This is a genomic window from Actinosynnema sp. ALI-1.44, assembly GCF_001984155.1.
Classification (GTDB): Bacteria; Actinomycetota; Actinomycetes; order Mycobacteriales; family Pseudonocardiaceae; genus Kibdelosporangium.
On record NZ_MTQO01000042.1, the window covers coordinates 115,344 to 173,014 of the forward strand.

Sequence of the window (57,671 nt, forward strand, 5' to 3'; positions counted from 1 at the left end):
TGCCTTGCAGGAATCTGGCTGCCTGCAACCATTCGATGCTCGGTGCGAGCGCGGCGAGCAAGCTGCTCAAGGAGTACAGCACCAGGCAGCACGCGACCACCGGCACTCGGCCGAACCGGTCGGCCAACCTGCCCGTGAGCAACGCGCCGAGCAGCATTCCCACCGAGCCGACCGTGATGGTGAACGTGATCGCCGCGGTGTCCAAATTGTACTGGCTGCGCAACGCCGGTAGCGCGTAGGCGATCAGGAGCTGGTCGAAGCCGTCGAAGAACGTGACCGCGCCGATCACCAGCCGTGCCCGCACTGTCAGCCTGGATGCCGGGAGCCGGTCGATCCGCGCCGCGACGAGTGCGCCGCGGGTGTCGACGCCGGTCACTGGTGGACACCTCCCGAAGCACCGAGGATGCCGAACTGCTCGGCTGTTTTGTTGTACAGCCCGGCGACGCGTTCAGCGACCTCACGGCGGCGGACGGGATCAGCCAGCCACGCGTAGTCCCGCAGGACGTTCTCGTCCACCGTGGGCCCGGTCGCGGACTGGGCCAGGGTTTGTTCGTGCGACGTGGCCAGCACGACCTCGTTCGTCGGGCGGCGTAGTTGGTTGTAGAGGTCCAGACTGGTCCCCGGGTCGTCAAGACCACGACGGATGACGGCGGCCAGCACATCCGCGTCGAGCATGGCCATGTTCATCCCCTGCCCCAACGTGGGCGGGACGACGTGCGCGGCATCGCCGACCAGGCAGAGGTTGCCCTTGACATAGCGTTCCGCGTGGCTGAGGTGGACGCGGTAGGTGTGCAGGCCGCCCTCGATCTCCCCGGGGACGCTTTCCAGAACCGGCGCGCGCTCCACCATCCGCTGCCACAAGTCATACGGGGCAAGGGAACGCCAGTAGGACTCCTCGGCGATCGGGATCTGCAGCGGTACCCGGACCTCGGTGCCGCCGTCCAGCGGGATGAGCATCGTGAGCCCGTCCCCACCCACGTAACGCATGGTGCGGTGTTCCAGCTCCGGCGCGTCCGGGCGAGGACACGTCGGCATCATGTACTCGAAGTCGTAGGTGTGCAGCTGTTCGAACTCGATGCCCGCAGCCCTGCGCATCCGCGATGAGGGACCGTCCGCGGCGACGACGACCTTGCCGACGGCCTGGAACAGCTCGCCACCGATCGTGCCGGTGACCCCGCGCATCACCTCTCCGCTGTCGTCGAACAGGGGCGACGACACCTGCGCGCCACGGTGCACCGTCACCAGGTCGCCATGACCGGCGAAAGCGGCATACAGGGCGCGGTGCAGGTTCGTGTGACGCAACACCGTCTGATGCGGGTGAGCCATGGCGAGGCCCTCGAAACCCCACTCGCCCAGGAAGCCGCGGACACGGTGGTGGAAACCCGACGCCACCAGGTCGTAGCCGCCCATCGCGGTGATGTGACGGAGCACTCCCCATCTTTCGAGCAGGCTCAACGACAACGGTTGGAGGATGTCACCGCGGTTGAGTTCCGGGAAGTCGGCTGTACGTTCGAGCACGATCGACGACACTCCGAGCGTGGCGAGTGCGTGTGCTGTGCTCGCACCACCAACCGCACCGCCGACGATCACCACGTCGGCTTCCCATCGCAATTGCGGGGTGCTGCTGTGCATGACCAAAAACTACCGCCTGGCCTGGTCGACCGAGATCTGCCGTCCGTGTTGCCCGGTGGCTACTTCCCGCCACCTGGGCCGCCTGTGTCCACTGTCGACGAATCGATTCGAGTACGAACCGGCACAGTTCGTGGCGCGAAAAGCCCGGAGGAGCCGACTCCGGTTCATCACCCCGATATCCGCGGTTAGGTTGGCCACGATCGTGGCGTCGACCAGCCCGAGGATGGATTCGTGCGAGCTTTTCTTCGTTCCACACTGCCTGCTGCGATGCTTCTCGCGTTGACGCTGGCAACGCCTGCGAGTGCCAACCCGAGCTCGCTCGATTACGCTGCGCTTGGTGATTCGTACGCTGCGGGAACGGAGGCGGTGACTACCTTGTGGACAGTGATTGCCTGCGCAGCCCACCCCGACCGCGACGGCCAGACTCGTGGCTGCTACCCAGAGCTCAAGCCGGCTCTCTGACTCCGATGAGTGCGACACTGCGCGTCACAGCGTTGATGGTCCGGGGTTTGCTGGGTCTCCCCGATGCCGTGCTTCGCGGCATCGGGGGGCCTGCCGTCACCATCGACGGCGCCACGTTGAGCCCGACTGCCCAACTGGTGGCGAGGCTGGAGCGGCTGGTACCGAGGTCCGCACCGCACACCGTCGACCTCACCGTGGCCCGCGAGCATTTCGACATCGCGTCCGCCGCATTGCTGGCAGGCGTGGCGAGGGACGTGCGGGCATACGACACCATCGTCGATGGTGAGGTCGGGCCGTTGACCGCACGGGTGTACGCACCGGCTCGCGACAACGGCGGGCTGTTGGTGTTCCTCCACGGTGGCGGGTTCGTGCTCGGCAGCCTGACGAGCCATGACGGCGTCTGCCGTTTTCTGAGCAAACACGCCGGAATGCGCGTCGTGGCAGTCGAGTACCGGCTTGCTCCGGAGCACCCGTACCCGGCGGCAGTCAATGACGCGATGGCCGCGTTCCGGCAGATCGCGTCGGACGCCGTGCGCTTCGGTGGTTCCGGCCGCATCGTCGGGATAGGCGGTGACAGTGCGGGCGCGACGATCGCAGCCGCCGTATCGCAGCGGTGCGCCGACGAGGGCACGACGAAGCCCTCGTTCACAGTGCTGCTGTGCCCAGCCCTGGACGGGGTCGGAGGGCACTCCACAAGGCAGACATTCGGCCGGGGGTACTTCGTCGACAACGACACGATCAAGTGGTACCAGTCCTGCTACGTCCCCGATCTGGAGAAGCTGACCGACCCATACGTATCCCCGTTGTACGCCAAGGACGTCAGCGGCCTGCCGCCGACCTGTGTCGTGACGGGAGGCTTCGACCCGTTCTGGGGCGAAGGGGTCGAGTACGTCGCGAAGCTCCGCGCCGCCGGAGTACGAGTCACCCACCTGCACCACCCTGGTTTGGTGCACGGATTCCCGGGGTTCGTGGCCTGTGATCGGCACGCGCGAACGGCCATGCACGAGGTCGTGGCCCAGTTGCGCCGCTTCGACTGCGGCGTCTCCGTGCCGTGAGGGCGATCGGCCGGACCGTGCTGACCGCAGCTTTGCACGGTCAACGACTCGCGTGCTGTCGTTGCCTGCGCACCAGATCAGCGACAGCAGCGGTCTGGCTCAGGAACGGCGAGTGCATGGTCTCCCACGTCTCGGTTGTCGTACAACGAGCGGCGAAGCGCTCGACCAGCGGAGCGGCGATCGTGCGGTCCTCACGTCCCGCGATGTAGACGGACGGCGTGTCGTGCCAGCTCACGCGAGTCGGTGTGGCACGGAAGATCGAGAGCGGTTCGGGGCGCAACAACTGCACGGCGCGCGCGGCCAGGCGTTCGTCGACGTCGCCGTAGAGCTTCTTGCGGGCGTCGTCGGGATCGAGCCGGAGCCAGCCGTTGCTGTCGGGGACACCCAGCAGTCCTTCGGCTGGCGCACCGGTCGCTCGTTCGACCTCGTCGAGCAGTTGCGCGGGCGATTCGCCGACGTCGAGAATCCAGCTGGTCAGGAAGACCAAACCGGCCGCACCACGGACCGTTCCGGCGGTGACGCCCCCGAACGAGTGCCCGAGCACCAGCGGCGGCTGGCCGGAGGCGGCGACGATGTCCTCGACCAGGGTGGTGCTTTCGTGCAGCGACAACTGGTAGAGATCAGGCACCTCCACGCTCAGGCCCTGTGAGCGCAGCAGCCAGGCAAGGTCTTCGTAGTGAGCCGGTTGGTGCCAGGCTCCGTGCAGGATGATCACGTCGGTCATGGCAGTTCCGCCTCCCCGAAATTTGGCGCTTGGTCACCTTGGGCTGACACCGTTCAGTTTTGATCTTACCTGGTTAATATTAACCCCATTAACATCAAGGTATGATTCCCCCGTGGACGATGGACTCGCGGACCTGCTGCATCGTGTGGTGTTCCTGCTCGGAGAGGCCGCGCGCCAGCGCGACGAACCCGGTGGCCTGAGTTACAGCCAGATGCGGTTACTCGGCACGCTGGAGGAGATCCAGCCCGCGACCCAACACCAGCTGGCCCAGGCCTTGTCGGTGTCGGACCCGGCCATCAGCCGGGCGCTTCGGCCACTGGAGGCGGCCGGATACGTCGAAGTCCGCGTCGACCCCGACCACGCGCGTCGACGCCTGGTCAGCCTCACCGAGACCGGCAGCAAGACGTTCCACGAGACGGGGAAACCCCTCTACGACGAGCTGCGCACCGCCCTGATCGAAGCGGGCTTCCCGTACGAACGGTACATGCGCGACACCGCCCGGCTGGCCGAGATCCTCGAGCCCTCCTGACACCGCCACACCCTCAGAACGCCTGTGACCACACCCGCGAGTCGCGGTGTGCTTGATCGATCTTTGGCCCGGCCCACCCTGACAGAACGACCGTTCAGCCAGGGTCCGCTCAGGCGTGATCGAGTATTCGCTCGACGGTCCGCATCAGTCGGTCCGCCACGTGGTCGACGCTCCCGTTCTGCATGCTGACCTGCGCACCTTCGAGCACGAACGTGATCTCGGCCGCGGTCTGCCCGGGATCGGCCAGCCCGGCAGCGGCGCACATGCCGATCAGCCTGGCGGTCTGCCGGGCCTTGTGCTGCTCGATGACCTGCCGCGCGGGGTGCGCCTTGTCGGGCAGCTCGGCGAGGGAGTTGACGAAGGGGCAGCCCCGGTGCGAGATCCGGGGCAGTCCGTGGGCGATGAAGCGTGCCAGGCCGAGGATCTGGTCTCGCGGGTGGTCGGGGTGTTCGGCCTCGACCCGGTCGAAGGCAGCCTGGTACTCGGCGGCGACGATCCGCAGCCACTCCGCGACCAGCGCGTCCTTGGTCTCGAAGTGGCGGTAGATCGCCATCTTGGTGGTCTCGGCCCGCTCGGCGATCGCCTGGACGCCCACCCGCTGGATTCCCTCGGCCTGGAAGAGCTCTTCGGCCGCGTCGAGGATCCGCTCGCGAGGCGGCAGCTTCGCGACCCTGCTCGGCCTGCTGACGCTCGACGTCATGACCAGTTCGCGCCCTTCCACACCGCTGACGATACCAGCACATGCCGTGTGATACCGTTCGGTATCGTAAGAAACCAGTCAGTATCGCCTCGAGCGGGAGTGGCAGTGAGACTCAGCGAGTACGTGGAGTTCGACGCGGTCGGCCTCGCCGACCTGGCGGCCCAGGGCCAAGCGACCCCCGCCGAACTGGAAGCAGCCGCACGCGAGGCCGCTCAGGCGGTCAACCCACGGATCAACGCCGTCGTGGAAACGTGGCCGACCGACGACGAGCCCGACCCGGGCAGCACACCGCTGGCCGGTGTCCCCTTCCTGCTCAAGGACATCGGCGCCACGATGGCCGGGCGCCGGATGGAACTGGGCAGCCGTCTCGCGGCGGGCAACGTCGCCGCCGCCGACTCGTTCCTGATGCGGCGCTTCCGTCGCGCCGGACTCGTGACGTTCGGACGTACGGCCATACCGGAAATGGCCTACAGCATCACGACCGAACCCGTGCTCTACGGCGCGACCCGCAACCCATGGGACCCGGAGCGCAGCGCGGGCGGTTCCAGCGGGGGCGCGGCCGCAGCCGTCGCCGCCGGGATAGTCCCGGTCGCGCACGCCACCGACGCGGCGGGCTCGATCCGCGTCCCGGCCGCGTACAACGGTCTCTTCGGGCTGAAACCCAGTCGCGGCCGGGTTTCCATGGGCCCGGACTTCGACGAGGTGTTCAGCGGCTTGGCGGTGCAGGGTTGCGTCAGCCGCACCGTGCGCGACAGCGCGGCGTTGCTCGACCAGATCCAGGGCCCGGAACCGGGCGATCCCTGTTTCGCCGAGCGGCCGTCCCGTCCTTACACGGACGAGGTCATCCGTGACCCGGGCTCGCTCCGAATCGGCGTCCTCACCCACGCGTGGGGTGGTCATCGCACGTCTCCCGCCGTGGCCAGCGCTGTGGCCCGCACCGCGCGTCTGCTCGAATCCCTCGGCCACCAGGTGGAAGAGACCACAGTGGACCTCGGCGTGGACTGGCGGGAATTCGTCCTGGCCACCGCCCGGCTGATGGCCACCAACCTCACGGCCTCGGTCGACGGCCTGGCCTCCGCCTTGGCCCGTCGCGTCGACACCGCGACCCTGGAACCGGCAACCCACGCCAGTTACCGCTATGGACAGCGAGTCAGCGGTACCCAGTTCGTCGTCGCCCTCGCCGTTCGCAACCAGGTCGCCCGGAGTCTGGCGCGGTACTTCGGCACCCACGACGTCCTCCTGACCCCGACATTGCCCGAACTTCCCATGCCCCTTGGTACGTACGGCGATGACGCGGAGACTCTCGACGGCCACGGGTGGATCGCCCGCCTCAACGACTTCTCGCCGTTCACCATGGCGTTCAACGTGGCGGGGACGCCCGCCATGTCCGTACCGCTGATGGCCGACGGCGAGACCGGACTCCCGGTCGGCATGCAGTTCGCGGCCGGGTACGGGCGCGAAGACGTCCTCTTCCGCCTCGCAGGCCAACTCGAACAGGCGAACCCGTGGTCCGGCCGTACCCCACGGGTGTGGGCGGGCAATCACTGACTCGGCGACCCTCGCACGGGGACTTCGACATTCCCGGCCCCGTATGCTGACATTGGGATCGGCAGAACGAAGGGCCCGTGAAGGATGAGAATCGACATCGACGGCATCGCTGACGCGCGCCTGGCCAGCGCCACTCCCGAGGACTGTCCTGAGTTGCTCGTCCTGCAACGGTGCTGCTGGATGCGCGAAGCGATCGTGAACGACTCGCTGGCCATTCCCGCGTTGCACGAGTCGCTTGAGGACGTTCAGGAGTGGACGAAAACCTGGTCGGTCTGGGTGGTCCGGAAAGGGCCGCGGTTGATCGCGGCGATGCGGGCGACGCTCGACGGCGCGGCGTGGGACATCGGCCGGATCATGGTGGTGCCCGATCTGGAAGGCCGCGGACTCGGCAGGTGGCTGCTCGCCTACGCCGAGAACCAGGCGCCTGCCGGGGCGCATCGGTTCAAGCTCTTCACCGGCGTCAAAAGCGCACGCAACATAAGGATGTACGAACGGGCGGGCTACCGGATCACGGGAACCGGGAACGGCGCCGCCTTCCTCGTCAAAGACATCCCTGGCTGACCCCCTGCGGCACGCGGGGGTGTGCCCGCAGGATTCCGCGCTGTTCCCGGCAGTCAGCCGACCAGCAGCTTGAGCAGTTCGGACCGCGTCGGGCCCTGCGAAACCGGCATCTGGCGCCCCTTTGCCGCGATGGCGACACGATCGATCATCCCCGGGCGGGCAAGCATCTCCTCGAACCGGGTCCTCATCGCCAGGTTCTCCAGGAAGACGCGAAAGAGATCAGCGTCGTGGTAACCGGCGACGAACAGGTCGTACATCGGTTGTTCCCCGTTGGCGGGCGCCTCGACGGGCCGACCGTTGATCGCGGCGTCGACCTGGTCCGCGCGGTCCTGGCTGAGCTGCACGGTTTCGCGGTACCAGGGCACCACCCGCTCCTGCACCATCAGGTCGTGCTCCTGGGCCAGTTTGAGCGGATCGTGCAGGTAGTCCCGAACGACCTCGGCGGTGCCGACGGCCTGCACGAGCCCCAAGCTCATCCCACGCCCATAGGTGGGGTTCGTCGTCGCCAACGCGTCGCCGACGGCGAGCAGTCCCGTCGCGATCGGCTTACCGTCCACCATGAACCGGCGGAGCTTCTCCCCGTTGCCGCCCATGATGCGCATCCCGTCCTCGGCCTCACCCTCGAGCATGTGCGCGTGCCCGGGGCAGGCTCGGATCAGGTTCGTCCACTTGTCGACGTGGCGCAGCTCTTTGAGGTCCTGGTCGGACGAGTGAACGACGACGGTCACCGACCAGTGCCCGTGGTCCGCCGGGATCACGATGATCGAATAGCTGTCGAAGTGCTGGAGCAGCAGCCCACCGCTGGCCACGTCCGGGATCTCGCCGTCAGGCGAGTGGAAGAACCGGGTGTAGTACGCGGTCCTGCCGTCCCAGGTTTCCTCGTGTGGTGGCCTGGCGCCGAGTTCCGCGAGCCGGTCCGGCAGGCGCGTCCGGCGACCCGACACGTCGACAACGAGGTCCGCACGGATTTCCTCGCCGTCGGACGTGCGCACACCGGCGACATGCGGCACACCATCCATACTGGACGGACCAGCGACCAGTCCGGACACCTCGACGCCCCGGCGGACGTCGACCCACCGACGGGCACAGCTCGCCACCGCGTACTCCAGGACAGGTCGGCGGGCGATGAGTGTTTCGAACCTGTCGTCGCCCGGGCGCGACGTGCGGTCCTCGACACTCCGTGGCATCGCCAGGCGGACATCGAACTTCGTGGGGTGCGCGTCCCGGATCAGGTCCAACGCCTCGGGGATCCGGTCCCGAAGGATCCGGTAGGCCGCGGGTTGCAGGAAGTGCGCCTGCTGGAACTGGCCGACACCGCGCCGCGGCCAGCTCGACCACGTCTCCTCCGGGAGACCCGGCAGCTCCCCCGCGTCCTGCTCCAGGACGGTGACGTCCACGCCTTCCTGGGCAAGCATCGTCGCCGCCGACAACCCGACGATCCCGCCACCCACAACAACAGCCCTGCTCATCCGAAGCCCACCTCAAGTCCTGGTACGTCAACGATTATCACTTCGTCGGTACGATCGGCAACGAATCACCTCCGGTAACAAGGAGCGACCACCCATGACCGTCCAGCTCAACGTCAGCGAGGATTTCCCCGCCCTGCTCGGAAGGATCGACGCACTCGGCGACTTCGTCGAAGCGAACGCACACGAAGCCGAGAACCTCGGCAGACTCACCGATGATACCGCGCGGGCGTTGCTCGACGCCGGTCTCGTACGCGCGGGTCTGCCCAAAAACCTTGGGGGTGACGAGTTCTCGCCACGCCAGCTGACGCAGACGATCGAACGCCTCAGCTACTACGACGCGTCGGCAGGCTGGACGATGCTGGCGCTGCAATTGGTGACCGGAACCACCGCGGCGTACCTCGGCGACGTCGCAGCGGCCGACCTGTTCGCCGACGTGGCGAGCGGCAACCACGCACTGCTTTCCGGTCACGGCACCCGGCCCGGCCGGGCGGTCCCGGTCGACGGCGGTTACCTGGTCAGCGGCAGTTGGCAGTTCGCCTCCGGCATGGCGCTGGCCACCCACATCCACAGTCTGATCCTGGTCGAGGGCACCGGCGAACCACGGGTCCTGGCCATGCCGAAGTCGCAGGTGAACCTGGTCGACAACTGGGATGTCCTCGGCCTGCGCGCGACGAGCAGCATCGACTACAACTGTGCCGACGTGTTCGTCCCGGAAACGCACACCTACGCCGCGGCGACGATGACCCCAGCCAACGGCGGAGCGATATACCGCGTCGGTTTGGTGAACATGTCCGCCATCGTGCACACCGGGTGGGCGCTCGGCGTGGGTCGGCGACTTCTCGACGAACTGAAGCGCTATGCGTCCGGCAAATTCGGCACGCACAACGCCGCCGTCGACACCGCGCAGTTCCACGCCGAGTACGCGACAGCCGAAGCCAAACTGCGTGCGGCACGCGCCTGGGCGTCGCAGGTCTGGGAGGACAACGAAAACACCCTGGCTGCCGGCGAAATGCTGAGCACCGACCAGGAGACGCTGATCCGGTTGGCCCTCAACCACGTCACCTGGACCGCGCACGACATCGGCCGGACGGTGCACAAGTGGGCCGCGACGACGGCGATCCGGCGTGGCCCGATCGACCGGTTCCTGCGCGACCTGGACACGGGCACGCAGCACATCACGTCGGGGCCGGTCGTCCTGCAGAACTGCGGGAAATGGCTCAGCGGTGCGCAGCCCGGAGCTCACTGGGAGTTCCTCGACCTGGTGCGGTGACCACTGTGGACCACGTCGGCGCCGTGCCAGCGCGGCTGCCCGGATTCCCGCCGTGGCCGCCCCGGCTGAGGCCGGGCGGGGCCGATCTCGTCGACCCCGCCGGTGTCCTCAGACTGCCTTGGTGTAACTGACGTTCGGGAACGGCGTGAACCCCAGCGACTCGTACAGCTCGCGTGCCGGTGCGTGGAAGTCGTCTCCGCCGGTACCGATGGAGATCACGTCTGCCCCCGCAGCACGCATGTGTGCCATGGAGTGTTCCGCGAGTGCACGGCCGACGCCGAGCCTCCTGTACGACGGCGCGACGGCGAGGATGTCGATTTCCCCATGACGCTCGGCCTTCTGGATGACCCAACCGACGAAACCGGCCATCTGCCCGTCAGTTCGTGCGACGGCGGCGAACTTGCCTTTATCCGGGGCATGAAGGCCCGCCAGGTGCCGTCGGTAGTCGTCCTTCCAGTTGCCATGGCGGTTGACGAAAACGGCCTCACCGACGAGCGGCCGGAAGAAATCCTCGTAGAACGGGCCGAACACGGCGGTTGTCAGGTCGAGGAGGACAGGGAGATCTTCAGGGTCGAGTGGACGGATGTCCATGGTGGAATGCCTTTCTGCTGAGAGAGCATGAAGCTGGAACCGTTGCCCGGATCGAGAACGGTGCTGGCGCCTCGAAGGGCGTCCCTCAGATGCGGGTCCGGCTCGCCGCGTAGCACTCCACAGCGCGGACGGTATCAGATGTGCGCCGCCCGATTTGGGCCTGGAGTCGCGTCAGTGACGCCTCGGGGCTCATGGCGTGCCCGGCGGCGTTGCCGAGGAGACGCCTGGTCGAGCCGGTGTGCAGCGGGTCATGGCTTTCCTGCAGACCGATCACCGATTCGGTGAATACGCTGTCCGGCTCATCGGGGTCGTCGAACGACAACAAGCTCACCGAACTGGTGAGTTCGGGGTCCGTGAAGGCCTGGGGCACAAGCTGCAGGGTGACGTTGGGCAGTTCAGCACACTCGACCAGCTTGGCCAGCTGGGCGCGGTCGAGACCCTGCTGGAGCACGGATTCGTGGATCAGAGCGTGGAACCGCAGCACCGGTGGTGTGATGAGGCGTTGCTGTTGGCGCATCAGGAACGCCACTCGTTTGGCGACCAGGGACGGGCAGCGTTTCGCGATCGACCAGCGTGCGTGGGCCTCGGTGTGCAGCAGGGTGGGGACCTGGGTGAGTTGGTACTCGATTTTGCGGCTGGCGTAGTCCGCCAGCCGGACGTAGCGCACGTCGTCGGGGTGGAATTCCTGCCACCAAGGTCGTTGTTTGGCCTGTTCCCACAGTTCGAGGTGCGGTGTGTGGTCGCAGCTGGGGATCCCGTAGGCGTCCAGCAGGGTGATCAATTCGTGGTACGTGGGTAGCTGGCGGCGTTCGAGTCGGCCGAGTTTCCTGGGGTCGATGCAGGCCCGTTCGCCCGCTTGCTCCTGGGTCAAGCTGCCCTGTTCGCGCAGCTTCTTCAACACTCGCGCGAGTTTGCGACCGTGGTAGTTCAATTCCGGCTGGCTGGTCATACGGATCCCTCCAGCGCGAGCGCGGAGGCTGGATGTTCGGTGATGGGCATGATGTCGCGTTTCGAGTCCGCAGTGGATGGTGTGGGTCGGGTTTCGTCGGCGAGGTCGAGCATCGGCCGCTGCTGATCAGCCGTGGGGAACATCCACGCGACCGCAAGCAGACAGCACTCGGGACAGAGGCGGTGCGACGTGAGCGGCCGCTGCTGCCACACCTGCTCGACCGGCAGCCCGCACAAGGCGGTCCACGGATACTGCTGTGACACCACATGTACCCGTGCGGCGTAGTACGCGCTACGGTCAGGATTGGTCCCCCACCATACGATCCCGGTCGTGTCCACGTGATCACCCGGCTGCCTCGATGCCGACCGGCACAACGAGGTGGTCTGGTTTGCAACGCCGAACGCCGGTACAGCGACCCGACGCTGGCGCACGCGGCACCCCTTTCGCGCCTATCACATTATTTTCGATGTCGTTTCGGTTCGGCCGACGCTTTGCGTCTCGCAGCGCATACAGTACTGCGAGTTCGGTAGGGGTTGTTTCCCTTGTGTTGGGCACGCCAGGCATAAACGCGCGTTTGCAGAACACGCACGCGTCACCGCGGAGTTGTTCAGCAGTCAGGGACACCGGGGACCCCCACACCGCGTTGGTCCGTGTGAAGCCGCCCCGGGGTTGAGAAACGGCTTCACCACGATGTCGTGTAGGCAGGACATCATCGGGGGCGCCGACGGCAGAACCCGTCAACGTGGTGCCCTGCCTATCCCCATGGGCACGTACCGCGCGGGAGTACGACCGGTACGCGTGCGGCTCGTCGGGACGTCGGGGCGTCAACCGGGAACCGACAACTACGGGCCATAGCGGGGAAGCCATGCCTGTGGGTCCCCGCCATGGCCGTATCCCGCCGTGGCGAACTCCCTGCCGTGTCTCCAGAGGGAGCAACCGGCAGGGCCACGGCGGGCGTCTTCGTGGGCGCGATCATCGGTCTCTACCGCCCCGGGCGCACGCCCACGCCAGAACCACAACCAGAGCCATGATGATCAGCACGACTGTGCTGCCGCTCACCGGGATTGGCGCCTCATCAACGCTGGCGAGATTCACGTACGCGGTACGTGCTGAAACGATCACACCGAGAAGCTATGAGCGGTCCATGGCCAAACTTTGCCAAAAGAACAAAAATCAGCCGCGTCACCCGATCGAGATGGTTTCAGCGACGCACCTGGTCACGGAGAGCGCGAATCTGCCTATCAAGGTCACACAGTTGGGGCAACACCCATTCGGTAGGCAAGACCGCGAAGCTCACGCCCGCCCGCATCACGACGCGTTGTCATAAGTAGGTTCGTTACAGCTTCTCGTACGAATGGATTGTTCCGAATCAGTTGCGGCGCAATCCGCTCTGCCTGTGCCAATGCTTGAATTCCGCGCTGCATCGTCTTCCGCTCGGCAATAAGGCCACGGCCTAGGTCTGCGTAGAACGCTGCCTGCCGGGCCTTGCCTGGGAAGATCTCCGGAGGGACACGAACGTACTCCGCAACCTTCGCACCCTCGCCCAACTCGACGCCCAACGACACCTGCCACACACCAACGTGCTCTGGTCCAAAGTGAAGATAACCAAAGTTGTCCCGCGCAGCCGGAAGTCTCCTTGCAAGTGCAATCGCCTCTGCGAGATGATCACGTGCCTGGTCAGGATTCTCTTGTGCCGCTGAGATCAACGCTGCGTTGAGATGCAGCGCCCCTGCAACCTGTATGGCATTCGAGCCATTTAGGGCATCCTGTACACGTTCAGCGGCGCGAACAGCTTGACTGTATTGATGCGGTTGAGATAGTGATCCAGCGAAACCTCTGATGAACGCGGCAAAGCCCATCCACTCAGGACTGTCCAGCTCTTCGGCGCAGATCTGTGCCCGTAGCGCAGCAAGCGGGGGGAGTGCCCGCGCCCCAAGAAACTTTGCGACACCCGCGACGGACCTGTAGGCGTAGATCAGTCCTGCCAACACCGCCGGTCGATGTTCCGGGTCCCTGACATAGGCTGCGTGCAACTCGGCTAGCAATTCAGGGAGGATGGCCCCCTGAGCTGCAAAATCTGCTTCTGCCCATTTACCCTCGTACAAGTCCCGGACAGCGGCTCGAAGCTCTTGCCATGGTCGAAGGGCGACGCCGGGATCAACGCCCAGGTCGTGTGCATCCAACGCGGTTTCCACAGCGGCAAGTGCCGCGTGAGCTTCACTGCTTAGTGGGTCAACTGGTGCGTATGGCGTCCCTGTTAGCTCTTCCGGACTGACCCGTAGAACCTGAGCGAGCATTTCGAGGGTAGACCGCTTCGAAATGGGACGTTGGCCGCGTTCAATCTTGGACAGGTGGCCGATTGAGATACCGGACAGTTCCGCAACGGCGGTAAGGCTTAGCCGTCGCCACTTCCTGATCTCTCGGAGTCGCTGCCCTATGTACTGCTCACGCTCGTTCATGGCCCACGCCCTCTTTGCGGATGCAGTCACCTCTCCGCGGTTTCCTCCCCGATGATCAGCTAGGGGGAGCCCGCCACGAAGAGCTATACGTACAGGTTACTTGTGTGATGGTTGCACCCCTACATCGTTCAACGAAGTCGCGTATCGGACAGAGGGGTGCCACGTTCCATCATCGGTACCCCAACGCGCTCCATGTCCGCGGTCCAACGATGCCGTCGGCTACTAGTCCCGCACGCTGTTGAAAGTAGACGACACGCCCCTTGGTAGCGGGGCCGAAGTCACCGTCGACCGTCAAGGGCGTCATCGAGGGATACCACCGGTTGAGGGTTGCCAGCAGCGAACGCACCGCGTCGCCCTTCGATCCGATCTGCAGGTAGGCCGTCCGGTTGTGGGTGGTGGTGTGGGTGCGCCACCTGACAAGAACCCCCACCCTGTCCCGCTGTCGAAACCCGCGCGGTTGCGACTGAACGACACGTGTGCGTGGCTGGTGTGCGGGTTGGTCCCGGTGTACGTCGTCCATCCTGACCAGTCGGCGCGGGTGATCCGCCTGTTGTAGTGGCTCATGGCCGCTGTGCGACGGCTTGCCGAACGACCCGTTGTGCCATCGGAGTGACTGCCCGTAGACATCATCGGCAACGCGCATGACACCTCTGCGGACAGTAAGGGCATCAAGGCCGCTTCAAGTACCTGATCAGAGCCTGTCCGGGGTCACATCGGCCACTGAGACTCGTCCGGACCAGTCGGCACCGGGCGCGGTTGCCACTGAACGACTGAGGGGCACTGACCTGCCGACATGAACTCTTGCGCCGCCGTCCGCACGGCTTCAGCCGGAATCTCGGAATTCGCCGGGAACGGCGTATCGCTGTCCATGTAGTAGTAGAGCAGCTCTTGCCCGTCTTCGGGACCGTCGCCCTTGCTGTACACGCCGTCCGCGCTGTCCGCGCCCGCGTAGTACAGCACGCCTCGCGCGCCGTGCATGCCGACAGTCAGAGCCGTCAGGGGCTTGTCCACATCTGGTGACACCTGTGCAAGCATCGGTGCCGCCTGGGAGAAGCGCGCGAACTCGTCGAGCGCATCACGCAACTCGGATTCCGTCTGAACAATCACCGGGTTGTCACCGTGCTCATGTAGCCAAAAGATCCTTAGTGCCACCATGGTGCGGCCCCTCCCGTGTACCTCTTGCGGAACTTTACGCCGTTCTTGTTCTGGCCGTGCACGGTCAGCGTATAGCCCTCAGGGAGCAGCACTGGCACCAGCGTGTCGCAACTCCAGTCGCCTGTACAGGGGACATGGTTGATCACGACCGTAGCGTGTTGGGTGCCGCTCGTACGTTGCCACGCGGCGGTTTTCATCTCAACATCGGTGGCGCGAACTGGTGATGCTGGAATACCCATCTTCTTCAGCTCGGCTTCAACCTTCGCTGACATGGAGTCGGCCCCGCTGGTTACTGGCAGCTCTTTTCCACCGGTGATGAGCCGACCGTGTGTCTTGGCTCCCGTCCCGGGAACAACCGGCGACGGCAACTCCGCGCGGATTCGCTCAACGGATTCTTTGGGCACAGCAACCGGGCCAGCATCTGTGAGCTTCGTAGGTTCGGGCGTGGGGCGTATAGCGGCATCGGTAGAGACATCGGACGGCCCCAGACGCTTGATGTACTGCGCTAGATCCTGGGTAACTCGGTCGAGCAGGTCCGTGGCGCTTGACAGTGTGTCGAGTGCTTCGGTGTGCGCGGTCTCGTGCTGTGTGGCTTCCGACTGGGTAGAACCCTGGAAAGTGAATTGTCCGATACTGCGAGCTTCGTCGATATGGGTTGCTGCACTGTTGATGACGGCGCGGACATTCGCGAGTTGCGTAATCGCCTCCTGAATCTGGGTGCGCAACTCGGCAACGGACACAGAGGGCATGGTGCCACCAACTACGGCGGCGTGAGCCTACGGTCACTTGGAACTGACACCGCGCCGTTGGCTCACACGTGATCATGTGCGGTCACCAACTTCCGGGCGTGTTCCCACGGGGAACACGCCCCCTCGCTGGTGGTTGCCATTGACCAGGCAGTATCACTGTTCGTGCACTACGAAGCGGTCACGAATAATAAGGTAGTCTTCACGGCACACCGGGTTATCCGAGGCAGACACCAATGGGTGACCTTGCCCCTATAGGCGCACCGCTTGCGGCAAACCGCGTTTTGATCACCGGTTGGCGGGTAAGCCGATTTTTGTCGGGGGTGGCCGATCCTCGGGTAAGGGCGGGGCTCAGACGTCCAGGGCCATGGGCGTGCGGGTTTCAGGTCAGCAGAGAGAGGATGGTCCCGACCGCCGCCACCCCTGACGCCTGGTCGGAATTTCGGCAACCGGCAGAGATCGTCCCCGGGGACCGGTCCCGGGAAGCGCGTGTGACGGTACGGTCGCCACACGGTCTTCCACGGGATTGAGCAGGGGCGGATGGGCGGACTCGAACGGGGTCGCGACTGGCTGGCCGGTGGTGCGGCACGGCGGATGTCGCGGACCGCGAAACAACTGGCTACGGCGTTCGCCGAAACACCGGGCGCCGCGACGGGCAAGGCTGCCCGGGAATACGGCCGGGCGCTGCGGTTGGCGTTGCGAGTGGACAACGAACAGGCAGAAGCCTTGTTCCGGGCTTACGACGCGCGGATTCCCCCGGAGCGGTATCCGTTCACCGCAGCCGACGAGCCGTGGCTGGCAGAAGCGGCCTCCAGTGGAGACGGCCGTACGCTGCCTGTTCTGTTCGAGGTGGGTTCGCGGCTTCGGCTACGCGGCCTGCAGACCCGGGCTCGGGACCGGATGACCGAGTACCTCGGCGGGGACGCCGACCAGATCGTGGTCAACTTCCACCGGTGGCGTGAGCAGGACATGCTGACGGCTGACACCGTCACCATTGTGCTGAACCGCTTTCTCGGGCGTGGTTCGTTCGAGCACGACGACGGGATGTGGCGGTTGTTCTTCGAACATCTGCCCGCCGATCTTCAGCCCGACCTGTTCGAGGTGCACTGTTTCCTCGGTCGCGGTGCTGCCGCTGCCCGTCTGGCTGGGACGCCCGCGCAGGTCGACCGGGCGCTTGCTTGCTGTCTGCGCAGCGCGGACGTCGACGACGTGCGCGCAGGGCTGGGGTTGGCTCGCGGCCAGGCTGCCGAGGGCGCCCTGACCGAGCGTCTGGCGGACCTGCTGTTCGTGGCCGAGCAGTACGAGCAAGCGCTTGCGGCCTACCAGGAGTGCGGGAAACAGGACCGGGTCAGCCGGTGCCACGAGGAACTCGGCCAGTTCCTCGACGCGCTCGCGACCTGCGAGCCCGAGCGGGTCGCCGACCTGGTCGTCCGGTGTGTGCCCGGGATTCACCTGTTGGTGGAGCAGCAGGAGTTCACCGAAGCGGCACGGCAGGTGCAGGCCGTGCTCGCGCGCCTGCCCGACGAGAGCCAGCGCCGGGAGGAGATGACCGATCTGCGCGCCACGCTGATCGGCTCGACCCGGCGCCACTTCGGCGAGCGGGTCCGTGACAGTTCCGAGCCGCAGGCCGTCTACCGGCTGTGGAGCAGGTTCGAAGAGGCCGCGGGTGAACTGGATGTGGCGGCGCGGCGCGCGGAGGACGGCGGGGAGTTCTTCCGCGCGAACCGGCTGTTCGTGCAGGCTGAACTGTTCGGCGAGGCCGTGCGGGTCCTGCGGGACGACGACACGACCGAAGGCATGGCCGCTCGCGCCGAAGCTTGTGAGGTCGGCGGCGATCTCGCTGGCGCGGCGCGCTTATACGCCCGGATCGGCCAGCGTGAGCGGGCGGTGCCGTTGTTCATGGGAGCCGGTGGGTACGCCGAAGCCGCGCGGTGCCTGGTCGAGTGGCTCGGCGTCGACGCCGCGGAAGACACGCGCCTGGCCGATTGCCTGCGCCGCACCGGCGACTACGGCGAACTCGTCCAGCGTTGCCTGGTGGCCGCGGAGGCCCACGGTTCGGGTTCGCTGGCCGCCGCCACCTTGCACCAGTTGACCGACGACGGTCTGGTGCCGCGGCACATGGTCACCGAGGTCGCCACCGCGCTCGAAGCTGTGGGCGCACGGGACCGCAGCAGTTTCGAGGAACGAGCGCAGGGCTGGGTGAGCCGGGCACGGGCCGAGATCGACAAGCGGTTCAGCGACATCTGGGGATTCGACCTGGGGACCACCACGTGCGCCGCGGCCATCTACGACTCGGAGACCCGGCAACCGGTGTTCTGCCCGTGGAAAGGCGCTGTCCACTTCGCGTCGACGATCAGCCTGGACCGCAACGGCGACGAACTGGTCGGCCTGAGTGGCGAGGAGACGCTCGCGCCCTGGCTGATCGGCCACATCGATGCGACGAAACGGGCGATGGGCCGCCGGACTGTCTACAAGATCCGCGACCGCTCGTACCGGCCGGAAGAAGTGGCCGCCCGGCTGGTCCGGCACGCCCGCGGGCTTGTCGAGACGTTCCTGGCCGACAAGGTGCGCGAACGCGTCGGCGAACTGGCCCGTGCCGAACTCGGTCTGGTGCGGGAGGAATGGCTGGCCTGGGCTGAGCGCAACCACGACCTGCGGCTGGACCGTCCGCGGGTGGTCGTGACGATTCCGGCCTACTTCAGGAACAACCAGAAAGCCTCGACGCACTCCGCGTGCCGGATCGCCGGAGTCGACCTGGTTCGTCTCATCCACGAACCCACCGCCGCCTGCATCACCGCCGCCCGGGAGCGACGGCTGGGCGACACGATCGCGGTGGTGGACCTCGGCGCGGGGACGCTCGACATCAGCCTGGTGGAAGTCGGTGACCAGGTCTACGACGTGCTCGCGGTCGGCGGTGACAACCGGTTCGGCGGCAAGGACCTGGATGCCGCCATCACCCGGGAGTTGACGGCTCGGCTTGAGCGGCACGGGATCGCGGTGCCGAAGTCGGGGTCGATGCGCAGGCGGCTGGAGATCGCGGCCGAAAGCCTCAAGGTCGACCTGTCCGCCCAGGAACACGCCTCCTACGACATGGTGGACCTGCAGAGGCTCGAGTTGAGCCGGGCTGAACTGGCCAGCATCCTGGCCGGTCCGTTGACGACGTTGCGCAAGGTCTGCGCCGATTTTCTCGCCACCGCGCCGGAGAAACCGAAGCACCTCGTGCTGGTCGGCCGCCCCATGCTGTCACCGCTCGTCCGGGAGACGGTGGAACAGGTTTTCGGCATGACACGGACAGTGGTGTCCGATCCGCGTACCGCTGTGGCCGCGGGGGCGGCGCTGCTGGGCGCGATGCGTGACGGATCGCTCGACGACGTGCTGTTGCTGGACGTCACGCCCCTGTCGCTCGGCATCCGGATCGTCGACGAGCACGACACGCACCATCTGTCGGAGCTCATCCCCCGCAACTCGACGATCCCGACATCGCGGTCGGACGTCTACACCACGCGCGAGGACAACCAGAGCGTGGTGCGTGTCGAGATCTTCAACGGAGCACTGGACGCGGAGTCGAAGATCGGCCAGTTCGAGCTGACCGGGATCCCGCCTGCCGAGAAGGGCGTCCCGAAGATCGAGGTCACCTTCGAGATCGACGCCAACTGCATGCTTTCGGTCACCGCCAAGGACAAGGCGACCGGGAAGTCCAGCTCCATCCGCGTCGCGGACACGACCCTGTTGTCGCCTGCGGAGGTCGCCGACCTGACCACCCGCTACGAGCACCAACTGGAGCAAGAGCAGCGGCAGAAGGATCTGGCGGAGGCGCGGGAACGGCTGCGGGACCTCGCCGTGTCCACAATGGATGACGACAGCGCCGCGGCGTGGCAGGAGTTCCGGCATCGCCAGGCCACACACCGTCCGGCGCCCGGCACCGAGGACGCGGAGACGCGCCGGCTGCTGGTGGAGATGTTCAGCGAGGCGGGCCAGGTCGAACTGGATCTGGAGCTGGCCCGGCAGGCCGTGCGGGAAGCCGCGGTCGCCGTGCTCGACCACCTCGACCGTCCCGGCGACGCCGCCGAAACCGCGCGGCTGGGCGATGATCTGCGTGCCCGGACTGATCGGTTGCACGGGCTCACCACCAAGGTTGCCCGGTGGAACGCGGTTCTGGTGCGGTTGGCGATGAACGAGCCCGATCCCCTGCTGCGCTTCCGCGGCCACTGCGCGGCGGGCGACTACCGTCAGGCGTTGGCGACTCTCGCCGAGTTACCGGCCCCGCCCACTGATCCCGACGATGTGCGCCGTCACGCACGTTGTCTGGCGGAGGTCGGTGACGCCGACGGGTACCGGGCGCTGCGCTCGGCCTCCACGGACCGGCCGGGGACGGTCCCCACCGGGCTCGTCCGGATCCAGGCTGGTTCCCAGTCGGGCGTTGGCTTTCTGATCCATGAGCGGTTGGTGGTGACGAGCCGATCGTGGATCACCGGTGAGCAACCGTCGATCGTTGTCGACGAGAGCACCCGCGCGGAAAGCGTCTATTTGTCCGAGTCGCCGGGCAACGACATGGCTGTGCTGCGGCTGGCGAAGCCGCTGCACGTCACGCCGCTGCCGTTGGGGTACGCGAAGTTGGTGCGGATCGGGGACCAGATCTGGGCGCCGCAGTCGTCCGACGGGAGCGCCTGGACGCACGTGGCCGGTCTGGTCGACCGCTTCGAGTCGGTGTCGGACGGTCTTCGGCTTTTCGTCAGCAGGCTGCGGATTCCGCCGTCCTGCGTGGGAGCGCCGGTGCTCGACGAACTCGGCGAGGTGGTGGGCATGATCACGGCCCGTCAAGACGGCGACACGGGTGTGCTCAGTGCCGACGCGCTGGAACCGCTGCTCACGGAGGCAGGCTTCGACCGGTAGTGCCCGTCTCGGGGTGCTGGATGGAGGGACACGCGGGTCAGCTTGCGTGGAGACGGCTGTAGGTGCCTTCCGCGGCCAGCAGGTCCTCGTGGGTCCCTTGTTCCACGATCGTTCCTGACCTCATCACGAGGATCGTGTCGGCGGCACGAACGGTCGACAACCGGTGCGCCACCACGAAACTGGTTCGTCCTGTCCTCAGGTCGGCGATGGCCTGCTGGATCAGCGCGTCGGTACGGGTGTCCACCGAACTGGTGGCCTCGTCGAGGACGAGGATCGCGGGATCGGCGATGAACGCCCGGGCGATCGTGATCAGTTGCCGCTCCCCCGCGCTGAAGGCGGACACGTCGTCGTCGATGATCGTGTCGTAGCCGTCCGGCAGAGTGCGGGCGAAGTGGTCCACTCTGGCCGCCCGCGCGGCGGCCTCGATCTGCTCTCGTGTCGCGTTCGCCTTGCCGTACGCGATGTTCTCCGCGATCGTTCCCCGGAACAGCCATGGCTCCTGTGCGACCATGGCGATGTGTGAGCGAAGGTCCGCACGGGACATGGCGGTGATGTCTGCACCATCCACAGTGATCCGGCCCGCAGTGGTGTCGCAGAACCGCATCAGCAGGTTCACCACCGTGGTCTTGCCCGCTCCGGTCGGCCCCACGATGGCGACCAGGTCACCCGCCGCGACGGTGAGGGACATGTCCTCGATCAACGCCTGGTCCGGCGAGTACCGGAACGAGACACGATCGAACACGACGTCGCCGCGCACCACGGCCGGGGGCTGGGCCGCTGCCGGATCCGGGGTCTGCTCCGCGGCGTCGAGCAGTTCGAAGACGCGGTTCGCCGAGGCGGCGCCGGACTGGATCCGGCTGCTGATGCTCGCCATCTGGGTGAGTGGCTGGGCGAAGTTCCGCGAGTACTGGAGAAACGCCTGCACCGTGCCGATGCTGATCGATCCGGACGCGACCTGCAGACCGCCGGCCACGGCGATGAACACGTAGTTGAGGTTGCCGATGAACATCATCGCCGGTTCCACGAGCCCCGATCGGAACTGGGCCTTGTAGCTGTTGGCGAAGACCTCGTCGTTGTGTTCGCGGAACTCCTCGGCGGCTTTTTCGTGGTGGTCGAACAGGGTGACCGTCGAATGGCCGGTGTACATTTCCTCGACATAACCCGTGAGCGCGCCGGTGGCCTTCCACTGCGCGGCGAAACACGGCCGGGCGCGGCGGGTGATGGCCCTGGTCGTCACAAGGGCGACCGGCACCGTGATCACGGTGATCAGCGCCAGCAACGGCGAGGTCAGCAGCATCATCGTGAGCACGGCGACAGCGCCGAACAGCGAATTGATGACCTGCCCGATGGTCTGGTGGGCGACCTGTCCCAGGTTGTCGACGTCATTGGTCACACGGCTGATCAGGTCGCCGCGGGACTGCTCGTCGACGTATCCCGGTGGCAGTCGGGTGAGTTTGGCCGCCACGTGTTCCCGCAGCCGGAACAACGTGTTCTCCACGACTCGGATGGCCAGCCGGACGCCGAGGTAGTTCAGTGCGGCTGCGGCCGCGTAGACCACCGTCACCAGCAGCAGGGTGCGCCCGACCGCGGCGAAGTCCACTGGTTTCGCTGTGAAGACCAGGTCGGTGGCGTGGCCGAGCAGCAACGGTGCCAGCGCGGCCAACGTCGAACTGCTCGCGCACAGCGCCACGGCGGCGGCCAGCCGTGGCCGTTGCGGTCGCGCCATGTGCCACAGCGACCGCCACCCCGCCGGGGGATTCACCGGGCGGCTCACCGGGCCCGCTCCGCGGCCACTTGGTAACGCACGATCTCGCGGTAGACCGGGTTCGTGTCGACCAGTTCCAGGTGGTCGCCCGCACCGACGACTTTTCCTTCGTCCAGCACCACGATCCGGTCCGCGCCACGGGGCGCGGTGGCGCGCTGGGAGACCATCACGACCGACGCGTGGGCGGTCTCCTCGGTCAGGGCCGCGCGCAGACGTGCCTCAGTGCCTTGGTCGAGGGCGGAGAAGACGTCGTCGAACAGGTAGATCAAGGGTTTGCGCAGGACGGTCCGCGCGATGGCCAGGCGCTGCCGTTGCCCGCCGGACAGGTTCGCGCCGCCCTGGCTGACCGGCGCGTCCAGGCCGTCGGGCAGGGCCGCCACGAAGTCCTCGGCCTGCGCAACGGCCAACGCGCGCCATAGATCCGCGTCGGTCGCGTCCGGATCACCAAGGCGGAGGTTGGACGCGACGGTGCCGGAGAACAGCTGCGGCCGTTGCGTGACAAGCCCGACGAGTCGGTGCAGCGTCTTCGGCGCCAACTGCCGGATGTCGACGCCGTCGACGAGGACCGCGCCGTCGGTGACGTCGGCGAGCCGGGCGATCAGGCCGAGCAGTGTCGATTTCCCGCTGCCACCGGAACCGACGAGGGCAACCGTCTCGCCGGGGCGGACACACAGGTCGATGTCGCGGAGCACGGGCGCCTCGGCTCCGGGGTAGCGGTAGCCGACCTGTCGCACGACGAGGTGGCCGCTCGGCCGGACGAGGTGCATGGGGGATGGCGGCTCCACCACGTCGGCCTCGGTGCCCAGGACGTCCCGGATCCGTCCTGCGCTGATCGCCGCCCTGGGCACCGCGACGATGAGGAAGCTCGCCAGCAGCACCGCGCCCAGCACCTGTGTCAGATAGCCGAGAAACGCCACGAGCGCACCAACCTGCATGTCACCGTCGGCGACTTGGTGGCCGCCGAACCAGATTACCGCGACCCCGGCGACGTTCACGATCAGCAGCGACATGGGCGACATCACGGCCACCAGCCGGCCGACCCGCATCGAGACACCCATGAGAGTTCCGTTGGCCCTGGCGAACCTGGCTTGCTCGTGCCGGTCGCGGTTGAACGCGCGAATCACCCGCAAGCCGGTGATCTGTTCACGAAGCAACCGGCCGATCGAATCGACAGCGTCCTGCACACCCGCGTAGACGGGCCACATCCGTCGCCCGACCAGCACGACCGCGACGACCAGCACCGGCACAACCGCCATCACCACGGCAGCGAGCAGACCGGCCTGCCGCGACGCGAGGAGGACGCTGCCGCCGCAGATGATCGGTACGGGAACGATCAGCACCAGGACGAACAGCATCAGTGACTGGATCTGCTGCACGTCGTTGGTCGTACGGGTGACGAGGGAAGGAACACCGAAACGGCCAAGGGTGCGGGCCGAGAGCGACTGGACGTGCGCGAAGACGTCCGCGCGGATGTCACGGCCGATCGCCATGGCGGTACGTGCGCTGAGGATGCCCGCCGCCGCCGCGCAAACGATCTGGGTCGTCGCGACGACAAGCATCACCACACCGGTCCGGACAACGGTCCCGGTGTCGCCCGTGACGACGCCGTTGTCGATGAGGTCGGCGTTCAACGCGGGCAGGTACAGCGACGCGACGGCCTGCACCGCTTGCAGCAGACCGATTCGAGCGATCTGCCTGCGACAGTTCGACAAGCGCGGCCGCAGCAGCTGTGCGAGCACGAAACCTCCTTCTTCCGGCTTTTCGGACCAACTGTCAGTCGTCGTGCACGCGACAAGTGCGCAGCCCTACGTTTGTCGTCTATACCAGTCGACTCTTCAGCACGGAGTCGGCGCGGCATGTTCCCGCCACCGGCGGCACCGTCGACCACGCGTTCGGCAGGGACTCCTTCCCTTTCGCGCCATCCGGTTGCGTATTAGTTCAGCTCGACCGGCCGACCATGTCGAGAACCCGGTAACGTCGCCGTCACGGGATCGCCAGGGGCTTCCGGAACCGGAAACCGCCTCGCGTCACCAGATCCCGGGGCCGACGACCAAGTCGGCAATCGATATTCCCAGGAAGGAGATCTCCATGAAGGACGCGTACGCCGAGTCCCTGCGTGTGGACTCGATCATCGACACCCTGCGCGCCATCGACGCCACCGACCAGGGCGCGGAAAGCCTGGCCGCGGCGCAGGCGGGCACCACGTGGCCTGAAGGCCCTTCGTCCGGCGCCTGAGACAGCCGTGGGCCCGGCCTGGCGCCAGGCCGGGCCCGTCTTCCCGAGAGAGGCCAGGATGTCCGCGCCCGCAGTTCCCACCGAGGTCGCCTCGGTACTCCGCCGGTACAGCGAACTGGCCGGCCAGGTCAGCGAGAAGTACGGACCCGGTTCCCAGGCAGTGGTGTTCGTCCACTACGAGGAACTGCTGGCCGCCCGGTCGATGCTGTTGACCAGGCGCGAAGACGCGACACTACTGTCCAGAGTGGACACACTGCGAACGCTGATCCAGCGGATGTACTCAGCGAGCGTTCCGCAGGTGCCCGGACAGATGCCGTCACGACTGCTGCGCAGGGATCCTCCGCTCATCGAGTACGACCGCGGGCACTTCGAACAACGCTACGCGAAGGTCTGCGACGTCGTCGGGGCCGATGTCATCGCCGGGCAGCGTTGTCGCGACCCGTTCGGCGCGATACGGCCGCGCACCTCGTACATGTTCGTCGTCACCGACGAGGCCGAGTTGCGGATCTGGGGCAGGCCGTTCGACCTGCCCGACCTGATGTTCGGACGCAACCGCGCCACCGTCCGGGATGTTCCGGTCGCCCACCCGATGCTCGTACCGGAACGGCTGCGGGTGTCGGCGGCAGGTGAGATGGTGCTGCTCGGATCCGCCAAGGTGGAGATGGTCGTCGCCAACACCAAGTCCGGGCACTTTCGCCCGCCGCCCGAGTCGGCCGCGGTGGTGCGCGACGTCTGCCGGGAGATGTGGGACCTCGACGACGCGGACATCGACGTCTTCACCCTGTTCTCCCACGACTCCGGGCAGGAACGGCACTGATGGGCGCTCCCGTGCGAGACAAGAGGCCGACACGGACGGTCGGCGTCGAGTACGAGTACAAATGGTGCGTCGACACGATCGACGCGGCGAAGGATCCGCACGGTTTCCTGTCCGCGACGGTGTTCGACCGGCACCTCGGCGACGTGTCCGATGTGGTCACCGTCGTTCAGTCGACGATGTACCTCGATGACGAACGGCTCGCGCTCGCCGATGCCGGGCATTCGCTCGGGTGCGTGGTGAACACCGGTGCGTTGTCGTCGATCGCCTGGATACGGCTCAAGCAGACGATCCTGTGGACCGGCCGCCGCGACTGCCTGGAGATCGCCGAACGCGTGCCCCCTGAGGACATCGGGCGGCTGGTCGACGCACGCGAGGTCCTGCCGATCGACTACGCCAGGCGCACCGGGATGGTTTCGGGACGGCTCGCCCCGGTCGGGGTGGCCACGCAGACCAGGTACAAGCGCACCGCGGTGTTCACCGATTCCCCCGCCGGGATGGCGTACAGCGTCGACGTGGTCGAGTTCCGGTCGCCGGACGACCCGGCCACGCCGCTGAGCCGGTACTCGTGCCTGGAGATCGAGACCAACGGATCCGAACACCACGCGCTGCGGCAACTGGACCGACTGGCCGACGACATCACCGATTGGCTGGGGACGTCGCAGGAAACCGCCACCAAGGGCCAGCTCGCCACCTGGGTGACGCACCCGGACCACCGGTCATGATCGCCGGCCGCGCCGTCATCGTCGACCTCCCGGGCGGATCGGCATCGGATCCTCCCGAACGCCGTGGACTGGCCGCGTTGGCGGCACGGCATCTCGCCGATCCCGCCGCGGGCGGGCCGGGAACGCTGGCATCCCGCCGTGGGTGGCGTACCCGGCACCGACTGGAGCCGGACTGGTCGTCCTTCTCGTTCTGGTCCTGTGTGGACGACGACATCGGCGACGTGGCAGCGGCCTTCGAGCACGTCCAGCCACCCGGACGCGCTGGCCTGGCCGCTCTGGTCGACCGCCAGTCGCGACTCGCGAACGCCCATCGCGCCAACGGCTACCTCCGCCTCATGGACCTGCTCGACGGCTGCGCCTGGGGTGAGCAGAACAACGCGCTGGGAACCGCGGCCACCCTGGCGTCCATCACGACGGACGACCTCCAGGACTACTTCGACGCGTGCCAGGACCGGGTGTCACCCCTCGCGTCACCGGCGACCCGGCAGTGGCGTGGCGGCTACCGGTCTGCTCCGCAACCGGGTGACGTCACCAGGGTGGCCGTTGCCGTGCCGGTGACCGGTTCGGCCCCCGGTGCTGTCGAATTGGCGGTGGAGATGCTGGGGAGTCACGGCATGGGCGGCAGACTCGGGTCCGCTTTGCGCTCTGACCGCGCCATCGCCTACGGGCTCGGCGCGTTCCGGCTGGGCAGCGGCCAGAACTGCGCGATCGCGGCACAGGCCCAGGTCGCGCCGGAGCACACCGTCGAGGCTGGCCGGTTGCTCATGGACTGCGTCCGCTCGGTGCTGCACGGGCCGGTGGACGAGCGAGAACGACTGAGGGCGGCGACACGCGTGCGGACCGCGCTGCTTCTCCAGGTGGACCAACCGTTCGGCGCCGCCGACGAGGCGCGGCGCAAGCGGTTGCGCGTGCCGACGCTGGTCGATCTCGCGACAGCGGTCCAGCAACGCGGCCGGGACGGCGTCCTGCCCACCGAAGAACCTGGCCTGCCGTCTGCCGTGGTGGCCCTCGGAGCGGTGACCCCGGAACAGTCGTCGGCGTTGGAGAGGACGCACACATGAGTGTGCACAACGTGAACGGACTCAACGTTCACCTCCTTGACCTGCCGGGCGCCCATACAGTGGGCGGCGTGCTGGTCGTGCGGACGGGATCCGCCCACGACACGCCCCATCCGCCTGGCACCGCCCATCTCGTGGAACATCTCAAGATCGCTTCGATCCCGGCCGGTTCCGGTGGACTGCCGCCTGTTCGCGGTGTCACGGACAACCTGGTGACCCGGTTCAGCGCCGTCGGGTTGAGCGAACAAGCGATCGAACTGGGTGCACGGTTGGCCGCCATCCTCGATGACGTCGCCATGGACGAGCACCTGTCGTCGGAACGACAGGCGGTGCTCGTGGAAATGCGTCAGGCCTCGGCGAACCCGTTGCTGAGGTTGGGACCCACGGTGGCCGCGGCGGCCCGCCCATGGCGCGGTCTCGCCGCCACTCTGCAAGCCGATGTGGACAGTGTCAACCGGATCACGGCACGGGACGTCGCCGTGCTGGCCGAAAGGCGGTACCGCAGGGATCAGGCGGACCTCGCCATCGTCGGCTCCCGTCTCCCGGTCGACGCACTGCTGAACGCGGTGGACCAGTCGGCCGGACCGGTGCGGCCCCAGGCGGGCTTCCCGCATCCCATCGCCGCCGATCCCGTGCCGGACTTGGCTGACGCGTTGGACGGCCTGGTGGTCGCCTCGCTGGCGCGCGCATGCCAGGAATCCGACCATGATCACGCCATGGTCGGCGCCCTGCGGACCGCCGCGGCCGAGATCGGGTTCCCGTTGACCGGACAGAGCACGGTGGACGGACTCGATGTGGCGGTCGACGTGCTGTGCTGGCGGGCCGGAACCAACGCGGACGGCCTCGCCAAGGTCCTCATGTCCCGGGGCGACGAGATGCTCTCGACCACGGCCATCCGCCGTGCCTCACTCGAACGACGGCAAAGCGCCGGATACCAAGCCCAGACGCCGCTGGGCACCGCGGCAGCCCTGGTGACCCCGGACGAGTCGAGCGACCGCCCGCGGGCCGAGCTCGCCATCTGGCGGGTCGATAAGGGACGTCTGCACCGTTGCAGGGAAACTCTACTGGCCAGGTGACGACATGACCTTCGACTCCATCGTGCGGGACGAACTCGACGCACACCCCGACGTGACCACGACCGTCGTCCACGAGCCGGTCTGGCACCAGGTGGCACCCTCACGGGCCCGTACCCGGGTGCAGGGGTGGAAGATCCACGTCTCGGCTGTGCCCGCCGACGCCGAGGACGTTCTCGCCAGGGTGGCGGCGCTGTTGGTACCCCGCGAGGTGGCGTTCAAGTACCTGGCTTCCGCCGAAGTGCTCGACGAGTCGCTCAAACGGCGGAGCGACCCGTCGTCCAGCGGCAAGTTCATCACCGTCTACCCGAAGGACGACGACGAGTTCGTGGCGCTCGTCAAGGAGTTGCACGACCTGCTCGCCGGTTGCCGCGGGCCGCGGATCCTGTCCGACCGGCAGTACCGCGACGGCGTGGTGCACTACCGGTACGGGCAGATCAAGCGCCACAGCGTGCTCGACGACCTCGGGACGCACCGGCACGTCATCGTGGCCCCGGACGGGTCACTGGCCTCGGACGAGCGACGCAGTTGGTACACGCAGCCCGAATGGGTTCGCGACCCGTTCGCCGAACCGGAGTTCGCCGCTCCCGGCGAGGCCACCCGGCTGACGGACCGATACCGGGTGACTTCGGTGATCCGGCACAACAACCGAGGCGGCGTGTTCCACGCCGAGGACGTCAGCACCGGGCGCCCGGTCATCGTCAAGCACTGCCGTGCCGGGATCGACCCGAACCCGGACGGCACGGACACCCGCGACACGATGCGGCACGAGGCCGCCATGCTCCGCGAGTTCGCGGGCATCGTCCCGGTGCCCGAACTGATCGACCTCTTCGACGTCGGGGAGCACACGTTCCTGGTCGAGGAGAAGCTCCCCGGAGTGCCGCTGCACAGCCTGCTCTCGCCGGACGACGACGACGCGCCACCGCCGGACCCGGACGTGGTCCTGGACCTGGTCCGCCAGATCACCACCTTGCTGGACACCGTGCACCGACACGGATTCGTCGTCGGTGACGTGTCACCGGACAACTTCCTGCTCGCCCCGAGCGGCATCCTCCACCTGCTGGACCTGGAAGGCGCCGGTCGGATCGGCGAACCCGCCGCGGTCGTGCGGACGATGGAGTACGCGGCGCCGGAGAAGCTGGCTCAAACGAGGGAGTCGCCCGGCGTCGCGGACGCGGCGACCGACCGGTACGGCGGCGGGGCGGTGATCGAGGCGCTGGCCCAGGCACGCCAGCGCGACGGCCACAGCAGGGCACCTTTCGACGTTCTCGCGGCACACAACTCGCTCGCCGCCGAACTGGCACCGGTTGTGCGGGGTCTGACCCAGGCCGTGCCGGTCGACCGGTGGACGTGGGATCGCGTCCACGGCGAACTGGCCAAGCCCCGGTCGTCGCCGATCGCCGCGGTCGGACGAGAATCGCCTGTCCAGGACTGCCTCAAGGGACTGCTGAACGCGCTGCGCCCCGGCGACGAGTCGATGGTCGAAAGCACCAGGCGCTACGACTCGCGTTTCGTGCAGACCGGAGCGGCAGGGGCGACCAGTGTGCTGGTTCAGGCGTTGAGAGCAGCCGAACACATGCCACCCGAGCTCGCCACGGTGTCGCGGGAGGTGAGTCGCTGGTGGCACGGCACGCTCGACCGGTTCGAGAACCGCCTTCTCCCCGGTCTCTACAATGGACATTCTGGGGCGTGCTGGGCGGCTGCCGACATAGCGCGCGCCACCGGTGACGAGTCGACGCTCGACCGTGCGCTGGATGTCGCCGGGAAGCTCCCGGTCCGGTGGCACATCCCGACCGTCGCCCACGGCGTCGCCGGGTCGGGCATGACGATGCTGCACCTGTGGCGGACGACCGGGCTGAGCGCGTTCCGGGACAAAGCCCTCGACTGTGCCGAGCACTTGACCCGGTGCGCCACCCCGATGGCCACGGGAGGCGTCCACTGGCCGGCCGGGGATGGCTCGTCCTACCACGGGTTCGCCGTGGGAACGGCTGGGATAGGTGCCTTTCTGGCCGAGGTGGCGGATCTCTGCGACGAGGACGGCCCGAGGCGCGTCGCGCGACAGGCCGGTGACGAACTGCTGTCGCAGGCCCGGATGCGGGACGTGCGGATCATCGAGCGGGACGGTTCGAGCGCCACACACCGTGCGGCGTGGTGGTCCGAAGGGCCGACGTCCCAATGCGTCAGACACGGGTGGTGGTCCGGCGGGGCCGGAATCGGTGCGTTCCTCTGGCGGCTGGGCAATCGGGACATGGCGCTCGCAGCCGCGGCCGGCGTGCGCCAGTCCTCGGTGCGGGCACCGTTGGGGGCGTTCTGGGGTCTCGCCGGTGACGGTGCTTTCCTGCTCGAAGTCGCCGAAACCGAAACCCCGGTCAGGCCGTGGGCGGACTTCGTCACGGCCCTGGTCGAGTCCCATGCTCTGCAGGACCAGGGACACGACTTCGCCACCGGAACCACGGGCACGCTCGCCTACCTGTTGCGTGCTCGGCACGGCTGCCCCATGCCGTGGACATCTCCCGACTTCTCATGATGAAAGGCCCGGCATGTCCGTCAGCACAGGCGAACAACCGACCGTGAACCTCCGCGACTACGGTGACGCCTTCTTCTCGGATCCTTACGCCGTGTTCGCCGACCTGCGGGCACACGGCCCGGTGCACCACGTGCGACTGCCCAACGGCACACCGACCTGGCTCATCGTCGACCACGCGGAAGTCCGCCGCGCGCTCGGCGACCCGACACTGAGCAAGAACTGGTACAAGGCAACCGGACAACTCGGTCCGAACGTCATGGGCACGAACATGCTCACCTGCGACCCGCCGGATCACACGCGGCTGCGTCGCCTGCTGTCCAAGGAGTTCACCGCTCGCCGCGTGGAGGCGTTGCGGCCGCAGGTGCAGGCGTCGGCGAACCGCCTGCTCGACGAGGTCGCGCACACCGGCCGGATGGACCTGATCGAGTCATACTCCATGCCGCTGTCAATCGGCACCGTCACCGACCTGCTCGGCGTTCCCTTCCTGGACAAGGAAACCTTCCGCGAGTGGACAAGGGACATCTTCGTACCAACCGGGGACGTGGAACGCGAACGCCAGGTGTACGACGAGATCACGGCGTACATCGACGAGCTGGTCGAGGCGAAGCGCCGGGACCCCGGTCCCGACCTGCTCAGCGCGTTGGTCCGGACGGTCGACAGCGACGACGACCGGTTGAAGCCGGACGAGCTGCGTGCGACAGCGTTCCTGTTGCTCCTCGCCGGCCACCAGACCACTCTCAACCTCGTCACCAACGGCGCCTACGCCCTGCTGACCCACCCCGATCAACTGGCCGCGCTGCGATCCGACTGGTCCGTGCTCGACAGGGCAGTGGACGAGGTGCTGCGCTGGGAAGGGTCGCTGACGTTCGCCACCCACCGGTTCACCACGGAACCCTATCCCGTCGGTGGCACCGTGATCCCCGGTGCGGGCCAACGAGTCCTGGTCGCGGTGGGAGCCGCGAACCGCGACCCGGCTCAGCACCCGGACCCGGACCGGTTCGACATCCACCGCCCAGCGCAGCCCCACATGGCCTTCGGCCACGGGATACACCACTGCCTCGGCAGTTCCTTGGCACGCCTGGAAGGTGCCGTCGCCCTGCGGTCGTTGTTCGGCCGTCTCGACGACCTGGCGTTGGACACCGACCGGATCGAATGGCAGCACACCTTGACCGCAAGGGGGATCACGCGCCTGCCGGTGCGCTGGCCTGTCTGACATCCACGGACTCACCGCGCGTGTCCGATGGGCACCGGATACTCCGTTGCGATGCCCCGGTGTTCGCGATAGAACCTTCCGGAGTGAACACGGACGACATCAACGCGCGACTGGTGAGCCGATTCGGTGTCGAGGCCGAAGCCTGGCTGACCGACGTTCCCACGCTCGCAGCCCGGCTGGCCGCACAGTGGGGCATGGTGCTCGGTGAGCTGTTCGGCAGTGGGGCCTCATCCGTTGTGCTGCGGTGTGTGTGGCCGGACGGGACACCGGCGGTGCTCAAGCTGAGCCCGGATCGCGAACTGGTGACCGCGCAGGTGGAGATGCACCGGATCTTCGCGGCGTCGGGTCGAGTGCCGGTGGTGCTGGCTGCCGACGCGGACGCCGGAGCGATGGTGCTGGAGGAGATCCGGCCCGGCACCCTCGCCGAGGACATGCCGCGATCGTCGTTGCCGGAGCAGTGGGGCGAGTTGCTTGCCGCGCTGCACGCTGTGCCGCCGCCTGCGGGGTGGCCCCGCGACCTGCGTGGGCGGTGCGAGGAGGCTTTCGCCCGGATCGGCCGACGACTCGCCGAGCCGGTCATCGGCGGGCGAATCGATCAGCGTACGTGGCAGCGAGCGATCCAGCGTTGTGAGAAGTTGCTGGGCACACAGGGAAACCCTGTGTTGCTGCACGGCGATCTGCACCTCGGCAACGTACTGGACGGCGGTCCGGGCCGTGGTCTGATCGCGATCGACCCGAAGGCGTGCGTGGGCGATCCGTGCTTCGACGCCGTCGACTATGTGCTGGCGGGCGCCGGGGAAGAGGGCGTTGCGGCACGTTGTCACCGGGTGGCGGTCGCATGTGGACTCGACGAGGGCAGGTTGTCCGCCTGGAGCCGGGTGATCGCACCGATGTCAGTCATCGCGCACCTCACCTACGGCGGCCCGGAGGCGGTCATCGACGAACTCCTGGCCCTCACCCGGTGACCGCGCGTGGAAACGTTCAGCTGTGGGCGCAGTCTGGTTGAGCAGTCCCAGCACTGATCAACCAGAACGCACTGTGCCTCTGCCGGCGACCGCCGCTACGACGGTCTGGCCGAACGCGGCCACACACATCAGGATCAGGGGCACCTGCCAGCCGGAGCTGACGGTGTGCAGCAGCCCGAAAAGCACCGGCCCGACTGCCGCCAGCAGATACCCGATCGACTGTGCCATCGCGGACAACGCGCCCGCACCGGCCGCGTCCTCGGCGCGTAGGCCGAGGAAGGCCAATGCGAGCACCAGGCAGACGCCGCCGCCCAGCCCCAGGACAATCGTCCATACCAGCGCCCACTCCGGCGCCGTCAGCAGTCCGATGTAGCCGACGAGCAGGATCAGCGAGTTCACTATCGCCACCGCGCGTTGGTCACGTGCCCAACGCAGCATCGCGGGTGCGAGCAGGCTTGTCAGCACCGCGACAACCTGGAACAGGAACAACAGCCATCCTGCTTCCGCCGGGCTGACGCCCGTGTCCTGGACCACCCCCGGCAGCCACGTCACGATGACGTAGAAACCCAGCGACTGCAGCCCCATGAACGCCGTGACCGCCCATGCCAAGCCCGATCCCCATGGCAGCCGGTGTCCGCCACGAACCGCCGTCGTGGTCGGTGGTGGAGTCCGCACCTGAGGCAGCCACAGCACTATGGCCACCAGCGCCAGCACGATCCAGCAACCCAACGCTGTGTACCACCCGCCCGGCGCGACCTCACTGATCGGCACCGCCACACCGGACGCCACGGCCGCGACACCGCCCATCACCGTGGCGTACGCACTGGTCAGCAAACCCACCTTGGTCGGGAAGTCACGCTTGATCAGGCTCGGCAGGAGCACGTTGCCCACCGCGATCCCCGCTCCGATCAGCACAGTCCCGCCGAACAGGCCGGCTGTCGCCGGTATCCACCTGATCGCGATCCCCAGCGCCAGCACCACGAGTGCGCCCGCGAGGACCCGCTCAGGTCCCCGTCGTGCGGCGAGTCGCGGAACCATCGGGGATATCACCGCGAACGCCAGCAACGGCAGGGTGTTCAGCATGCCCGCCACGGCCGGGGACAGTCCCAGGTCGGCCTGGACGCGGTCCAGCAACGGCCCGACGCCGGTCAGGCTCGGCCGCAGGTTCGCCGCCACCACCAGCAATCCCCAGACCAGCAGCGCCTGTCCGGAACGCCGCGCCGACTGCTTCGTGTCCACCGCGGAACTCATGCCAGCGGGCCGTCGTCCGTCGTAAGGCTGTTGTCCATGCGCCCATGATCGAGCCACACCGCGGCGACAACCAGGCCGTGCTTAGGCTGGCCCTCCCAGGGCTACCCTGAGTGGTGCGCGCTTGGCGGTCGGCACCGTACGCTGACGGTCATGGGTACGCCGTTGGGTGATTTCATCCGCGCCAAGCGCGACGGTATCCAGCCGGAGGCCCTGGGGCTGCCGGACCGCGGGCGCCGCAGGTCACCAGGACTACGCCGGTTGGATCTCGCCGCACGGGCGGGGATCAGCGTGGAGTACCTGGCCCGTATCGAACAGGGCCGCGACCGCAATCCGTCGGCACCGGTCGTGAACGCGATCGCCGACGCGCTCAGCCTCACCGCATCGGAGCGCAACCACCTGCGGTACCTCAGGAAGATCACTGGCGACGACTGCTCGGACCACTTCAAACCGGCGCCGCCGTGCCGTCGGGTACGACAGTCCGTCCTGGACACACTGCGCATGCTCGAACCGGGTGTCGCCATCGTGACCAACCGGCTCGGCGACATCCTCGCCCACACCAGCGCCTATGCGACGATCACGCGTGGCACGGGGCTGCTCGACGCCGACCAGCCGAACTTCACCCGCTACGTCTTCACCGACCCCCGGGCCCGTGCCCTGCTGCCTGACTGGGACGACGTCGCCGACGAGCAGGCGTTCGACCTGTGGCTCGCACCCTCCGTCGAGAACCTCGAATGGCTCACCGCCGAGCTCATTCCCCTCGCCGGCTCGGACTTCACCCGCAGGCTGAACCGCCACGAGGTGCCGCGGCGCGGCGATCTGCGGCTCTGCCACCCCTCAGGCCACGAGCTGCGGCTGGCGCGCGAGACGCTGGAACTGCCCATCGACAACCAGCAACTCGTCGTCTTCCTGCCCGCGGACGACGAGTTGCCCGGACCGTCGCGCAGCTGCGCCTCCCGTCCAGAGGGTCTTTGCGTTCCATCTCGTGAGTGATACCGGGACCGCACAGCATTGACACGTCAATTCGCTCCGATCACATCCGCGTGCCCGGACAATGTCATTCGGGATCGAACATCGCGCCTCTCCGGACTCAATTGTCGCAGTTTGACTGCCGTTTACGTCCGCATACCACGGACCACGTTCACAGTCCAGCTGACTGACGGAGGTCGAGATTTTCTCGCACTACACCTGATCTCAGCGGACCAACTGGGCATACCTGGGTTGCGTCGTAAGAACACCGTCGTTAGATTCGTTTTCGGGGCGAGGAACTCTTCGAGGGCAACCACAGTGCACCGGTGCCCGAATACCCGACTCATCCGCATTCAGGCAGCGCGGGCGGTCCCTGGAGTTTGACCAAGCACTGACGTCCGGGGCTGCCGGCTTCTGCCGTCAACAAAGGAGGGGGAATTGATCACCGTAGGCGTCGTCGGCGCCGGTCTCATTGGATCCTGCGTGGCTTTGTCTTTGACGCGACTCGGCGCACGCGTGCACTGCGTCGAACGCGGTCGGCCGGGAGGTGGCACCACAGATGTCAGCTTCGCGAGATTGAGCGCGTACCAGCAACCGACGTATCAACGATTCGAGCTGAGTCATACCGGGTTGATCGACCACACCCACTTCGCCGAACAGTTCGATTCCGCCCCGTGGTGGCATCCGACCGGCAGTCTGGCGTGGGCCGGTCCCGAGGGCAGGTGCGGCGTCGGTGCCCAGCCATTCACGGCGGAAATCGAACGGCTCCAATCCTGGGGCTACCGCGTCATCTGGCACGACGCGGCGAAGGTGACGCAGGAGTTGGAGCCCGCTGTCTCGTTCGCGTCCGGCCAGACACCGGTTGCGCTGTTGCCCGAAGAGGGCTGGATCGACGGGCCCCGCATGGCATCCGCAGTGCTCAGCGCCGCCAAGTCCGTCGGCGGGCTGACGTTCTGGAACGCCGCGGTGCGGAACATCGCAACCCGTGGCGAACGAGTGACGGCGCTTCAACTCGACAACGGGGAACGTCTGGAAGTGGATGCCGTCGTCAACGCGGCGGGCCCGCAGACGCCTGCTTTGGCGGCGGCTGTGGGAGCACCTATGGTCAACGGGGTTTCCGAGCGCAGCAGTCTGGTAATCGACCTGGACGTCGACGGCGATCCGTTGCGGCACGTCCTGCGCGGAGCGGAACTACACGCTCGGGCGGCCGGGCCGGGTCGAGTTCGAGTGCGGTCCGAACAGGTCGACGCGGTTCTCACTGGCGAAATCGAGTCCGATCTCAGCCATGACAACGTCGAAGACCTGGTGGAACGCGCCTACCGCACGATTCCGGCGCTGAAAGCGTCCGCGGTGGCGCGAAAACGCATCGGTACCGCCGTGTTCCCGACCGACGGCATGCCCAGCGTCGGTCCGTTGACCAGCATATCCGGATATTTTGAGGCATTCGCCAACAGTGGCGTCATCCTCGCCCCGTTCATCGGGCGGACGCTGGCGACGCAGATCGTCACCGGGAAAACCCACTCACTCCTGCGCACCTGCTCACCCGACCGCCTCAGGGCAGCGTCGTAATACTTTTTCGATACAACGATCATATTACCGCGATATCATCCTCAGGGGAGCCATGTCCGCTACTGTCTCAACGCTCGAAGAAGTCGCTTTTCCCGAACTCAAGGACCTCACTCGGAAGCTGATGGCCGATGAGCCGTCGGAGATCCTGCAGCTGCGTTCCGGATCGCTGACCGCCGCACCAGGATCCTACGACCAGTACTTCACCACGTGGGATTTCGCGAACGGCATCGTTCGCGACTATTCGATGAACCTGTACCAGTTGGTGCGGATGGCACACGACGAGAGCCTGCCCGTCGAGAACGTGCTGACGGTCTTCAAGACCTGGGACCCGATCTACAGCACCTTCCTCGGCTACAGCGGTTTCCCGATGCTGGCCGAGTACGCCGCGCGGATCCGTGAACCGGTGGACAGCCGCGAAGAGCTGGTGGACAGGCTGACCACGTTCACCGAGTACGTCAATCGGCTGACTGCCTGGTCGCACCACTATTTCCCGTGGCACGTGGGCGAACACTACCGCTACGACGCGGGCGAGCTCGCGCTGCGTGAGGAGTACTCACCGGCACCGGTCGCCGCCGAGCGGAACGGGTCCCGGCGGGTTCCGATCAGGCTCAGGTGGGAGCCGCTGGGGCTGGAAGTCGATGCCGAACTCGCCTGTGATCTCAACGAGCAGCTGTGCGGGGACTTCATCCGCAGTCTGCCGTTCACTGTGCTGCAGGACCACGCGATGGTCAGTGGCGAGTCCATGTACGCGTGGGCGCCGTTGGTCAGTGTGGCACCGACGCCGGTGACCGAACGCATCTGCGACGCACCGCCCGGACGGCTGCGGTTCAGCCAGGCCACCGGCAACAAGCTGATCGTCCAGTACGGACCAACCACCGAGACGCTGTCGGCCCCGGTCCTCGGCCAGGTGGTCGACAAGCACGTGGACCGGCTGCCCGAGGTCGGCAAAGCCGTGTGGGAAAGCACATTCCGGTCCAAGGAGCTGATCTGGATCAGCGTGGACCGGCTCTGAGCGGGAAGGAAGAACACCATGACCGGCACGTCAGGCAAGCCGACACGGGATCTGTTGTTTCCCGATCTGAGCGACGTGATCGACGAGCGCATCGCCTGGTTCCAGCACCAGCACAAGAACGAGCCACTGCGGCACCGTGCGGAATACAACATGTGGGAGGTGTTCAGGTATGAGGACGTTCAGACCGTCCTGAAGAACCCGGAGACCTTCTCGGTGACCGACAAAACCCATATGGGGCTGCCGTTCTCCTTCGGCAGGGCGGACATCGAGGAGCACCGCTTCCTGCGCGGCTTCGTGGCCCGCTCGTTCGTGCCGAGCACCATCGAGGGCCAGGCACCAGCCTTCGCCTCGATGGTCGACGCGTTACTCGAGCCCGCGCTGGCCTCCGGGAAACTGGAGGTCCTCGGCGATCTGGGCTACCCGTTGATGGACCACGTGATCGGGCACCTGTTCGGGCTGCGGATCCCCGGCCCCGGGCGCTTCCGGCAGTGGTCGGACCAGATGTTCGGCCAGCTGGTCGGGATCTTCCAGCCGGATCACGCCGAGGTCGTCGGAATGCTCACCGAACAGCTCGACGAGCGCAAGCGCGAACCGACCGGCGATCTGATGAGTGCCTTGCTGGCGGCGCGGGCCGAGGACGACCGGCTGCCGGAAAAGAAGATCATCCACATGTGCCTCGACCTGGTGACCGCGGGCAATGCGCCGCTGTCGCTGTTCTTGTCCTACACGTTCGCCCGGTTCTGTGCGGATCCCGCGTTCTACCAGGCGCTGCGGCGAGATCCCGCGCTGATCCCCGGGGCGATCGAGGAGGTCCTGCGCTTCGACTTCTCGTGGTTCAACCTCTGGCGCACCGCCCGGCACGACACCGAACTGGCCGGGTACCAGATCAAAGCGGGCAGCTACATCGTGGCCTGGGACTCGGCGGCCAACTTCGACGAGTCGCGGTTCCCGCAGGCGCACCGGTTCGACATCACGCGCTCGCCCAACCCCCATCTGCCCTTCGGGCAGGGGATGTACATCTGCCTGGGTCTGCCGTTGGTGCGCACCCTCGGACGGGTCGTGCTGGAGCGGGTGGTCAGGACCTTCGAGGAGATCCGCGCCGATCCGGACCGCCCCATGCGGACCCAGGAGCGGATGATCGACTACGTCGTCTCGCTCGACACGCTCGTGACACCCGCCAAAGCGTCCGTTCCCTAAGTGGTTGGCATGGCCGGGATCGTGGGTGCCGCGCCACGCGGCATCCACGGCGGCGCGAACCGGTGACGCAAAATTGGTGGCGCGGTGCGGAACAATGGGCGGCGATGTCTGTTCAGCTCGCGTTCGGGATCACCGCCGAGCCTGAGGTGCGCTGTTGGTTGCCCGCCTCGGGCAGTAAGTCCATGCCCCGCGCGGCGAGCAGCCGGGCGGGCGCGCACCCGCCTGGTGCTCCGGTCGCTGTCGGTCCTGCCGACGCGGAGACCGACGCGGTCGTGGCGGCGACCGATCAACTCACCTTGCTGGTGGCCGATGGCACCGAGGTGGCCGCGGGGGCAGGCGTCGACCTCGGTGGTGGTTTCGCCTCAGCGAGGTTGGCCGGAGCCTACGGGGACCGGCGTGACGCCGTGCTCGCCGCGTTGCGGGTGCTCGGAGTCGATGGGGCGCACCGGCTCGGGGACCGGGTCGGCAGTCTGGTCGCGTTGTTCGGCCCGTCGGCCACGAAGCGGGTTGGCGCGGCCGCGAACACGGCGATGGCCGAGCAACGCTGGGCAGCGCTGCAACTGGCGTCGGCGGCCTCGGAGGTCCTTGGGCCTGAGCAGTTGGAACGCGTGCTGGAATTACGGGCCCCGAAGGGGATCGATCCGTTCCGGCGCGGTGCCGCGTCCACATTGTCCAGTCAGCTGTCGCGGGTGCTGGCCGACTGTCCGGGGCCACGGCGGCTGGCGCTGATCCTCAGCCTGTGGGACACGGTTTGCGCCTATCTGGTCGAGCGGCAACGCCAGGATCGGCGAGCAGCGTCGCAGATCCACACCGATCAGATCGGCCTGCTGCACACACGCCACCGCGACCACTTCGACGAGCTCGTCCTGCGGCATCTGAAGTCGCAGACCGGTGACAACTCATCGCTCGCCAAGGCGGCTCGTTGGCGGCCTCCGCAGTGGTGGACCGCGCACGAGCTCAGCCGCCTGCTCGACGACGCCATCGCGGCAACGGCGTTGCTGCGGTTCGCCAGGACGATGTACGACGAAGGCCTTGAGATCGCCGCCGAGAAGCACCGGAACGAGCTTGTCGCTGCCGATGCCTGTATGTCCAACAAGCAGCGGACCGCAGCGAGGCGGCGCCACGACGGCGACTACAGCCACCCCGCACGGCCGGGATGTCTCGTCAACGACGTGCTCCAGCCGCTGCGGCCGGGTCGGACGTTCACCTCGAAGACCGAGGTCCGTGTGAAGGAGCTGGTCGGCATCGCCCGCAACTACGGCGTCGTCGTCCTCAACGCGGTGTCCAAACTGATCGAGACCATGGACGAGCCGCTGCACAATTGCTGGGACACGTGCAAGCCGTGGCAGGCGGACCATCTGCGTCAGTGGCGTGCCGCGGCTGGGTTCTTCCGGGCGCCGGGCAGTTGGGACCAGCCGCCGCTCACCGACGCGCACGCCGACGGTCCGAAGCAGACGCTGGCGCAGCGGATGGCCACCGCTGAGGACCTTGCCGACGTGGAGACACCGCACGACCTGTTGTGGTTCGCGGACCTCGGTGACGCGTTGGCGCCCTTCCACGGCGCCGAATCCGCCACGGTGCGCCACACGGAAACCCGGCCCGTGCTGGAGTACGAGACGCCGACGCCGTGGGAACAGGGGCGCCCCCGCGCGGACTCCATCCCGTTGGCAGCCGCCGGGGTCGCCCAGTTGGTCGCGTTCGGTGCGATGCCGCCGCCGCGCTGCGGTAGCTGGCCGGAACTGGTGGACGGGGTCAGCGCGGCGTCGGCGGCTGTCGAGGCCAGCGCCGCCGCCTTCCCGATCCCGTCCGGCATATCGGCCGTGGACAAGCAGACCGTCCCGGGCACCACGCTGGTGGTGGAACTGGGCCGCGACCCGAGGCAGCTGGCCGCGTGGTCCAGCTACATGGGCAACTGCATCGGCGAGTCGTGGTACGCCGACGAAGCACGCCGCGGCCAGTGTGTGCTGATCGCGTTGCGGGACGCGACCGATGGCCGGATCGCGGCCAACCTCGACATCCGGCAGCACACCGGTGGCTGGCGCGTCCACGAACTGCGGGCGCGGTTCAACGACCCCGTTGCCCCGGCAGTGGACAAGAACGTCAAGCGATGGGTGAAGGGGCTCCCGGTGCCCGCGCCGGTCGTGCCCGAACCCCTGGTGCCTGTGCCGCCTGTGCGTTCCCGAGGTTCAGCTCGGGGTGCCGCGGCGGGACGTCTGCCTGCCGCGCTCACCGGTGCGTTGGGCGCGGCGGTGGCGCAGGAGTTGGCGTCGGCGACTGCCGTGTCCGCACGGCGCACGTATGCCGCGCTGGCGCGTGGCCTGGCGGCTGATTTCGAACCGGACGCGGCGGTGATCGCGTTGAAGCGCCTCAGCCCCAGCCGGCACGTGGCGTTGCTTCGCGCGGCCTTGGACGCTGGGCTCGGCGCGTCCGGGCTGTGGCGGGCGACTCGGGTCCGTCCGCTCACCTCCGCTGTGCGGCGGCTCGATCCGGAACTGTGCGAGTACGACCGGCTTGACACGCTCACCGGCGGCTCGCCCCTGCCGCGGACGCTGCGTGCGCTGGTGCGCCGCCCGGCGATCGCCCCGGCCTACGCCATGGACGTGGTGGCACGGGCGGTTCGCGCGGCCATGGGCGAGCTCGTCGGCGACGAAGCCCTGGCGCGTTCGGTGGCACGCGGACCGGCGCCCGAACTGGTGTGTGCCCTGGCGATCGCGGTCACCTGCGCCGCGGCGACCGACGACACGATCCAGGTGGCCGCGGCGAGGAAAACGTCCGTACCGGGCTTTCCGGCCAGCGATCTGTCCGATGAGGACGGGCCGTGGCAGCGTGCGCTGGTCGCGGCGGCGGAACTCGGCGCACCGGTCGAGTTGTTCTGGGAGCGCATCGCCGAACACGGCCTGCTCGTCCCGGCCGCGATGGTGGGCCGGGGTGGCTGGGCCGCGTTGTGGAGCCGTGCCCACCGCTGATCACGCGGTGCTGGCGCGCAGCTGGAAACCCCCGTCGTCGGAGCGGCTCACCGTCAGTGTGGCGCCGACCCTGCGCAAGCGGTCGCCGATGCCGAGCAGTCCGCTGCCCGAGTTGACCGCGCCCTGCTCGTCCGGTCCCCTGCCGTTGTCCCGGATTTCGATCCAGGTGGCGCCCAGGGTCATGTCGCAACGGGTGGCACCGCTGTGTTTGATCACGTTGGTGACCGCTTCGCGCAGCAGGTAGGCGAACGGTTCACGCAGGTCCATCCGCACGTCGTCGACGGCGTGCGGGAAGTTCGCGCGGATACCGGCGACGCGCAGCGCGGCCCGTGCGGCGACCAGTTCCCCGGCGAGGGTGGTGGCGCGGTGCCCGACGACGATCGTGCGCACTTCGAGCATCGCCTCCCGGGACAGTTGCTCGGCTTCCGCCACCTCGTTGGCCGCTTGGTCGCGGGACGCGCCACTTTCCAGCACCCGGCGGGCCAGCGAGAGCTTCATGGTGATCGTGGTCAGGCTGTGCCCGAGTACGTCGTGCAGGTCGCGGGCGGCGCGGGCTCGTTCCTCGACCACGGCGAAGCCCGCGATGGTCTCGTGCGCGGCGCGTAGCTGGGAGATCATGTTGATCAGCAGGCACAGCAGCCCGACGGTGAGGACCGACGAGCTGATCAGCAGGACTTCCACCCAGTCCAGCCCGTCGTTCAAGACGATGGAATACAGCACCGCGCACACGAAAGCGCCCATACCGAGGACCGGTGTGAGCCAGATCGGCAGCAGCAAAGCGGTCACGACGATGGCGTACCCCAGCACCAGCCAACCGACCTGGTGGTCGGACAGGAACCGGACGCCGAATCCGAGCGCGAACAGCAGGACGACCACCGCCACCCGCCCGGCACGGGAAAACCCCAGCCCTTCCCAGATACCGACCAGAAAGCCCGCCGCGTAGACCGCGGTGTCGACCAGCAACAGCGTCAGCCGCGCCGGGGAGATGTCGTTGAACACGGCGGTGACCACGGGAATGAGAAGAAATCCGAGCAGCAGGCCGGAAATGACGTAGCCACGGACTCGCGAGCCCGCAGCGTGCTGTTCACCCGTTTCCCGGACCGGCCACCGGCGGAAGTCGATGTGGGCAGGCTCCGCTGCGGACATGCGCGAAGGATACCACCAGGCCCGCCCGGACCCGCGCTGCCAGAAGTCACCGAAGTTCTATTACATCCATCATATCCGCCGAATCGCGCCACCATAACGCAGTCCGCGACGCCTGTCCGGCGTTCGGGAAAAAACGCAGGAAATCACACCCGTTTTCCCGAATCAAACCGGGCACATCGGACAATATTTTTCCCGGACGGTTGACAATTGTCAGGTTGACCTCCCGAGTTGGCCAATCCTAAACTCGTCCTCACGGCCGGAACACAATTCGCCGGCCATCGGGGGATTCACAAATCCGTGGTCCTTGACAGCCTTTCCTTGATGAGGGAGTTCTGTGATGTCGTTCATTTCAATCAGGAAGTTCGCCGCGATCGCCACGATCGCCGTCGGCGGTACCCTGATGGGGATGTCCTCGGCCTCGGCCGCGGTGGGCCCGGGTGTCACCATCAACCCGGCGACCGGCCTGTCGGACGGCCAGACAGTCACCGTCGCGGTGACCGGCTTCAACGCCGCGACGAACATCGCGGCCCTGCAGTGCGCCAACCTCGACGGTGCCGACGACGTCGTGTGCGCGTCGGACTCGGCCAAGGTCCAGACCGACGGCAACGGCGCGGCCAGCATCCCGCTGACCGTGCACACCACGTTCGCCGCGTTCGACCAGAAGGGCAACCCGCGCGGCACCGCCGACTGCAAGACCGCCAAGGGTGGCTGCGCGATCGCCGTCGTCAGCGAGGACCTTTCGCAGGCCGGCGGCGGCCAGATTTCCTTCAAGTGAACCAGAAGTGACCAAGGAACAGTAGTCACCGACCGCTGTGGCCGGGCCCTCACGAGCTAGCCCGGCCACAGTGCTTTCAGGCCGTGTACCGCAGCCCCTTCGGTACACGGCCTGCCTGTCGTGAACCTGCCTGTCGTGAACTTGACTGTCATGAACCGATGTTGCCCAGTTCGCCGTCCAGGATGTCGAACAGCTCGTCCGCGGTCGCGGCGTCCAGATCGGACTGTTCGGGCGACTCCCCGGCCCACTGCGCGGCCAGTGTGCGCAGGCGTTCCGCCAGCACCAAAGCCGTCTCGCCCTGCGGGTTCAGGTCGGTCAGCACGGCGGCCAGCCTGGCCAGTTCGCCGTCCACAATGGCCGTCACGTCGGTTGGCGCCAGTTCGTCGACGAGGTGGTTCGCCAGGGCGACCGGATTCGGGAAGTCGAAGGTCAGGGTCGCCGGCAGCCGCAGCCCGGACTCCGCTGCCAGCCGGTTGCGCAACTCCAGCGACGCGAGTGAGTCGAAACCCAGGTCGGTGAAACCACGCTCGTTCTCGACCGCGTCCTGGTCCGCGTGCCCGAGCACGGCCGCCACGTGCTCGCGCACCGTGGCCAGCACGAGGGGCCGTCGCTCGGCGAGGGCCACTGCGGCCAGCCGTTCGGCCAAGGTCTGGCGCTCGACCGGTTCGCTGGCGGCCACAATCCGCCGAACGGGTGCCTTGACCAGGTCGCGGAGCAACGCGGGCGCAGTTCGTGCTCGCAGGTCGAGGCGCACGCCGAACAGCACGGCGTCCTCGGCTCCGACCGCGGCGTCGAACAGCCGCAACCCGTCCTCGACGGACAACGCCGCGATCCCGGACCTGGCCATCCGCTCCCGGTCGGCCACGCTGAGCGCCCCGGTCATACCGGTTTCGGCGTCCCAGAGTCCCCAGGCGATGGACACACCCGGCAGCCCACTGGCCCGGCGGTGGGCTGCGAGGCCGTCGAGGAAGGCGTTCGCCGCCGCGTAGTTCGCCTGGCCCGCGCCGTCGAGGGTGCCCGCGACCGAGGAGAACAGGACGAGTGGGACGTCCGTGGCCAGCTCGTGCAGGTGCCACGCGCCGTCCACCTTGGGACGCAGCACGCCGTCGATCCGTCCCGGGGTCATCGAGCCGACCACACCGTCGTCGACGATCCCGGCGGCGTGCACGACCCCAGCGAGCTGGTCTACTTCGGACAGGAGCTCAGCGACCGCGTCACGGTCGGAGACGTCGCACGCGGCCAGCCGGATCACCGCCCCCAAGGCGGTCAACTCCGCCGCCAGTTCGGTGGCGCCCGGCGACGCCGCGCCCCTCCGGCTGGTCAGCAGCAGGTCACGCACGCCGTGCTCGGTGACCAGGTGCCGGGCGACAAGCGCGCCGAGGCCACTGGTCCCGCCCGTCACCAGGACAGTTCCGTCCTGCCAGGCGGCGGACTGGGTCACGACTGCCCGCACCAGCCGGGGCACCGACGCCACTCCCCCGCGCAACCGCAGTTCCGGTTCGTCGATCGCGGCGAACCCGGGCAGCAGTTCTGACCCGTCGGTGTCGACGAGCAGGAAACTGCCGGGGTTCTCCGCCTCGGCGGCGCGCACCAGACCGGCGACGGCGGCAGCGGCGAGGTCCGCGGCCGGATTGCCGGTGGCCCCCTGAGTCATGACCACCAACCGTTGCGCGGCGGGCGAATCGAGGCGAGCGCGCACGACGGCAAGGGCCTGGTGGGTTGCCTGCCGAACGGCACGGCAGACATCGGTCTGGTCGACGTGGATCTCCGCGACCTCCGGCCGATCGCCGGGTGTTGCCGCGTCGATCCCGGTCCATTCCAGGCGGAACAGCGAGTCGACCCGCTGGGCGAGCTGATCAGCCGAAACCTCACGCAGCACCAGCGAGCGCACCGACCCGACAGGCGCACCGGCCATGTCGGCCAAAGTCACCGACACACTATCCGGCCCCGCAGGCGAAATCCGGGCCCGCACGGCGGTGGCTCCCGCGGCGACCAGCGAGACCCCGGCGAACGTGAACGGCAGCGTCGGGCGCGCCGCGAGGTCGGGCTCGCCCATGCCGATCGCGTGGAACACCGCGTCGAGCAGCGCGGGGTGGATCCCGTACGAGCCCGCGTCCAGCACCTCCTCCGGCAACGCCACGTCGGCGAAGACGTCCTCGCCACGCCGCCAGACCGCGCGCAGCCCTTGGAAGGTCGGGCCGTAGTCGAGCCCGCCCTCAGCCAGTTCGGCGTATCGGCTGGTCAGGTCGATCGGCTCGGCACCGGTGGGCGGCCATTCGGTGAGGCTGTCCACGGCGGTGGTGTCCGGTGCGAGCACGCCCATCGCGTGCTGGGTCCAGGTTTCCCCGGAGGCGGAGTCTTCAGGGCGCGAGTACACCGTGATCTCACGACGTCCCGCGTCGTCGGGTTCGCGGAGCACCACCTGCAACTGCACGGCCGACCGCAGGGGCAACGGCGCCAGCAACGCCAGTTCGTCGACCACACCACAACCCACTCGATCACCGGCGTTGATCGCCAGCTCGACGAACGCACTGCCGGGCAGGATCGCCACCCCGCCCACCGCGTGCTCGGCCAACCACGGCTGGGTTCCCGGAGCGAGCCTGCCGGTGAGCAGCAGTCCACCGGAGTCCGGCAACGGCACGGCCGCGCCGAGCAGCGGGTGTTCGGCACGTGCGAGGCCAAGGTCGTGTGCTTCGCCGGTCGCGGGCACGGCGTCGAGCCAGTACCAGCGCCGTTGGAAGGCGTACGTCGGCAGCTGTGTCGTCCGGGCTGCCGGGAACACGGCGGTCCAGTCGATCGGGATGTCCCTGCTGTGCAGACGGGCCAACGCTTCGGCGACCGTCTCGTGTTCGTCGCGGCCCTTGCGTGACAACGGGATGAACGCCATGTCAGCGTCGGTGGTCACGCATTCGCCCGCCATCGCGCTGAGCACGGCGTCCGGGCCGATCTCGACGAACGTGCGCACACCGGCCGTTTCGAGCGCACGCACGCCGTCTGCGAACCGGACCGCCTCGCGGACGTGGCGAACCCAGTATTCAGGCGAGGAAAGTGCCGTATTCAGCTCGCCGGTCAGGTTGGACACGATCGGCAACGTCGGCGGCGAGAACGTCAGCCCGGCGATTGCCGTGCGGAACTCCTCGAGCATCGGCTCCATCAGCGGCGAGTGGAACGCGTGGCTGACGGTGAGCCGACGCGTGCGGACACCGCTCAGCTCTGCCTCGATCTCGGCGACCGCGGCCTCCGCGCCGGAGACCACGACCGAGGCCGGGCCGTTCACCGCCGCGATCCCGACGTCCGCCCGTCCCACCAGCAACGGTTCGACGACGTCCACCCCGGCACGCACCGACAGCATGGCCCCGCCTGGGGGCAGCGCCTGCATCAGGCGGGCACGGGCGTTGACCAGGATTCCGGCGTCCGCGAGGGACAACACACCACCGACGTGGGCCGCGACGATCTCGCCGACGGAGTGACCCAGCAGCAGATCCGGTCGGACGCCGAAGGATTCGAGCAGCCGGTGCAGTGCCACCTCGAAGGCGAACAGCGCTGGCTGGGCCCAGCCCGTCTGGTCGACATCGGCGACCTCGGCGCTGTCCAGGCCCACCGCACGGCACGCCTCGTCGAAGGCCTGCGCGAACGCCGGGTAGGCCGTGTACAGCTGCGCGCCCATCCCGGCTCGCTGGCTGCCCTGGCCGGTGTAGAGGAACGCGGTCGCACCGGGGGTCTTCACGGGTTCGCCCGCGCCGATCGCGTCCAGCGCCTGGAGCAGCTCTGCCTGGTCGGCGGCGGTGACCCAGGCGCGGCGCTCGAGGCGGGCCCGTCCGGTGGCCAGCGAGAACGCGATGTCGCGCACCGGGCAGTCCGGGGTGTCACGGACGAACTGCGCGAGCCGGGACGCCTGCGCCCGCAGAGCATCCGCGTCACGAGCGGAAAGCAGGAACGGCACCGCGTGCTGGACCGGGTCCGGCCGGGTGGCGGCGGGTGGCGGCGCCTGTTCCAGGATCACGTGCGCGTTGGTGCCGCTGATCCCGAACGACGAAACACCAGCTCGCCGTGCGCGCCCGGTTTCCGGCCAGGCCACCGTGTCGGTGAGCAGCGAGACCGCGCCCGCCGACCAGTCGACCTGGTCGGTCGGGGTGTCCACGTGCAGCGTCTTGGGCACGGTGCCGTGCCGCATGGCCTGGACCATCTTGATGACGCCCGCGACCCCGGCCGCGGCCTGGGTGTGCCCGAGGTTGGACTTGATCGACCCGAGCAGCAGCGGGCGGTCCGCGTCGCGCTGGCCGTAGCTGGCGAGCAGGGCCTGCGCCTCGATCGGATCGCCGAGTTTGGTGCCGGTGCCGTGTGCTTCGACCACGTCGACCTCGTCGTAGCCCAGGCCCGCGGCGCCCAGCGCCTGCTGGATGACGCGTTGCTGCGACGGGCCGTTGGGGGCAGTCAGGCCGTTGGACGCGCCGTCGGAGTTGACCGCGGAGCCGCGGATCAGCGCGAGGACGGGGTGGCCGTTGCGTTCGGCGTCGGAAAGCCGTTCCAGCAACAGCAGTCCCGCACCCTCCGACCAGCCGGTTCCGTCGGCCGCGGTGGCGAAGGACTTGCACCGGCCGTCCGCGGCGAGCCCGCGCTGACGGCTGAAATCGATGAAGGTGTCCGGAGTGGACATCACGGTCACGCCACCGGCCAACGCCATCGTGCACTCGCCGGAGCGCAGCGCCTGCACGGCCCAGTGCAACCCGACCAGCGACGACGAACACGCCGTGTCGATGGTGACCGACGGACCCTCCAGCCCGAACGTGTAGGACACCCGGCCGGACACGACACTGCCGAGGCTTCCGTTGCCCAGATAGCCTTCCGCGTCCTCCGGCACGACCGGCAGCCGTGCCGCGTAGTCGTGGTACATCACGCCCGCGAACACCCCGGTCCGGCTCTCCCGCAACGAAAGCGGGTCCAGCCCGGCTCGTTCGAACGCCTCCCACGCCAGCTCCAGCAACAACCGCTGCTGCGGGTCGGTCGCCATGGCCTCGCGCGGGCCCATGCCGAAGAAGGCCGCGTCGAACTCCGGGGCGTCGTGCAGGAAACCGCCTTCGGTCACGTAGGTCTTGCGATGTGCGGCGGGATCGGGGTCATAGAGGCTGGGCACGTCCCAGCCACGGTTGTCCGGGAATTGCGAGATGGCGTCACCGCCACTGGCGACCAGGTCCCACAGCTGTTCCGGGGTGTGCACGCCGCCGGGGTAGCGGCAGCTCATCGCGACGATCGCGATCGGGTCGTCGTCTGCCGCCCGGCTGGCCGTGATCACGCGTGGACCGGTCTCGGCGCCGAGCAGTTTGACCCGCAGGTGTTCCACGAGCGCGTCCGTGGTCGGGTAGTCGAACAACAGGGTCGGTGACAGCCGCAGCCCGGTCACGGTGTTGAGCCGGTTGCGCAGCTCGACGGCGGTGAGCGAGTCGAACCCGATGGCGGTGAACGCCACGCCGGTGCCGATCTCGTCCGGCTGGTCGTGGCCGAGCACGGCGGCGACTTCGGCCAGCGTCAGGTCACGCAACAGCGCCCGTTGATCCGCTTCGCCCAGCCCGTCGAGGCGCCTGCCCAGCGGGTGGTCCTCGCGCTTGGCCACGGATTGACGCCGCCCGGGCCGCACGAGCCCGCGCAGCACAGCGGGCACCTCGTCAGCCTGGCCGACGGCAGCGAGGTCGAGCTTCATCGGCAACAGCACGCCCTCGCCGATCGTGAGAGCGGCGTCGAACAGGCGCAGACCGTCATCTACTGTCAGGGCACCGAATCCATCACGGGCCATCCGCCGCAACTGTGCCTCGTCGAGGTGGGCGGTCATGCCGGTGTCGGTGTCCCACAGTCCCCACGCCAACGCCAGACCGGGCAACCCGGCCGCACGCCGCAGGGACACCAGCGCTTCGAGGTAGGCGTTGGCGGCCGCGTAGTTGGCCTGTCCCGCGTTGTCCAGGGTGGCGGAGGCGGAGGAGAAGACCACGAACGCCGACAAGTCACGGTCGGCGGTGAGTTCGTGCAGGTGCCAGGCCGCGTCGACCTTCGGCCGCAGGACCGTGGCGAGCCGTTCCTCCGTCAAGGCGCTCAGCACGCCGTCGTCGACCAGGCCTGCGGCGTGCACGACAGCGTCCAGCTGGTCGATCCCGTCGATGACCGTGGCCAGAGCGGCTCGGTCGGTGACGTCGCACGCGACGATGTCGACCTCGGCGCCGAGGGCTGTCAACTCGTCCCGTAGCTGTGTCGCGCCGGGTGCGGCGAGCCCGCGTCGGCTGAGCAGGACGAGCCGGTGCACGTCATGGGCGGTGATCAGGTGCCTGGCGATGAGCGTGCCGAGGCCGCCCGTGCCGCCGGTCAGCAGGACCGTACCGCTGGGGCGCCAGGTGGTTTCCGGCGACGGTGTCACCCGAGCCAGGCGGCGCGCGGTCACTCTGCCCAGTCTGACGACGAGTTCAGGTTCGGAGGCGACCGGTGCCGTGGTGGGGTCGTCGGTGTCGACGATCAAGAACCGGCCAGGGTGCTCGGCTTCGGCGGCACGGACAAGGCCGCGCACAGCGGCGCCCGCGAGGTCTCCTGCGGTGGTCACCACCGCAAGCCGTGAACCGTCGAACCGCTCGTCGGCGATCCAGCGTTGCAGCAGTCCGAGCACCCGGGCGGTTTCGGCGTGCACCGCCGCTGGCCCATTGTCTGTCGCACCTGCACGGATGGTCACGACCGCGCCTGGAACCTCAGCCAGTTCGTCGTGGACGTCGGCGAATGTCGTCGCGGTGACCGGTATCTCGGCCAGGTGGTACAGGGAATCCACAGGCCCGGCCGCGACGGTGCCCACTGGCCGGAAAGCCAGTTCCGCCACCGAGGCGATGGGTGCTCCGGCGGGGTCGGTGAGGGTGATCGACAGCCCGCCGGAGCTGGTCTTGGTGAGGGTGGCACGAACCGTGCCCGCGCCGGTGGCGTACAGCGCGAACCCGGTCCAGGCAAAGGGGACCGTCAGCTGGTCGCTGTCGTCCGTCGCGTGCAGCACCGCGTCCAGCAGAGCGGGATGCAGCACGAAAGAGGCCGCGTCCGTGGGTACGGCGACCTCGGCGTAGGTTTCCTCACCACGCTGCCAGACCGCTCGCAGGCCCTGGAAGACCGGGCCGTACTCGTAGCCTCGCTGTTCGAGTCGTTCGTAGCGGTCGCCGATCTCGACCGGGGTGGCACCGGGGGGCGGCCAGGCCTGCTCGCGCTGTTCCGGTTCCGGGGTGGCGGTGGTGAGGGTTCCGTCGGCGTGCCGGGTCCACGGTCCGTCCGTGCGGGCGTGCACGCTCAGGGTGCGACGGCCGGACTCGTCCGGCACACCGACCGCGACCTGAAGTTGGACGGCCCCGTCAGCGGGCAGCACCAGCGGGGTGTGCAGGGCCAGGTCCTCGACGAACCCGCAGCCGAACCGCAGTCCCGCGTGCGCGGCCAGTTCCACGAACGCCGTGCCGGGCAACAGCACCGAGCCCGCGATCACGTGGTCGGCCAGCCACGGCTGGGTGGTGAGCGAGAGCCTGCCGGTGAGCAGGACCTTGCCGTCCCCGGCGTCTTCGACCTCGGCACCCAGCAGCGGGTGGTCCGCCGGTTCGAGGCCGAGTGCGGCAGCCGATCCGGTGGCAGTGCCGTGCGTGAGCCAGAAACGCTTGCGCTGGAAGGCATAGGTGGGCAGGTCGACGTGCCGGGCACCGGCGAAGATCGCCGCCCAGTCCAGTGCGACACCGTTGACGTGCAGCGTGGCGACGGCGGTGACGAACGCGTCCACCTCGTCGCGATCCTTGCGCAGTGCGGGAAGGAACGCCGGTCCTTCGACGCAGTCGTTGCCCAGGGCGGAAAGCACGCCATCCGGGCCGAGTTCGAGGAAGGCACTGACGTCGTGCGCGGCCAGAGCGGTGACGGCGTCGGCGAAGCGCACCGTCTCACGGACATGCCGCACCCAGTATTCGGGGTCGCACAGCTGGTCCTCTGTGGCCAGTTGTCCGGTCACTGTGGACACGATCGGGATGCGCGGCGGCGAGAACTCAAGCAGCCGGACCACTTGCCGGAACTCGTCGAGCATCGGTTCCATCAGCGGCGAGTGGAAGGCGTGGCTCACCCGCAGGCGACGGCTGCGGTGGCCCTTGTCGGCCAGTTCCGTGGCCAGGTCGTTGATGTCCTGCTCCGCACCGGACAGCACCACGGCCGTCGGGCCATTGATCGCCGCGATGGAGACCAGGTGGCCGTCCAGCAGCGCGCGCACGTCGGCCTCGCTGGCCTGTACGGCGAGCATCGCGCCGCCGTCGGGCAGTTCCTGCATGAACGTCCCACGGGCGGCGACGAGCAGGGCGGCGTCCGCGAGCGAGAGCACCCCGGCGACGTGGGCGGCGGCGATCTCCCCGACCGAGTGCCCGGCGAGCAGATCGGGCCGCACACCGAAGGACTCGACGAGCCGGAACAGCGCGACTTCGACCGCGAACAGCGCGGCTTGCGCGTATCCCGTGCGGTCCAGACCGTCGGCGACGCCGAAGACGACATCGCGCAACGGAACGTCCAGGTGCGGGTCCAGGTGGGCGCAGGCGTCCTCGAACGCGCGTGCGTACACGGGGAAAGCGCGGTAGAGGTCCCGTCCCATCCCGATCCGCTGGCTGCCTTGCCCGGTGAACAAGAACGCCAACGAGCCGGTTCGCACAGCGCCCGACACGAGCCCCGTGGCTGCGGAGCCTTCGGCCAGCGCGGTGATGCCCTTGAGCAACGACACTCGGTCCGCACCGAACACGACCGCGCGGTGCTGCTGGGCTGCCCGGCCAACACCGAGAGTCAAGCCGATGTCCGTGAGCGAGACCTCCGGCAGCGCGGCGACGAGCTTCTTCGCCTGCGCGCGCAGCGCCTCCGGCGTGGCCGCGGACAGCACCCACGGCACCACTGGCAGCACAGGGCTTTCCCCGACCTCAGCCTCAGGTGGCTCGGCCAGGATGACATGCGCGTTCGTCCCGCTGATGCCGAACGACGACACACCGGCACGACGGGGTGTGCCGGTACGCGGCCAGTCCATCGGCTCGGTCAGCAGGGACAGCACCCCGGCCGACCAGTCGATGTGCGGTGACGGTTCGTCCACGTGCAGCGTCCGGGGCACCAGCCCGGCCCGCAACGAGAGCACCATCTTGATGACCCCGGCGACACCGGCGGCGGCCTGCGTGTGCCCGATGTTCGACTTGATCGAACCCAGCCGCAACGGCCGGTCCCGCTCGCCGTACGCGGCGATCAGCGCACCGGCTTCGATCGGGTCGCCGAGCCGGGTGCCGGTACCGTGCGCCTCGATGACGTCCACTTCGGACGGCTCCAGCCCGGCCGCGGCCAGCGCCTGCCGGATGACCCGCTGCTGGGACGGCCCGCTGGGCGCGGTCAGCCCGTTGGACGCGCCGTCGGAGTTGATCGCCGAGCCCGCCACCACCGCGAGCACCTGGTGACCGTTGCGCCGCGCGTCGGACAGCCTTTCCAGCACCAGTGTCCCGGCGCCCTCGCCCCAGCCTGTGCCGTCGGCGGCTGCGGCGAACGGCTTGCACCGGCCGTCCGACGCCAGACCACGCTGGCGGCTGAACGCGACGAACGTGCCGGGGCTCGACATCACCGAAACGCCACCGGCCAACGCGAGCGAGCACTCACCCGCGCGCAGCGCCGCCGTGGCCAGGTGGAGCGCGACCAGCGAACCGGAACACGCGGTGTCCACGGTCAGCGTCGGCCCTTCCAGGCCGAAGGCGTACGCGATCCGGCCCGCGATGACGCTCAACGCGTTGCCGGTGAGGAGGTAACCTTCCTGCCCGTCCGGCGCCTCGTGCAGCCGTGGGCCGTAGTCCTGCGGCTCGGCGCCGACGAACACGCCAACCCGGCGTCCGCGCAACGAGACGGGGTCGACACCGGCCCGTTCGAACGCCTCCCACGACGTCTCCAGCATGATCCGCTGCTGCGGATCCATCGCGGTGGCTTCCCGTGGCGAGATCCCGAAGAACGCGGCGTCGAACTCCGCCGCGTCGTGCAGGAAACCACCTTGGTCGACGTAGGCCTTGCCCGGTTGGTCCGGGTCCGGGTCGAACAGCCCGGCCAGGTCCCAGCCACGGTCGCCGGGGAAGCCGGAGATGACGTCCGCACCGCCCGCCACCAGCGCCCAGAGCCGTTCCGGTGTGTCGGCGCCGCCGGGATAGCGGCAGGCCATCCCGACGATCACGATCGGGTCGCTCGCGTCAACCGGGTGCACGACGTCCGGCTCCACCGCAGGTGCGTCACCCCACAGCGCGGCGCGCACATGGGCGGCCAGCGCGGCGGGCGTCGGGTGGTCGAAGGCGATCGTCACCGGCAGGGCCAGCCCGGTCGCCGCGACCAGCCGCTCCTGTAGCCGCACTGCCGCCATCGAGTCGAACCCGGCTTCGCGGAACGCCATGTCCGCATTCAGTTCGGTTTCCGGGTACGGCAGCACGGCCGCCGCGTGGTCGAGCACCAGCTGAAGCAGGAACCGGTCCCGCTCGATTTCGGGCAGCGCGGCCAGCCGCGCCGAATCGGTTTCGTCCCGCTTCACAATGATCTCCAGGCTCTGGTCAGGAATACACGCGCTGGGTGTCCAATCGGGACACCGACACGACCGCGCCGCCGCGCAGGACCACCTCGGTGGGCGCCGGTCGCCCCAGGAACGCCAGCAGGCTGGCGGTCAGGCCGTACGCCCCGGTGTTCGGGATGGTGACCAGGTCGCCTTCGGTCGGCGACGGGATGTGGACGTTGCGGCTGAGCACGTCACCCGGTGTGCACAACGGACCGACCAGGCTCACCGGCTCCAGGTCGGCCGGGTCGACACCCTCCACCGGTTCCACGGCCAACGGCAGCAGCCGGCCCAGTCCCGCCATCCCGCCGAGGGTGTTGATCCCCGCGTCCAGCACGACGAACTTGCGGCCGCCGCTCTGCTTGATGTTGACCACCGACGCCACCAGCGCCCCGCAGTCGCCGACCAGGTAACGGCCGGACTCGCAGGCGACCTCCGGCGCACCCTCGGCCCACCCGGGGAAATGCAGGTCCAGCACAGCGGCCAGCTCGGTGCTGGTCTTCTCGTACACGGTCCGCTCACCGGGAACGGCGTACGGCGCGGCGAATCCACCGCCCAGGTCGAGCATCCGCACGGGCAGGCCCAGTTCGTCGCGCAGCCGGGCCGCTTCGGCGACGCTGCGCTGGAACTCGTCGACGAGGCTGGCTTCGTCCATCGCGTTGCTCAGCGGGAAGAAGTGCGCGCCGACCACCCGCGTGCCCTCGACCTCCAGCAGGCTCGGCAGCAGCGGCGCCAACGTCTCGCTGTCGAACCCGAACTGCGACGGCGTGCCGGTCATCCGGATGCTGCTGGACGACTTCGGTGCGACGGAGTTGATCCGCAGCAGGCACTCCGCGCGCAGTCCGCGCTGCACCGCCGCGGCGCCCACCCGTCGCAGATCCTCGTGTGATTCCACGGAGAACCTGCGCACACCGGCGGCGAGTGCCACTTCGATCTCGCCGCTGGTCTTGCCCGGCCCGCCGTAGAGGCACTCCTCCGGGCGGAAACCGGCGGCCAGTGCGGAGCGCAGCTCGCCGGTCGAGGTCAGCTCGGCCCGGCACGCCTCGTGCGCCGGGCCGGAGCCGAGCGCCCGCGCGATGTCGGGGTGCGGGTTGGCTTTGAACGAGTAGTACAGCGTGACGCCCTCGGGCAGCGACGCGCGCAGATCCCGTCGCGCGGCGAGGGCACGATCGAGATCGTAGACGTAGAGCGGGGTTCCGTAGCGCCGCGCGAGGTCGGCGTAGCGGGCGCTCACGAGCTCCGGCTTTCGACCAGCGCCCGCAGTTCCTTGAGCGAGTTCTTGCCGTTCGGGGTGAGCGGGAACTGCTCGAACACGTGGCACACCGCGGGGACCTTCGCCGATTCGAGCCGTTTGGCCAACGCCCGCAGCACGGCGCCGGGACCGAGGTCCGACTCGACGCAGATGGTCAGGTCCCGGTCCTCGGTCGGCGGCAGCACGGCCGCTTTCCGGACACCGTCGACGTCCATCGCGGCGGCTTCGATCTCCAGGGTGCTCATCCGGACGCCCTTGCGCTTGAACATGTCGTCGCGCCTGCCGTCGAAGTAGACGTAACCGTCCTCGTCGAGCCTGCCGTAGTCGCCGGTGTGCAGGCGCGTGACGCCGGCTTCGGCGTCCCACCGGAACGTCTTCGCGCTCAGCTCGGGCGCACGCCAGTACCCGGCCATCACGTTCGGGCCGGTCACGGTGATCTCGCCGATCTCGCCGACGGGCAACGGTGTGCCGTTCGCGTCCACGATGACCACGTTCGTGCCCGGCAACGCGGGCCCGACCGACCCTTCGCGCTCCGCTTCCTCGGCGGGCGGCATGACGGTGATCCGCTTGCACTCGGTGGTGCCGTACATCCGCACCACGACGGCGTTGGGGAACGCGACGCGCAGACCGTCGATGGTCGCCTGCGGCAACGCGGCGCCGGTGCTGGTGATCATCCGCACCGCGGGCACGGCCTGCTCACGTTCGGACAGCCAGACGAGCATCGCGCCCATCGACGGCACGACGGGAACCACGGTCGCGCCGGATTCGGCGATGTCGGACAGCAGCTTGTAGTCCGGCCGGGACCCGGACAGCACGACGTGCGCACCGGCCTGGCAGGCCATGATCAGCTGGTAGAGGCCGTAGTCGAAGGACAGCGGGACACGGCAGAACACGACGTCATCCTGCCGGTGGCCCAGCACCGCGTCGATGGCGTCGGCGGAGAAGACCATCTGGGCCTGCGGGCACACCACGCCCTTCGGGCCCGCGGTGCTGCCGGAGGTGTAGATGAGCACGCCGACGTCCTCGGGCTCCGCGTCGGCGGTGCCGTGGGCGTGCGTCTCCAGCAGCGAGGACACCTCACCGAGGTCGTGCACCGGGGCGTCGGTCAGCTTGCCGACCTCGGCGGCGGTCCGACCGTCGGTGAGGATCAGCGCGGGCTCGGCGTCCGCGATCACCCCACGCAGGTGGAACTCCTTCATCGCCGGGTTGATCGGTACGAAGATGGCGCCGATGCGCGTGATGCCGAACAGCGCCAGCGACATCTCGCGGACGTTCGGCAGGCGCACCAGCACCCGGTCACCGCGGCCGATCCCCTGGTCGCGCAACCAGCCCGCCAGTGCGCGGACGCGGTTGTCGAGTTCTCGGTAGGTCCACGAGCCGGTGTGGTCGGTGATCGCCGGGCTGTCCGGGTACTCGGCGGCGGCGCGGTCGAGAAGGTCGGAGAGCCTGGTCGCGCGCGGCCGGTCCAGTCCGGCGTCGGTCGCTTGCGTGGCGACGGCTGAAGTGGTCAACGGACTTCCTCCTTGTGGTGCGCCCTCGCCCTACCTCCCTGCGCCGACACGCTGTCCAGCAGCGCCGGGCGGTCGATCTTCCGGTTGGGGTTGAGCGGGAACTCGGCCAGGTGCCGGTACTGCCTCGGCACGAGCTGCTCCGGCAGTGACCGGCGCAGCAGCGCCGCGAGGGCGAGCGGGCGTTGCGGCAGCCCGGTGTAGAAGACGATCAGGGCGTCGCCGGTGAACAGGGTCACGGCGTCGTCGACGCCGGGGCACTCCCGTACCCGGTGGTCGATCTCGCCGAGTTCGACCCGCCAGCCGTGCAGCTGGATCTGCGAGTCGGCGCG

The 57,671-nt window shown here is 68.1% G+C and carries 39 protein-coding genes and 1 pseudogene (2 of these 40 cut by a window edge); 20 read left to right on the forward strand and 20 right to left on the reverse strand.

Features of this window, described 5'->3' with window-relative positions; translation table 11 throughout:
- Both ALI144C_RS16880 and ALI144C_RS16885 read right to left on the reverse strand, forming a co-directional pair.
- Positions 1 to 376 carry the 5' portion of an MFS transporter gene (locus tag ALI144C_RS16880; RefSeq protein WP_076988080.1) on the reverse strand. Its footprint begins 983 nt before the window's first position, so 376 of the gene's 1,359 nt are visible here — the first part of the coding sequence; the start codon lies at positions 374 to 376; its stop codon lies beyond the left edge, outside the window.
- Positions 373 to 1,632 (reverse strand): FAD-dependent oxidoreductase, encoded by a 1,260-nt coding sequence (locus ALI144C_RS16885; RefSeq protein WP_076988081.1) that lies wholly within the window; start codon positions 1,630 to 1,632, stop codon positions 373 to 375. Before ALI144C_RS16885 ends, ALI144C_RS16880 begins: the two co-directional genes overlap by 4 nt.
- A gap of 467 nt (positions 1,633 to 2,099) precedes the next feature.
- On the opposite strand from ALI144C_RS16885, the gene ALI144C_RS16890 reads away from it, so the two are divergent.
- Positions 2,100 to 3,149 carry an alpha/beta hydrolase gene (locus ALI144C_RS16890; RefSeq protein ID WP_083753101.1) on the forward strand — a complete coding sequence of 350 codons (1,050 nt, stop codon included), beginning with the start codon at positions 2,100 to 2,102 and terminating at the stop codon, positions 3,147 to 3,149.
- A gap of 40 nt (positions 3,150 to 3,189) precedes the next feature.
- Here ALI144C_RS16890 and ALI144C_RS16895 read toward each other — a convergent pair whose 3' ends face one another.
- Positions 3,190 to 3,873: an alpha/beta hydrolase gene (locus ALI144C_RS16895; protein ID WP_076988082.1), complete on the reverse strand. Its 684-nt coding sequence runs from the start codon at positions 3,871 to 3,873 to the stop codon at positions 3,190 to 3,192.
- A 112-nt stretch (positions 3,874 to 3,985) separates the two neighbouring features.
- Here ALI144C_RS16895 and ALI144C_RS16900 point away from each other — a divergent pair, with 112 nt between their 5' ends.
- Entirely contained in the window at positions 3,986 to 4,402 is a 417-nt protein-coding gene (locus ALI144C_RS16900; protein WP_076988083.1) for a MarR family winged helix-turn-helix transcriptional regulator, read from the forward strand.
- Positions 4,403 to 4,511: 109 nt separating this feature from the next.
- Here the strand turns inward: ALI144C_RS16900 and ALI144C_RS16905 are convergent, their stop codons facing one another.
- On the reverse strand, positions 4,512 to 5,123 hold the full coding sequence (locus tag ALI144C_RS16905) for a TetR/AcrR family transcriptional regulator (protein WP_202818973.1): 612 nt from the start codon (positions 5,121 to 5,123) through the stop codon (positions 4,512 to 4,514).
- An 84-nt stretch (positions 5,124 to 5,207) separates the two neighbouring features.
- On the opposite strand from ALI144C_RS16905, the gene ALI144C_RS16910 reads away from it, so the two are divergent.
- Entirely contained in the window at positions 5,208 to 6,650 is a 1,443-nt protein-coding gene (locus ALI144C_RS16910; protein ID WP_076988084.1) for an amidase, read from the forward strand.
- An 84-nt stretch (positions 6,651 to 6,734) separates the two neighbouring features.
- Positions 6,735 to 7,211 carry a GNAT family N-acetyltransferase gene (locus ALI144C_RS16915; RefSeq protein WP_076988085.1) on the forward strand — a complete coding sequence of 159 codons (477 nt, stop codon included), beginning with the start codon at positions 6,735 to 6,737 and terminating at the stop codon, positions 7,209 to 7,211.
- A 53-nt stretch (positions 7,212 to 7,264) separates the two neighbouring features.
- Here ALI144C_RS16915 and ALI144C_RS16920 read toward each other — a convergent pair whose 3' ends face one another.
- Positions 7,265 to 8,680: an NAD(P)/FAD-dependent oxidoreductase gene (locus ALI144C_RS16920; RefSeq protein WP_076988086.1), complete on the reverse strand. Its 1,416-nt coding sequence runs from the start codon at positions 8,678 to 8,680 to the stop codon at positions 7,265 to 7,267.
- Between the two features lie 94 nt (positions 8,681 to 8,774).
- Between ALI144C_RS16920 and ALI144C_RS16925 the strand changes: the two genes are divergently transcribed.
- Positions 8,775 to 9,950, forward strand: coding sequence for an acyl-CoA dehydrogenase (locus tag ALI144C_RS16925; RefSeq protein ID WP_076988087.1), 1,176 nt, complete (start codon positions 8,775 to 8,777; stop codon positions 9,948 to 9,950).
- A gap of 108 nt (positions 9,951 to 10,058) precedes the next feature.
- On the opposite strand, the gene ALI144C_RS16930 is transcribed toward ALI144C_RS16925, so the two are convergent.
- The 7 genes from ALI144C_RS16930 to ALI144C_RS16960 all read right to left on the reverse strand — a co-directional run bounded on the left by ALI144C_RS16930 (position 10,059) and on the right by ALI144C_RS16960 (position 15,844).
- Positions 10,059 to 10,541 (reverse strand): GNAT family N-acetyltransferase, encoded by a 483-nt coding sequence (locus ALI144C_RS16930; protein ID WP_076988088.1) that lies wholly within the window; start codon positions 10,539 to 10,541, stop codon positions 10,059 to 10,061.
- Between the two features lie 85 nt (positions 10,542 to 10,626).
- On the reverse strand, positions 10,627 to 11,490 hold the full coding sequence (locus ALI144C_RS16935; RefSeq protein WP_076988089.1) for a helix-turn-helix domain-containing protein: 864 nt from the start codon (positions 11,488 to 11,490) through the stop codon (positions 10,627 to 10,629).
- Positions 11,487 to 11,828 (reverse strand): hypothetical protein, encoded by a 342-nt coding sequence (locus ALI144C_RS16940; protein ID WP_076988090.1) that lies wholly within the window; start codon positions 11,826 to 11,828, stop codon positions 11,487 to 11,489. The genes ALI144C_RS16935 and ALI144C_RS16940 overlap by 4 nt, the downstream gene beginning before the upstream one ends.
- Before the next feature lie 909 nt (positions 11,829 to 12,737).
- A complete protein-coding gene (locus ALI144C_RS16945) occupies positions 12,738 to 13,949 on the reverse strand; it encodes a helix-turn-helix domain-containing protein (protein WP_076988091.1) in 1,212 nt (403 codons plus the stop codon).
- Between the two features lie 169 nt (positions 13,950 to 14,118).
- Complete coding sequence (locus ALI144C_RS58410; RefSeq protein WP_330359592.1) at positions 14,119 to 14,592, reverse strand: peptidoglycan-binding domain-containing protein; 474 nt, start codon at positions 14,590 to 14,592, stop codon at positions 14,119 to 14,121.
- A 65-nt stretch (positions 14,593 to 14,657) separates the two neighbouring features.
- Positions 14,658 to 15,056, reverse strand: coding sequence for an Imm1 family immunity protein (locus ALI144C_RS16955; RefSeq protein ID WP_076988092.1), 399 nt, complete (start codon positions 15,054 to 15,056; stop codon positions 14,658 to 14,660).
- A gap of 35 nt (positions 15,057 to 15,091) precedes the next feature.
- The gene (locus tag ALI144C_RS16960) at positions 15,092 to 15,844 is read right to left on the reverse strand and encodes a DddA-like double-stranded DNA deaminase toxin (protein ID WP_237774176.1); all 753 of its coding nucleotides are present in this window, start codon (positions 15,842 to 15,844) and stop codon (positions 15,092 to 15,094) included.
- Positions 15,845 to 16,390: 546 nt separating this feature from the next.
- Between ALI144C_RS16960 and ALI144C_RS16965 the strand changes: the two genes are divergently transcribed.
- Positions 16,391 to 20,743 carry an Hsp70 family protein gene (locus ALI144C_RS16965; protein WP_076988094.1) on the forward strand — a complete coding sequence of 1,451 codons (4,353 nt, stop codon included), beginning with the start codon at positions 16,391 to 16,393 and terminating at the stop codon, positions 20,741 to 20,743.
- 37 nt (positions 20,744 to 20,780) lie between these two features.
- On the opposite strand, the gene ALI144C_RS16970 is transcribed toward ALI144C_RS16965, so the two are convergent.
- Both ALI144C_RS16970 and ALI144C_RS16975 read right to left on the reverse strand, forming a co-directional pair.
- Positions 20,781 to 22,517 (reverse strand): ABC transporter ATP-binding protein, encoded by a 1,737-nt coding sequence (locus tag ALI144C_RS16970; RefSeq protein WP_076988095.1) that lies wholly within the window; start codon positions 22,515 to 22,517, stop codon positions 20,781 to 20,783.
- Positions 22,514 to 24,247 (reverse strand): ABC transporter ATP-binding protein, encoded by a 1,734-nt coding sequence (locus tag ALI144C_RS16975; protein ID WP_076988096.1) that lies wholly within the window; start codon positions 24,245 to 24,247, stop codon positions 22,514 to 22,516. The genes ALI144C_RS16970 and ALI144C_RS16975 overlap by 4 nt, the downstream gene beginning before the upstream one ends.
- A 349-nt stretch (positions 24,248 to 24,596) precedes the next feature.
- Between ALI144C_RS16975 and ALI144C_RS55490 the strand changes: the two genes are divergently transcribed.
- From ALI144C_RS55490 to ALI144C_RS17010, 8 genes are all read left to right on the forward strand, one after another.
- The gene (locus ALI144C_RS55490; RefSeq protein WP_168211271.1) at positions 24,597 to 24,743 is read left to right on the forward strand and encodes a hypothetical protein; all 147 of its coding nucleotides are present in this window, start codon (positions 24,597 to 24,599) and stop codon (positions 24,741 to 24,743) included.
- Between the two features lie 58 nt (positions 24,744 to 24,801).
- A complete protein-coding gene (locus ALI144C_RS16980; protein ID WP_076988097.1) occupies positions 24,802 to 25,560 on the forward strand; it encodes a hypothetical protein in 759 nt (252 codons plus the stop codon).
- 11 nt (positions 25,561 to 25,571) lie between these two features.
- Positions 25,572 to 26,282, forward strand: a complete 711-nt coding sequence (locus ALI144C_RS16985; protein ID WP_143230690.1) for a hypothetical protein — start codon at positions 25,572 to 25,574, stop codon at positions 26,280 to 26,282.
- Positions 26,279 to 27,343: an insulinase family protein gene (locus ALI144C_RS16990; RefSeq protein WP_076988099.1), complete on the forward strand. Its 1,065-nt coding sequence runs from the start codon at positions 26,279 to 26,281 to the stop codon at positions 27,341 to 27,343. The genes ALI144C_RS16985 and ALI144C_RS16990 overlap by 4 nt, the downstream gene beginning before the upstream one ends.
- Positions 27,340 to 28,416, forward strand: a complete 1,077-nt coding sequence (locus ALI144C_RS16995) for an insulinase family protein (RefSeq protein ID WP_076988100.1) — start codon at positions 27,340 to 27,342, stop codon at positions 28,414 to 28,416. Before ALI144C_RS16990 ends, ALI144C_RS16995 begins: the two co-directional genes overlap by 4 nt.
- Before the next feature lie 4 nt (positions 28,417 to 28,420).
- Positions 28,421 to 30,940, forward strand: a complete 2,520-nt coding sequence (locus ALI144C_RS17000) for a lanthionine synthetase LanC family protein (RefSeq protein WP_076988101.1) — start codon at positions 28,421 to 28,423, stop codon at positions 30,938 to 30,940.
- A 13-nt stretch (positions 30,941 to 30,953) separates the two neighbouring features.
- A complete protein-coding gene (locus tag ALI144C_RS17005) occupies positions 30,954 to 32,153 on the forward strand; it encodes a cytochrome P450 family protein (protein ID WP_076988102.1) in 1,200 nt (399 codons plus the stop codon).
- A gap of 83 nt (positions 32,154 to 32,236) precedes the next feature.
- Positions 32,237 to 33,118 (forward strand): aminoglycoside phosphotransferase family protein, encoded by an 882-nt coding sequence (locus ALI144C_RS17010; RefSeq protein ID WP_076988103.1) that lies wholly within the window; start codon positions 32,237 to 32,239, stop codon positions 33,116 to 33,118.
- Positions 33,119 to 33,175: 57 nt separating this feature from the next.
- Here the strand turns inward: ALI144C_RS17010 and ALI144C_RS17015 are convergent, their stop codons facing one another.
- Positions 33,176 to 34,357, reverse strand: a complete 1,182-nt coding sequence (locus ALI144C_RS17015; protein ID WP_237774177.1) for an MFS transporter — start codon at positions 34,355 to 34,357, stop codon at positions 33,176 to 33,178.
- Between the two features lie 162 nt (positions 34,358 to 34,519).
- Here ALI144C_RS17015 and ALI144C_RS17020 point away from each other — a divergent pair, with 162 nt between their 5' ends.
- From ALI144C_RS17020 to ALI144C_RS17040, 5 genes are all read left to right on the forward strand, one after another.
- The gene (locus tag ALI144C_RS17020; RefSeq protein ID WP_202818975.1) at positions 34,520 to 35,359 is read left to right on the forward strand and encodes a helix-turn-helix domain-containing protein; all 840 of its coding nucleotides are present in this window, start codon (positions 34,520 to 34,522) and stop codon (positions 35,357 to 35,359) included.
- A 414-nt stretch (positions 35,360 to 35,773) separates the two neighbouring features.
- Positions 35,774 to 36,904, forward strand: coding sequence for an NAD(P)/FAD-dependent oxidoreductase (locus ALI144C_RS17025; RefSeq protein WP_076988105.1), 1,131 nt, complete (start codon positions 35,774 to 35,776; stop codon positions 36,902 to 36,904).
- A 52-nt stretch (positions 36,905 to 36,956) separates the two neighbouring features.
- Positions 36,957 to 37,916: a hypothetical protein gene (locus ALI144C_RS17030; protein ID WP_076988106.1), complete on the forward strand. Its 960-nt coding sequence runs from the start codon at positions 36,957 to 36,959 to the stop codon at positions 37,914 to 37,916.
- 18 nt (positions 37,917 to 37,934) lie between these two features.
- The gene (locus tag ALI144C_RS17035; protein WP_076988107.1) at positions 37,935 to 39,113 is read left to right on the forward strand and encodes a cytochrome P450; all 1,179 of its coding nucleotides are present in this window, start codon (positions 37,935 to 37,937) and stop codon (positions 39,111 to 39,113) included.
- Positions 39,114 to 39,217: 104 nt separating this feature from the next.
- Positions 39,218 to 42,079, forward strand: coding sequence for a hypothetical protein (locus tag ALI144C_RS17040; RefSeq protein ID WP_076988108.1), 2,862 nt, complete (start codon positions 39,218 to 39,220; stop codon positions 42,077 to 42,079).
- On the opposite strand, the gene ALI144C_RS17045 is transcribed toward ALI144C_RS17040, so the two are convergent.
- Complete coding sequence (locus ALI144C_RS17045; RefSeq protein ID WP_076988109.1) at positions 42,080 to 43,225, reverse strand: sensor histidine kinase; 1,146 nt, start codon at positions 43,223 to 43,225, stop codon at positions 42,080 to 42,082. It lies immediately after the preceding gene.
- A 337-nt stretch (positions 43,226 to 43,562) separates the two neighbouring features.
- On the opposite strand from ALI144C_RS17045, the gene ALI144C_RS17050 reads away from it, so the two are divergent.
- Positions 43,563 to 44,000 carry an enediyne antibiotic chromoprotein gene (locus ALI144C_RS17050; RefSeq protein WP_076988110.1) on the forward strand — a complete coding sequence of 146 codons (438 nt, stop codon included), beginning with the start codon at positions 43,563 to 43,565 and terminating at the stop codon, positions 43,998 to 44,000.
- 148 nt (positions 44,001 to 44,148) lie between these two features.
- Here ALI144C_RS17050 and ALI144C_RS56705 read toward each other — a convergent pair.
- The 4 genes and pseudogenes from ALI144C_RS56705 to ALI144C_RS17070 all read right to left on the reverse strand — a co-directional run.
- Positions 44,149 to 54,495, reverse strand: a pseudogene (locus tag ALI144C_RS56705) (SDR family NAD(P)-dependent oxidoreductase); the annotation flags it as partial.
- An 85-nt stretch (positions 54,496 to 54,580) separates the two neighbouring features.
- A complete protein-coding gene (locus tag ALI144C_RS17060; protein ID WP_076988112.1) occupies positions 54,581 to 55,813 on the reverse strand; it encodes a decarboxylase in 1,233 nt (410 codons plus the stop codon).
- Positions 55,810 to 57,342 (reverse strand): class I adenylate-forming enzyme family protein, encoded by a 1,533-nt coding sequence (locus ALI144C_RS17065; protein ID WP_237774178.1) that lies wholly within the window; start codon positions 57,340 to 57,342, stop codon positions 55,810 to 55,812. The genes ALI144C_RS17060 and ALI144C_RS17065 overlap by 4 nt, the downstream gene beginning before the upstream one ends.
- Positions 57,339 to 57,671, reverse strand: the end of a protein-coding gene (locus ALI144C_RS17070) for an AMP-binding protein (protein ID WP_076988113.1). 1,170 nt of this gene lie beyond the right edge of the window; only the last 333 of its 1,503 coding nucleotides appear in the window; its start codon lies beyond the right edge, outside the window — the gene reads right to left on this strand; it ends in the stop codon at positions 57,339 to 57,341. The genes ALI144C_RS17065 and ALI144C_RS17070 overlap by 4 nt, the downstream gene beginning before the upstream one ends.

What these genes read in the sequence shown, in the direction of transcription:
- ALI144C_RS16995 (WP_076988100.1), top strand. Translation starts at nt 27,340, where the DNA reads ATGAGTGTGCACAACGTGAACGGACTCAACGTTCACCTCCTTGACCTG.
- ALI144C_RS17050 (WP_076988110.1), top strand. Translation starts at nt 43,563, where the DNA reads ATGTCGTTCATTTCAATCAGGAAGTTCGCCGCGATCGCCACGATCGCC.
- ALI144C_RS16945 (WP_076988091.1), bottom strand. Translation starts at nt 13,949, where the DNA reads ATGAACGAGCGTGAGCAGTACATAGGGCAGCGACTCCGAGAGATCAGG.
- ALI144C_RS16990 (WP_076988099.1), top strand. Translation starts at nt 26,279, where the DNA reads ATGATCGCCGGCCGCGCCGTCATCGTCGACCTCCCGGGCGGATCGGCA.
- ALI144C_RS16980 (WP_076988097.1), top strand. Translation starts at nt 24,802, where the DNA reads ATGTCCGCGCCCGCAGTTCCCACCGAGGTCGCCTCGGTACTCCGCCGG.
- ALI144C_RS16935 (WP_076988089.1), bottom strand. Translation starts at nt 11,490, where the DNA reads ATGACCAGCCAGCCGGAATTGAACTACCACGGTCGCAAACTCGCGCGA.
- ALI144C_RS16885 (WP_076988081.1), bottom strand. Translation starts at nt 1,632, where the DNA reads ATGCACAGCAGCACCCCGCAATTGCGATGGGAAGCCGACGTGGTGATC.
- ALI144C_RS16920 (WP_076988086.1), bottom strand. Translation starts at nt 8,680, where the DNA reads ATGAGCAGGGCTGTTGTTGTGGGTGGCGGGATCGTCGGGTTGTCGGCG.
- ALI144C_RS16895 (WP_076988082.1), bottom strand. Translation starts at nt 3,873, where the DNA reads ATGACCGACGTGATCATCCTGCACGGAGCCTGGCACCAACCGGCTCAC.
- ALI144C_RS16915 (WP_076988085.1), top strand. Translation starts at nt 6,735, where the DNA reads ATGAGAATCGACATCGACGGCATCGCTGACGCGCGCCTGGCCAGCGCC.
- ALI144C_RS16890 (WP_083753101.1), top strand. Translation starts at nt 2,100, where the DNA reads ATGAGTGCGACACTGCGCGTCACAGCGTTGATGGTCCGGGGTTTGCTG.
- ALI144C_RS58410 (WP_330359592.1), bottom strand. Translation starts at nt 14,592, where the DNA reads ATGCGCGTTGCCGATGATGTCTACGGGCAGTCACTCCGATGGCACAAC.
- ALI144C_RS17040 (WP_076988108.1), top strand. Translation starts at nt 39,218, where the DNA reads ATGTCTGTTCAGCTCGCGTTCGGGATCACCGCCGAGCCTGAGGTGCGC.
- ALI144C_RS55490 (WP_168211271.1), top strand. Translation starts at nt 24,597, where the DNA reads ATGAAGGACGCGTACGCCGAGTCCCTGCGTGTGGACTCGATCATCGAC.
- ALI144C_RS17000 (WP_076988101.1), top strand. Translation starts at nt 28,421, where the DNA reads ATGACCTTCGACTCCATCGTGCGGGACGAACTCGACGCACACCCCGAC.
- ALI144C_RS17020 (WP_202818975.1), top strand. Translation starts at nt 34,520, where the DNA reads ATGGGTACGCCGTTGGGTGATTTCATCCGCGCCAAGCGCGACGGTATC.
- ALI144C_RS16965 (WP_076988094.1), top strand. Translation starts at nt 16,391, where the DNA reads ATGGGCGGACTCGAACGGGGTCGCGACTGGCTGGCCGGTGGTGCGGCA.
- ALI144C_RS17005 (WP_076988102.1), top strand. Translation starts at nt 30,954, where the DNA reads ATGTCCGTCAGCACAGGCGAACAACCGACCGTGAACCTCCGCGACTAC.
- ALI144C_RS17045 (WP_076988109.1), bottom strand. Translation starts at nt 43,225, where the DNA reads ATGTCCGCAGCGGAGCCTGCCCACATCGACTTCCGCCGGTGGCCGGTC.
- ALI144C_RS17035 (WP_076988107.1), top strand. Translation starts at nt 37,935, where the DNA reads ATGACCGGCACGTCAGGCAAGCCGACACGGGATCTGTTGTTTCCCGAT.
- ALI144C_RS16930 (WP_076988088.1), bottom strand. Translation starts at nt 10,541, where the DNA reads ATGGACATCCGTCCACTCGACCCTGAAGATCTCCCTGTCCTCCTCGAC.
- ALI144C_RS16925 (WP_076988087.1), top strand. Translation starts at nt 8,775, where the DNA reads ATGACCGTCCAGCTCAACGTCAGCGAGGATTTCCCCGCCCTGCTCGGA.
- ALI144C_RS17030 (WP_076988106.1), top strand. Translation starts at nt 36,957, where the DNA reads ATGTCCGCTACTGTCTCAACGCTCGAAGAAGTCGCTTTTCCCGAACTC.